Genomic DNA, 57,458 nt, shown 5'->3' with positions numbered 1-57,458 from the left:
CTACAAGCAAAGGTTTGTGAGTTGCTAGATTTCTGTCAAATATCACAGATTCGCCTGAGTGCAAGCCATATCTTTTATGATTTTTCACAGTTTCGACAACTGTATCATCAAGCATTACAAGTAGAACAACTCGTACAAAAATACCAGTTAAATGGTTCTCTTTTTTCTTATCGCTATATGAACAGCCTCATCATGCTGGATTCCCATCGTACACACCAAACTTCTTTTATTCATCCCGATATATTAGAGTTGTTGGAGTACGATAAACAAAAAAATAATCAGTTACTTATCACACTAGCAACCTACATTCTCTTTAATCAAGATACTGAAGAAATTTCAAATTATTTATATGTGCATCCCAATACCCTTCGCTATCGCATCAAAAAAATAAAAACAATACTACAAAATAATTTAACAGATTGGCTTCTTTTGAAAACGTATTATGATTCGCTTGTTCAACTCTTCCAGCTAGGAGAAATTTCCAATCAAGATTTAATCATTCGAAATGATCGTTATTTTTTATAGACGAAAATAAAAGGCTGAAGTAGGTCCTGCACCCTCAAAATGAGACATAAGAAAAACACTCCTGTTGAAATCGAGTAAACTAGAAATAGGAGTGTTTTATTATGGTCAAAAAAGTGTATTCTGTGGAAACTAAGTTAGCCTGTATCCAGATGAAAAAAGCAGGTAAGAGCAATAAGGTCATCAAAGAGACTCTAGGGATTAAAAATAATAGTCAAATCTATACTTGGATGAAGTGGCATGAACAGGATGAAATGCACCGCCTTCATCAACCTGTAGGAAAACAATATACCTACGACAAAGGGATGAAGCAACTATCTGAAGTAGAACAGTTGAGATTACAGTGGAACTGCTAAAAAAGAATCGAAGCTTGATAAGAAACTCGACAAAGTAAGTCTTATCAAGCTAGTGGAAGAATACAAGAAACTGTATCCAGTGTCCCTTATTCTAGACTGTTTCGATGTCAAACGCTCCACCTTCTACCGTTGGAAATCTGAGGGGATAAGGACAGAACAAAGAGAGGAAGTGATAGATAAAATCGAGTATCTCTGTATGGAAAATCAGTTCATCTACGGTTATCGTACCATCACTCGACTGCTCAAGAAGAGTTTTGATCTCGTCGTGAATCGTAAGAAAGTCTATCGTATCATGAAGGAAAAGGGCTGGCTCTGTCGAACACGGCCTAAGAAGACAGCCAATTTAGGAAAGCCATACTATGTGACAGAAAATAAGCTAGACCGCGACTTTCATACAGATAAACCAATGCAGAAGCTTGTCACAGATATCACTTATCTCTACTTTGGAAACTGTAAACTTTACTTATCCTCTATCATGGACCTCTACAATCGTGAAATTGTGGCTTATACTATCTCAGATTGCGAAGATACGGACTTTGTGCTGGACACACTCAATCAGCTAGACTTGCCTCAAGGTGCGCTGCTGCACAGCGACCAGGGCTCGGTCTATACTTCGAAGGCATACTTTCAGGCTTGCACAGAAAAAGGCATCACCCACTCCATGTCCCGTAAAGGAACACTAGCGGATAATGCCTGCATCGAATGGTTCCATTCCGTTCTAAAGTCTGAAACCTTCTATCTCCACAAGTGGAGAAATCTAACTAAGAACAGTATAAAAGATATTGTGCAAAATTACATCATATTTTATAATGAAATGAGGATTCAACAGAGATTAAACGATCAGTCTCCTGTTCAATACAGAAAACTGGCCGCCTAAAGAGTGTTTTTCTACTGTCCCATTAGTGGGGTGCAGTGCCATAATCAGCCTTTTTCTATCCTTTAAACGAATCAATAATTGCCTTTCCAGCCATTCTTCCCGAATTAACAGCAAATCCCATTGAATTCCCTGGAAGAGTAAAGTTGTAACTATCTCCATAAATGGTGTTCGCATCTGAACCTGCACTATAAAGTCCTTGAATCCACTTACCGTCTTTATCCAGAACTTGACAACTAGAATTAATACGCACGCCACCCATCGTTCCATATGCACCAACGTAGTATTTACCTACTAAATAGCCACCTTCTCCAGTTAATGGATGAAGATACTTCACATCTTTATAGAACAATTCATCTACACCTGTCTCGCAGTAATGATTGTATTGTTCAATCGTTTCAGACAACTTTTGGACAGGAATGCTTAGTTTGTCTGCCAACTCATCTAAAGTATCTGCTGTAATAATACCTTCATAGTTATTCTCTTTAGCTTTTTGGATGTCTTGGTCAATAATGTGGAACCCTTGAACCGGATGAACAAAATCTACAATATCCGGTCCATTCTCTTGGTACTCTTTTAGGATGGCCCGATCCATAATACAATATGCATAGTGTCCAGGCTGAAGGTCAATTGCATTACCTGCAAAGGTTGTGTTCCCCATGAAGCCTTCATTCATAAACCGTTCTCCATGTTGATTAATCAGAAGATTTGGTTGCCGAAGAACCCCATCCGCAATCATATATTGAAGATTATGTGGCAAGACAAAAATAGCTTCAGTAGCAAGTCCGAATTTTTGAGCACCTGCTTCCCACATCATTTTCAGACCTTCCCCAGTGATTCCTGGCACATTAAAAGTATAAAAATCCTTATTCAATTCATAACCAAATTCGTCTTGAATCATTTGTGGATTAGAACCAAATCCACCTGTGGCAACCACGACAGCCTTAGCTCTTGCTATTATCACTTGCCCTTCCTTAGTTTGAGCCCGCAGACCAACGACCTCGTTATTTTCGACAAGTAACTCTTCAACAGGTGTATTCAAATAGAAGGTAACTCCTAGTGATTTCGCCCGTTCAGTCATGGCTTTGTTCATAGGAGCTGCAGCCCCTGGTCCAATTTTTCCTTCGTTATCAACAATATGCCAAGTCGCTTCAGACTCTTTGAAATAACGGAAAGCACCTGCGAATTTCACTCCCATTTCTTCAAGCCATTCAATCGTATCTGCAGAGAGATTAAAATAAGTTTGTACTAAACCACTATCTACGCGATAATGAGTGTACTCCATTTGCTTAGTCAATGCATCTTTCACGGATAGATCATTGAACATTGCCTTTTGGATTTTTGTATTAATACCCAGAGGTCCCATACCCATATTGGCAGTTCCACCGGTGATAGATTGTTTCTCAAATACCACCACAGATAGCCCTGCTTCTGCCGCTGTAACTGCTGCAGCAAGTCCTGCAGGACCAGCGGCTACAATTGCCACATCAACTAAAATTTCTCTATCAGATAAATCTTGCTCTTCTTGAAGGCCTGCTTTTTTCATAGCATCTTTTACAGCATCCATAATAGCATGGGAAGACACCGTTGCTCCACTAACAGCATCAACCTCTGTCGACTGAGCAGCTACAATTCTACCTGGAATGAGACTAGCTGCATTATCAGGATAAGCTGGGGAACCATGGTCTCCAAGTACCTTTACAGATAGCAATTTCCCATCCAGAATTTGAACTTCAACATCATAATTTCCGTGTTGACCTTCACCAGTTCCAATAAATGTTCCATTTTTGAGAGTAGTCATTCGTAAGTCTCCTTTTGTAATCGTTACCAAGATAATAGCATATTTTTAGAAAAAGCAATTTGTTTGATAGAACAAATATATAGTGATTTTAATAACAAAAATTGTTATTGATTACAAAAATAATCCTACTTAATAATCACTCAAAATTCTATCAATCTAGTTTCTTAGAAATCCATAACCTTAAACAATTTAAAATCATTATTTCTGATAAGCTGCCTGATGAAATACCCATAGAGGCAACAAACAAAGGTTGAATGGAATGGATTGGATTGGAAATAAATATTTATCTCTGTAATCAGTTTGTTAAACTAGTTCTTGGAAACGTCTTGATTACAAACTTGAGAAAAACGGATATTCGTTCATTCTACATCTTTTTAGCTGAAGAACGCAAAGTTAAAGTCAATACGATAGACAGTATTCATACTGTTTTGCACCAGGTTCTGGAGATAACGGTCGAAGATTGCCCTGCCCTCCCCCACTAATGGGACAGTAGAAAAACACTCTTTAGGCGGCCAGTTTTCTGTATTGAACAGGAGTGAAAAGGCAACACTTTTCTAAATAATTTTTATAAAGTGTTTTTAAAGCGATAATTCGTTTTGTCGTAGGCGTTTGGTAGTTAAGACTACCATGAATGCGATGGTGATTCCACCAGTGGACATAATCTTTCGTTTTGAGGGCTAATTCTTCCAGCGAATGAAAGGTTTCTTGGTTGATAAACTCCAGTTTGAAGGAACGTTAGGTGCTCTCAGCGACGGCATTGTCATAGGGACAACCAGCTTGACTGAGAGAACGGTTGATACTAAAAGCTTGAAGCATCTCATCAATTAGCTGATTGTCAAACTCCTTGCCGCGATCAGAATGGAACAACTTGACCTTGGTTAGTGCATAAGGGATGCTTTGAATGGCTTGTTTGACAAGTTCTGCGCTCTTCTACCAACCGACTGATCAACCAATAATGTCAAGATTATAGAGGTCAATAATCAAGCAAACAAAAGCCCAACGCTGACCAACACGGACATAGGTCAAATCTGTCACAATCGCTTCCAGTGGTCTTTCTTGGTGGAATTGTCTGGCTAAGAGATTTGGAATAGGGGCTTCGTTTTTCCCTTTAGAATGTGGCTTAAAGCTAGCCTGCTGGTAAACAGATACGAGATTTAAGCGCTTCATTATCCGACGAATCCGACGGCGAGAGAGTATGATGTCGTCCTTTTCCAAGCATTTCTTGATTTTACGAGCGCCATATCTAGACTTGCTTTCATGGAAAATCGTTTTAATGGTTTCCTCGAGAACCGCCTCGGACACCGGTTCTACAGTTTGGTAGTAATAACTTGAGCGTGGGATGTTCAGCCAGCGACACATAGCGGAAATGCTATATTTATCCTTGTTAGCAGTGATTATTTGCCTTTTTGTGCCATAATCACTGCCGCTTGCTTTAGGATGTCTAATTGCGTTTCGAGTTGTTTATTGCGTTTTCTGAGTACGATCAGTTCCCGTTGTTCATCTGTCAGATTATCAACAGACTTGAAGGAGCTAGTCGTTTTAGCTTGTCTGACCCACTTATTGAAGGCTGAGGGGGTTAAATCATATTCTTTGATCAGCGCACTTCGTTTCATCCCTGCATTGTGAAGGTCAACGATTTGTTGTTTAAAGTCATCGGTAAAGTGGCGACGTATTTTTCTAGACATATCTGTTCTCCTGTTTTCTTTAAGTGTAGAACACTTTATAAATTCTGTCTAGTTTAGTGTAACCGATTCACCTTATTGCTTTTGCCTGCTTTTTTCATCTGGATACAGGCTAACTTAGTTTCCACAGAATACACTTTTTTGGCCATAATAAAACACTCCTGTTTCTAGTTTACTAGATTTCAACAGGAGTGTTTTTCTTATGTCTCATTTTGTGGGTGCAGGGCCGCTAACTATCTGAACTCGAATCCTTCCGATAATGCCTTAAAATAGCTCTGACAATCAAGACCTCAGGGGAAAAAACGAAAAAAAGCTCTGACGATTCAGGAAAAAAATTATTTGAATCTTATATCGGAAAAAACGGCAAACATTATAGATTAATGCACTTCTATTCCCTACGATGAAGTAATCACGCTTAAAAACCTTGATATTATAAGGTTTTGAGAGATAGAATGGCATAACATAACAAACATTTAACAAAAATTCACAGATTTTAAGTCAATAAAAACCGAACTACCCTAAACTTAGAAATTTAATTCTAAGTGGGGTGTTCGTTTTTAATTGTTATCACACTAAATCGTCCAATCCAGTTCTGGTCCTTTTGGAACGATCCCTGTTGGATTGATGGTTTTGTGGCTACCATAGTAGTGTCGTTTGATGTGGTCAAAGTTGACGGTCTCTGCTATGCCCGGAAGATTGTAAATGCGTTTGGTGTAATTCCAAAGATTTGGATAATCAACTAGCCGTTTGAGGTTGCATTTGAAATGGCCATGATAGACCGCATCAAACCGCACCAAGGTCGTAAAGAGTCGAATGTCTGCTTCAGTCAACTGGTTGCCGACCAGATACTCTTTATCTGCTAGACGGTCTTCCAGCTGGTCCAAGGCGGCAAAAAGGGCGGTGACTTCTTTTTCATAGACGGCTTGGTCTGTCGCAAAGCCAGCCTTGTAGACACCGTTATTGATGGTGTCATAGACAAAGCTATTCACTGCATCGATATCTGCTCGCAAGGCTTCAGGATAATAATCGTCTGTATTTCCCGTCATCTCATTAAAGGCGGTGTTAAAGATCCGTAAGATTTCGGAGGATTCGTTGTTGACAATGGTCTGTGTTTTCTTGTCCCAGAGAACCGGAACCGTCACGCGTCCTGAATAATCGGGCTGTGCAGCGGTGTAGACCTGGTAAAGGAAATCGCTGTGGTTGACAGTGTCCTCAACCACCCCTTCTCCAGTTTCAAAGGTCCACCCATTTTCCAACATCAAGGGATGGACGATGGAGAGACTGATGTGGTCTTCTAAACCTTTGAGTTTTCGCATCATCAGGGCCCGGCAGGCCCAAGGGCAGGCGAGGGAGATATAGAGATGATATCGACCAGACTCGGCTTTAAAACCGGATTCCCCTGTCGGCCCTGCTGTTCCATCTGGTATGATCCAGTTACGAAATTGGGTGGTCGTGCGGACAAAGTTTCCGCCTGTTGATTTGGTGTCGTACCACTTGTCATGCCAGTGTCCATCAATCAGTAATCCCATCTTTTCCTCCTTATCGGTTGTTGGCAAAGTAAGCCCGAACTTTAGGCGCTACTTCTTCTCCGTATAAACGGATGGCTTTTAAGACTTCTTCATGTGGCATCGATCCTAGGGGCAGATGAAGCATGAAGCGATCGAGACCCAGACTTTCGATCAAAGCAATGATTTTCCGAGCAACGTGGTCTGGGTCCCCGACAATCATGGCACCGTCTGGCCCGATGGCTTGCTCGTACTGGGCGTAGGTCATCTCTGACCAATGCGGTCTGGTTTTTGCGATCCCATCGACGGTTTGCTTGGTTGGGTAGAAGTATTTAGCGACGGCTTCTTCTTGACTGTCTGCGATAAAGCCCCAGGAATGAGCACCGACCTTGAGATCTCCTTTCTTGTGCCCTGCTTGTTCACCCACCTGATGGTAGGCGTTAATCAAGCGTTTAAAGTACATGGGATTGCCCCCAATAATAGCATAAACAATGGGCAAGCCGAGTTGGGCAATCTTAATGGTTGACTCAACATTGCCACCAGTTGCCACCCAGATTGGGAGTGTTTCCTGCACAGAACGCGGGTAGACGTCTTTACCGGCTACGGTTTGTGCCAGTTGTCCCTGCCAAGTGAGCTGAGGCGCCCGACGTGTTTCAAGGAGCATAGCCAATTTTTCATCAAAGAGTGCCTCATAATCTTTGAGATCATACCCAAAGAGAGGGAATGACTCGATAAAAGACCCACGGCCAGCCATGATCTCGGCTCTGCTATTTGACAAGGCATCAATCGAAGCAAACTGCTGGTAAACCCTAACAGGATCCGCACTCGACAAAACGGTCACAGCAGAGGTCAAGCGAATGTGCTTGGTGTTAACAGCACCAGCCGCCAAGACAATCTCAGGGGCTGACACCGCAAAATCCTCACGATGATGTTCCCCAATCCCATAAACATCAAGCCCGACCTGGTCAGCCAGTTCAATCTCCGCTACTAGCTGGCGAATCCGCTCAGCATGGCTGAACACCTCACCACTGCCTTCTAAGGGTGTTGTCTCCCCAAAAGTTGAAATCCCTAATTCAATCATCTGTTTACCTCTATTTCTTTATAAACTTATGTTATCACTAATTATTGATTAACGCAACTGATTGAACTAAAAAGCGATAGGAATGCTCCTACCGCCTTTCTGCTCTATAGCAATGTCATCATATCTTTTACATGTCTGAAACAGCAAAGTAATAGCGTTCTCCTGTCTCACTAATATAGCTATACCAATACTCACCATCTTGTTCAAAATACTGATCACAAAGGACATAGCTACCAGCTGGATAGTCAAAAACTGGTTCAGTCGATCTATCAGGAAAAGCATAGACAGGGACATCTCGGATAATGGCGATACTGCCTTCAGGAATCGTTGTTGTTGCGTCACTTGGATTTGAAAAGGGTTGCGCAGCAGTACTGGTTGAAACCTTATAAAATGGATGATTTTCAGATCCAGCACTCTGACCAGCAGTCATAGCATCCTGTCCAAAATTTAGGCCAGATGGGCTATTTTTGCCTTTAGGAATCATATAAAGCCCTGCACCACCTACAGCTGAATGAATCGGTTGTAGGCCAAAGCTAGCTAATCCTTGATCTGAAAGACCAAGAAAACCAATCATATTCTCATCTGAAACAAGTCCGTTGTTATTAAAGACTAAGGTTTGGCCAAGGTCATTTTGCCAAGTTCCTGCTATACTTGAAAAATCTCCCTTTGCAATAGCCTCTACATTCATCCCAGTAACTGGGGTTGCCTCAGAACTACTGGATGTTTGCTTTTTAGAGTTCTCTGTCGTTGAAGCTGCGGTTGAAGAAGAGGACTTCGTTTCTGCTGTTTTTTTAGGAGACGTGGAAGACTTGGTTGTTGTTTCTTTTTTGTCTTGATGATTACTTGTTGATTTTTTTTCTGACGAGGAAGCACTCTTACTTGTTTTTGTTTTAGACGTGTCCTTTGTTTGAGTGGTTACCGCACTCGAACTGGATTGGCTCTCTTTCTTGTCATCCTTGTTGCTACACGCGCTAAAAAGAATGATCCCACTCATAAGGGTCACAATTGCTGCTAACGTCTTTCCTTTCATGTCAATCCTCCATATTAAAGTACTTTTCTGATTACTAACTATTATACCAAATGGTCAGATTTTTTCAAGTTTCTCTGTAATCTATTTGTAACTTATTTGACATATTTTTAATTTATTTTAAATAATACAGAAAATAGCGAATATAGTAATCAATCAAAAGCCAAGCGTCATCGTTTCAGACCACTTGGCTTTGATTCTTAGTTACTTTCCCAATTAGCTGGATGTCGCATCCATTCAGCTGTTCCTTTGTCCATCTCCAACCTCATATCACCAATAATTGGCAATTTTTCAAGAAGGAGATAATCATAATTGCTGTAATTATAAAGATGGATCCCATGACCGGTCTCCCCGGTGAATTCAAAACGATAGAGAACATGTGCATCGTCGGGAACATCACTAAAAATTTCTGTCCCTTCTACCGTTCCTCCAGCTTGACCAATGTATTCTCCAAAAACATCGAGTACTTCTTGGTTCGTTGACTCAAAAATATTGTTATTTTCCGTATCATAGACCGTGATTTTCTCTTGGCTAACCGTTTTAGCGCCAAATAGGGAGCAACCAGTTAACAAAAAGACTGTTAAAGAGATACTGACATAGATTAGAACCTTCTTCATCTGAGACTCCTTTTCTCCTACTCGTAACGGAGGGCTTCGATAGGGTTAAGCTTGCTAGCCTTGTTGGCCGGTAAAAGCCCAAAGACAATACCAATAAGGGCTGAAAAGGCAATGGCACCAAGGGCCACATCAAGAGAAACAGATAACGGAATGGCCATAGCAGGGTTGCTTGCCATGAGGCCTTCAATGATTTTGGTAACAATAAAAGCAAAAACTAGACCAATCGCACCACCAATCATCGTCAAAACCATAGCTTCAATTAAGAACTGAGTCAAGATTTTAAAACGAGTCGCTCCAAGAGCTTTACGAAGACCGATTTCTCGGGTCCGCTCGGTCACGGATACCAGCATGATATTCATAACACCGATTCCTCCGACCAGGAGGGAGATCCCTGCAATGGCACCGATAATGGTTGTCATAAGACCAAAGGAAGCGTTGATTTCTTCCACGATACCGCTGATATCAAAGGTCGTAAAACGACCGCCTTTTTCAGCAACTCCGGATACCTCAGTCAATTTTGCAGCAGCCATATCCCCAATCTCCGTTGCACGTTTGGGATCAGAGATGTGAATGTAGGCAGATCCCACTTCAGAGCTCCCAAATTCAGCTGCAAGCTGGACGTTAGTCATTAGGGCGCTTCCTTCTGAAGCCATGCCGTAAATCGCTGTCCCAGCATTTGGATCTTCATAAACCCCGATGATGAGGAAACTTTTGCTGCCGACGGTAACTATCTTATTAATAGCAGAAGCCATATCACTAAAAAGTTTTTCAGCCAGGGTTTGATCGACCATAATGATACTAGCATAGGTTGCGTAATCCTGAGGCCGGAAGCTCCGTCCAGCTAGGACCTTGTAGTCCTTGACTTCAAAGTAGGTTTTGTTCCCACCTGTTAGGGTCACAGACTCAGCTGTTTTGTTTTCATAACTGACAGCATCCATAGCGCTGTTGGTTACATAATAGTTCTCAACACCGTCGATTTCCCTGAGGGGAAGCAACCACTCCTCCTTAATTTCAGGGACATCTTCACTATAAGGGATGCCTATAAACCCACTGTCCGCAGACTCTTCTGTGGATTCATAATAGAGTTGCAGGTCTTGCTGGTCTTGAGAGAAACTACTGATGACCTGATCCGTCATCCCACGCCCCAAAGCCATGATGACCACGACTGCGGCAACCCCAATGATAATCCCTAACATGGTCAGGAAAGAGCGCATCTTATGGCTCCATATTGAGGAGAGGGCAAATTTCCAGTTTTCCATTAGATTTCCCCTCCTTTTCTGGTGTCTTCAGTGATGACGCCATCACGAAGCACGATTTGCCTTGTGGCATAGGCCGCGATTTCAGGTTCATGAGTAACCATGATAATGGTCTTGCCTTCGCGGTTTAGATCTGTCAAAAGGTCCATGATTTGTGCGCCCGTCTTGGTATCAAGGGCCCCTGTCGGTTCATCAGCTAGGATAATTGCAGGGCTGTTCACCAGGGCACGCGCGATAGCGACCCGCTGTTTCTGACCACCAGATAATTCTGATGGCAAATGATGCATGCGCTCCACGAGTTCTACTTTTTCTAAGTATTGTTTAGACAGCTCACGGCGCTTGCTCGGTGAAACACCGGCATAAATCAAGGGCAATTCAACGTTTTGAAGGGCATTGAGCTTGGCTAAGAGAAAAAATTGCTGGAAGACAAAGCCAATTTGCTGGTTGCGGACCTTGGCCAATTCCTGATCACCCAGGCTGTCTACTTCTTGGCCTTCTAGGTCATAGTTGCCAGAGGTTGGCTTGTCCAAAAGGCCAATAATGTTCATCAGGGTTGATTTCCCAGAACCTGATGGGCCCATGATGGCGACAAATTCTCCTTCATCGATGGTTAGGCTGATATCCTTAAGAACCCGAAGTTCCTGATCACCGTTTTGATAGGATTTGTTAATGTTGGTGATTTCAATCAGTGGTTTTGTCATTGACTGTCACCTCCTGACCGTCTTTAAGGTCCATGGTTGGATCAGCAAGAACGATGTCTCCTGCATTGAGACCGCTGGTCACTTGCTGGTTCTCGCCATCAGCGTTTCCAACTTCCACATCGACACGCTTGATTGTTTTGCTAGCTTTGTCATAAGTATAAACGTAGAAATTGGTGTCATCATCAGTCAAGACTGCTGCTACAGGCACCACGATCCCTTTTTGGTCTGTATTAACTTGGACGCTAACGGTGAAACCTTGTTTGAGCTCACCAAGTTCACTGGTCAAAGCCACTTTGAACGGGTATTTAGAGGCAGAGCCACCCGAGCCAGTCCCTGCTGAGGCAACACTGGCTTCACCAGCATTAGCTGGGTAATCAGAGATATAGCTGACTTTACCATTCCAGGTTTTATCGGGATAGACCTTTGAAGTGATCGTCACTTCTTGGTCTTTTTTGATATTAGCCAGGTTGTACTCAGACATTTCCCCAGCAACCACTAAACTACCACTGTTGACAATATGAACAACGGTCTGTGCTGAGCTCGTCGTGCTCTTGGTCACATCACGGTTCACTTCGACCACTGTCCCTGAAACAGTACTCTTCACATTGGCATCATCAAGGGCCACTTTAGCCTTGTCCACAGCCGCTGCGGCATCCGCCCTCGCATCTTGGAGATCCTGCATTTGACCATCGACGGTGCGTTGCGCTGTTGAGAAGGCTTCTTGATCCGTCTCAGCATCTCCTGTTTCAGCAACAGTAACACCATAAGTATTCAATTCGTAAATTTGACGATCCACTTTATTGAGGGCACGAACAGCCGCATCATAAGCAGACTGTGCGTCTGCTGACTCATAAGTCACCAAGGTTTGCCCGGCCTGAACCTGATCGCCAACGTTAACGGCAATTGAGGCAATTTCGCCCTTAGTCGCATCATAATAGACGTACTGTTCTTCGTTGGCCTTAACTGTTCCTGTCAATAGCGTCGAAGAGGTCAACTGGCCTTCTTTAGCTTGAGCTGTTGTGTAAGTCATCTCGGCATCTGTTGCTTGCTGCTTGGTAGCAGATCCTGTGAGTCCAAGGGCCAAAATCCCCACAACAGCTGCGACAACAAGGGCTCCAAGGCCAATAACGGCAACCTTAAACCCTTTACTCTTTCCTTTAAACATAGGTTTCTCCTTTTTGTATCTTTGTTCTGTTTATATAATACAATTTCTAGAACTGTTTGGCAAGTATTTTCCTAAAAAATTGGAAGCAAGTTAGGCGTAGCAGATTTTTGACCTGAATTTTAAAAAAGACTACAATAAGACTAACAAGAACAAGACACTATATGGAGGATCTTATGGTAAAAGAATTTGATGCTATCGCAATTGGTGGAGGGTCTGGTGGATCTGGCTTTGTCAATCGCGCAGCCATGCACGGTGCTAACGTTGCTGTGATCGAGGGCGGCTTGGTTGGCGGGACCTGTGTCAATCTCGGGTGTGTCCCTAAAAAGATCATGTGGTATGGCGCTCAAGTCGCTGAAACCTTCCACTACTATGGACCAGATTATGGCTTCACTGCTGATAAAACCCAGTTTGACTTTGCTAAACTCCGTGAAAACCGTGAAGGTTATGTCGGCCGCTCCCGCAATGGCTACGCCAATAACTGGAACCGTAATGGCGTGACTCACATTGAGGGCTTCGCCCACTTTGTGGACAGCAAAACGATTGAGGTCAATGGCGAGCACTACACGGCTAAGCACATCTTAATCGCAACCGGTGCCCAACCTGCCCTTCCAGACCTACCTGGTGTTGAGCTGGGTGAAACTTCTGACGATTTTTTTGCCTGGGAAAGCCTGCCAGAGTCTGTTGCTGTGGTCGGTGCTGGCTACATTGCTGTTGAACTTGCAGGAGTTTTACACGGCCTTGGGGTCAAAACGGACCTCTTTGTCCGCAAGGAAAGCCCTCTACGCAACTTCGATCCTTATATCGTTGAAGCCTTGGTCGAGGAAATGGAGCGGACCAAGCTACCGCTTCACACCCATAAGGTGCCTAGCAAGCTTGAACCATTAGAAAACGGTCATCTGCAATTGACCTTTGAAGATGGCACGACACACACAGCCGAACGGGTTATCTGGGCCATTGGTCGCCGTCCAAATATCAGCTCTCTTAATTTGGAAGCAGCGGGAGTTACCTTGACTGACCGAGGGTTTATCGCCGTCGATGAATTCCAAAACACAGTTGTCCCAACTATCTATGCCCTTGGTGATGTGACCGGCGAAAAAGAATTAACCCCTGTGGCCATCAAGGCAGGACGTCTCTTGGCGGAGCGCCTCTTTAACGGGCAAACTCAAGCCAAAATGGACTACAAGGACATCCCAACAGTGGTCTTCTCCCACCCAGCGATCGGTACTGTCGGCATGACTGAACCGGAAGCCATCAAGGCTTTCGGTGATGACCAAGTCAAGGTTTATACCTCAAGCTTTGCGTCCATGTACTCAGCTGTCACCCAGCATCGCCAAATGACCAAGCTCAAACTGGTCGTGACTGGTGAGGATGAAAAAGTTGTCGGTCTTCACGGTATCGGCTATGGGGTTGACGAGATGATTCAAGGCTTCTCCGTTGCCATAAAGATGGGAGCAACCAAGGCAGACTTCGATGCTGTTGTGGCTATCCACCCAACCGGTTCTGAAGAATTTGTCACCATGCGTTAAAAACACCATATAAAAACCAATCCAAGTTCAATACTGGATTGGTTTTTATATGACAAAAGCTACTGTTCCCTGTAACAAGACGATGCAACTTAGGCTAATCCCAGTTCTTCATAGGGCTTACGGTAGCCGATTTGAAGGACCTTATCGCCATCTGCCAGGATAGGACGTTTGATTAACATGCCGTCTGCAGCCAAGAGGTCGAGCGCTTCGTCCTCAGAGAGGGTCGGCAACTTGTCCTTGAGACCAAGAGCCTTGTAGGAGTTACCACTGGTGTTAAAGAAGGATTTGAGCGGGTAATCACCTGAATCTAGCCAAGCTTTCAGCTGTACCTTACTCGGTGGGGTTTCCTTGATATTGATGGTGTCCACTTCAAGACCAAGTGTTTTTAATTCTGCTTTGGCCTTCTTGCAGGTCGAGCAAACTGGGTATTCGTAAATGGTTAACATAAGGTCCTCATTTCTGTTGTAAAATCGCAAAGCGGGGAATCGCACCACGCCTGCTCATGGTTTAGGAGCCAGATTTTCTTATCAAGGCCGCCGGCATAGCCTGTCAGCTGGCCAGATGCTCCCAGTACCCGGTGACAGGGGATAAAAAGGCTCAGGGGATTGCGACCTACCGCTCCTCCTATGGCTTGCGCAGATTGGCAGTTTAAGCTTCTAGCCAGTTGACCGTAAGTCACGGTCTCTCCCTTGGGAATCTCTGAAAGCAACGCCCAAACCCTGGTTTGAAAAGGTGTGCCTAGCGGAGCTAAGGCTGGCAGCTCTGCCATTTCCCCTTTAAAATACGCGTCTAACCAGGAAAGTGCTTGGGATAGAGGAGGATTGATGGTCGAGATGACAGGTGTCTCCTTAAAGCCTTTTTCAAAATGCTTTTGGCCGACAAAGTAGGCGCCAAGTAGGGCATCATCATCAGCTAGCAGGCTCATGGGGCCTAGCGGAGAGGTGAAAACGGTTCGATAGATTGGCCTAATCGGCTTCATAGAAATCGCCGACATTTTGCACCAGGGCTCTTTCGTTTTTGCCCTTGATCTTTTGATAGGCTAGGCGTTCGCCATCAATGGGAACCTTGCCACAGTACACATAGCCCAGCTTGGTCAAGATGTGCTGCATGATGGTATTTTTCTCATGGGTATCGCAACGAAAATCCCTGGCATTGTGGCCTTCAATCAAGCCCTGTAAGAAGGTTTGGGCCACCTGTTGTCCAGAATAATCTGATGCTACTGCAATCCGGTGGAAAACCGTATAGCGCGGGTTATTGTGGGCCCATTTGCCATCGTAAATCTTCTCATAGGCTGGATCACCGCTGTCAATAACAGCTGCATAAGCGACAATCTTACCCTCAATCAGGCCAACATAGCCATGGCCCGCTAGGATATCCTCGATGGCATTATCCGCATTGGGATACCCATCTTCGCCCTGCCACTGGTCACTGCCAGATGCTGCCAAAAAAGCTCTCGCCTGATCAAAAATCTCCACAATCCGATTGACTTCATTAGGGTGTGCTAATCTGATTTCCATCTTTTTGTCTCCCTCTGATTTGCTATTCTTCTATGATACTATTTTTAAGGCTGAGACGCAAGAAAACCCAGACTAAGCTGGGTTTTCTGAGGACGTAGACAAACCCTAGTTTTCTGTCAGAAGGACAATACGAAGTTCTTGCAAGGATTTAAAGAGTTGATTTTTTGCGAGCTAAGCGAGCAATTAGCAATTATCGAAACTTTCCGCTGTGATAAAAGTGCCTGAAACTATTGCGTTTCAGGCACTCGGAAGTTTTGAGACCTTAGGCTCAAAACTTAGGTTTGGAATCCCGAAGGGAGTCGCTACCGTCCGTTATCACCTAAGGAAAGTTTAAAAAGAGACTTTGTCTTCAATCTGGGAAAAGCCAGACGAAGCTGGGCTTTCTATGACATTGTGTGACTGAGTCTTTCTACTTGCTTTGTTGGAAAAGCCATTCCATCATGGCAATTGAGCGATAGGCATAGTCAAAGCTAGCCATGTGGTAGGCGGAGCTTCCTTGGAAGTTAGAATCACTGATATCAATTGTGCCAGATGCCCATGAAATAAAGTAAGCATTGGTGTCATTGGCAATCAACTCTTCTGTTGCTGCGCTCAATTGGTCTGGGGTCCAAGTCCCGTCCCACTGGGCATAAGTATAAGCTTCCCCGTCTTCATCATACATGGCCATCACTTCTTGCAAACCAGCCCAAGCATTTTCGTCATCTTCAGCAGCGAAGTAAACGATGTTTTGGCCTTCAAGTCCTGAAAGGGTGCTGATATCCCATTGCCCATCAACAATCATTACGCCTGCATAAAGGTCCGGATATTGACTGGCCAAGATAAGGGTTGTCATCGCACCCATCGATTGACCTGTCCCGTAAATACGGTTAGTGTCAACTGCGTACTCTTGGCTAGCATAGTCGATAAAGCGTTTAGTCAATTCCACATATTCCGTCGTTGTGTAACTGCCATGGTCATCCAATATGGTTTCAGGGTAGGTTGGTACCAAAACAATGGATTCATTGACGGATTGCCACTCTTCGCAAGCCCAGACATTTGCACCCAGCCCTTGCGTCAGGGAAACTGTCGCATCATCCCCAGTGGTACTGCTATCGCCAATAAAGACCACTGTTGGGTATGCTTTAGACTCATCATAATTTTCCGGTAAGTAAACATTATAAGTAATGGTCAGACCCGTTTCTTCGTCTGTGTAGTCAACTTGCGTAAATTGTGATGCGGTCGCACTGATCAACGCGTCCTCATCTTCTGCTAGGACATTGTTAACCACCCCAACGAGCGTGTCTGTCGTCGATGTATTTTCTGCACTGGTGGATGTGGTGGTTTCTGATGAAGGCGTGCTTGTTTCAGATGTGGTTGAGCAGGCAGCCAGTGTTAAAACCATAGCTGACGCCGTTAGGGTTAAAAGAATTTTTTTCATAAAATAGACCTCAATTTCTTGTTGATAAGACTAGTTTAGGGTAAACTAAAAGAAAAAAATATAGTCCAGACTAATTTTCAGAGGTGTTTATGAAAACTTTAAGCCAGTATTTTCATTTAGGAAGCCACCTAAGCTTTCAAGCAGGTCAAAACATCACCACATCTGATGACAAGGGGCATTCTGAGGATATCTATATCCTGAGTAAGGGCACCTGTGCTTTATTAACCCAATCTCCGAAAGGGGCCGAAAAGGTCTATGCCTATTATAGTGGTCTCCGCATCATCGGTTTTGCCCCGTTTTTATTTCAAGAATCCCATAGCAGTACAGTCATTTGGTCTTCCTTTACCATCCAGGCACGTACCCCTGTGGAGGTTTACCGATTGAGCCAAACGGCCTTTAAAACCTTATTGACGGATACTCTATTCTTAAGCCTAGTTGCAGAGACGCTTGTTGAAAATAATATTCAGCTGATTCAACACTTTAAGAGTTTAGTGGAAGAGCCTGTTACCTTGCGGTTTAGCCGCTTTGTCCTAGAACAAACGCAGCTTGACAACGGCCGGCTAGCTTTGCCACCCTTCTTTAAATATCAGGAAATCGCTGATTATTTGTCCATTCATCCAGTCACTGTTGCAAAATTGGTTAAAGTCCTTTGTAGCCAAGGCATTCTTAAAAAATCTGGGCAACGAATTTTTCTAATCAACAAGCAAAAGCTCCTCACCATTCTTGAGGAGCAAAACGATTTTCCGTATTAAATCAGTTGATTGTCACATAAAAACCTAGTAAGGTGAGGCTCCGTCCTTAGTCCTGCTTGGATTTTTATTTCGGTAAGATCAAGAACTGCTGTTTATGAGCAATCGGCTTTTACGACTCATCTTCCATTTTCTACTTTAAAAGTTGCTGATTAAAATATTTCCCCGCTTCGTTACTTAAGTGATAATATTGCGCTATCAAGGTCTCTAGAGAGTCAATATTGTCACTATTAACCACATCTTCGATAAAACTGACTAAGCCCGCAACCAAATAAAGCCGACTCCGCCTAATCGTATCTGTTTGCGCTATTTTCTTATAATAATTCGGCACTAAAATTGCTGTCGGTTCGTCAATATAATGATAGGCTAATAATCGACTCATCTCCGTCTTATTGCAATTAAACATTGTTTTGATGATCGTCTTATTTTGGACGACATCCATGATAAAGCGTTCAACGGAACTCAAAAAATCTCCACCACGCGCTCGATTTAACACCTCTGCATTGATACTGTCTTTAAACTTCTCCTCAAGCTTTTGAAACAATTTTTCCTGCAATTGAAATTTGTCGTCATAGTGAGCATAAAAGGTAAAACGGCTTATTTGAGCTTTTTGACAAAGACTAGTCACGGTTACTTTATCAAAACCAACAGCATTTACTGAATCCAGAAAAACCTGCTGAATCAGTTGTTCTGTTTTAAGATAGCGAAGGTCTTCAGTGTTCATAAACATCTCCTTTAAAATGGATAAATTGATAAATACCTTACACTAATTATACACCATGTTAGATAACTAACACTAAATGATGTATTGCTATTGGCATTAAGGCGCTTTTATTTTAAAATGACATAAAATAAAACTTACTTTACGGAGGTACAATGATGTCGTTATTAATGAAGGATAAAGCAGGTTTAGTCACTGGTGGTGGCCTTGGCATCGGTCGGTCAACAGCTATCGAATTTGCTAAAGAAGGGGCCAAAGTCATGGTCTCAGATATTAGCGTCAAAGATGGTGAAGAAACAGTCCGACTCATTCGTGAATTCGGTGGAGAGGCAGCCTTCTTTCCATGTGATGTGACCAATGAAGAGCAGGTTAAGGGGCTAGTTGATGCGACCTTAGAGCAATTTGGTCAGTTAGACTTTGCCTTTAATAATGCGGGTGCTAATGGTAAGTTCGCTCCGATTACAGAACAAGACAGTAAGACCTGGGATTTGGTCATGCAAGTCAATGTTTACGGTGTCTTTTACTGTTTAAAACATGAGATCGCTACTATGGAAAAAACAGGTGGTGGCGCCATTGTCAATACTTCTTCTGGTGCTGGCCTCATCGCAGTTGCTCAAAATAGTCCTTATAACACCGCTAAATTTGCAGTGGTTGGGTTAACCAAGAGCACCGCCTATGATTACGGACACCGCAACATCCGTGTCAATGCCCTTTGTCCAGGTAGCACCCGAACTGCTATGATGGACAACGCTATTGAGCAAAACGGCGGTGAAGCCTTTGAAAGGGAATTGGTCAAAACGATTCCAATGGGCGCTTTAGCTGATCCTGAAGACCAAGCGGCTGCTGTTGTTTGGCTATGTTCTGACAAAGCTAAAACCATTACAGGTGTTAGCATTCCAGTTGATGGTGGCTACGTCCTAGGAAAATGATCTACTTCCCAATTAGGTCCCCAATCAACATCGTGTAGTTGATTAGAGACCTTTTTGAAATACAGAAAAAGGATTCAGAACAACTCTTTTCGTAGAGTTATTCTGAATCCTTATTTATTGACTTTACTACTTTTGATAACGATTGGTTTCAAAGTGGCAGCATCTATTTTTTTAGCTCAATCAACCGCACACGGATGATATCTTGGTTATCTTCAAAAGCTTGTACCAAGGAATCGACTTTGTCCTTGTTGCTTTCATCTAAATCAAGAAGCGTATAGGCATAATCCCCGCGTGAGCGGTTGAGGATGTTGTCGATATTGATATCCAAGTCAGAAACAGCTGTTGAAATCTTAGCCACGATATTAGGCACGTTTTTATTGATCAAGGTGATGCGGTAAGGCGCATCCTGCACCTGGTGCATGTTAGGGAAGTTAACTGAGTTGGTAATTTCACCAGTTTCTAAGAATTGGCGAACGGTTTGGCTGGCCATGATGGCACAGTTTAACTCAGCTTCTTCGGTCGAGCCTCCGACGTGCGGAAAGACAGTGATCTTGTCTTGATGAAGGAGATCTTCGGTACCAAAGTCCGTGATGTAGCGTTTGACCACATCGGCCTCCAAGGCTGCAAAGAGCGCCTTGTGGTTAACCAGTTCGTCCCGAGCAAAGTTGACCAGAGTCACGCCTTTTTTCATTTGGGCAAAGGCTTCTTCGTTAAAGGTTTCTTTGGTATCATCATTCAAAGGAACATGGACCGTGATGTAGTCAGCCTGATTAAAGATTTCCTTGAGGTCATTGACCCGCTTGACATGGCTTGAAATGCTCCAAGCGGTCTCGATTGACACGTAAGGGTCATAACCCAAAACATTCATGCCTAAACGACGGGCGTCGTTAGCAATTCGAGCACCAATGGCACCAAGACCGATAACTCCGAGGGTTTTGCCAGAGATTTCAGTTCCTGCAAACTGGCTTTTTCCAGCTTCGATTTGCTTCGGCACATCAGCCCCTTTTAGGGTGTTGGTCCAGTTGGTCGCTGAAAAATAATCACGCGCTGAAAGCAAGAGCGAAGTGATAACGGCTTCTTTAACGGCATTGGCATTAGCCCCAGGCGTGTTGAAGACAACGATACCTGCTGCTGTAGCCTCATCGATGGGGATATTGTTGGTTCCTGCACCTGCCCGAGCAATGGCTTTCAGGTTTTCAGGGAAGGCTTTGCCATGAAGGCTTTCACTACGAAGGATATAGGCATCAGGATTATCAGACTTGTCCCCATCAATTTGGATGCCATTGCCTAATTCAGCTAAGCCAATCTTGTTAATGTTATTAAAGGTTTTTACGCTAAATACCATGGTTTTCTCCTATTTATGTTTAGCTTCAAAATCTGCCATAAAGGCAATCAAGGCTTCAACACCTTCTAGCGGGAAGGCATTATAAAGACTCGCTCGCATCCCACCAACAGAACGGTGACCTTTGATGTTTTTAAAGCCTGCTGCATCAGCTTCCTTGTTAAAGAGAGCGTCCAATTCATCGCTTGGAGAGACAAATGGGATGTTGCAGAGCGAGCGATCTTTCACGTCTTTAACAGGACTGCTGTAGAAATCCGACTGTTCGATAAAGTCATAGAGCAAGCCTGATTTTTCACGGTTTTTAGCTTCCATACCAGCAACACCACCGAGGGATTTGACCCACTCAAAGACGAGTTTTGCCATGTAAATTCCGTAGGTTGGCGGGGTATTGTAGAGAGAGCCATTGTCAGCCTGAATCCGGTAATCTAACATCGAAGACAAAACAGGACTGTCGTTTAAGAGGTCCTCACGGACCACGACCAAGGTCACACCGGCAGGGCCAATATTCTTCTGAGCTCCAGCATAGATTAAGCCAAAATCAGACACCTGATAGTCAAAGGCCAAAATATTAGAACTCATATCGGCTACTAGGGGCACGCCATTGGTATCTGGCAGGTCATAAACAGCTGTGCCTTCAATGGTATTATTGGTCGTGATGTGCACATAGGCTGCATCAGAATCAATGGCTGACGCCTCAAAACTTGGAATATGATCAAAGTTGCTGTCTTCAGATGATGCCAATAAAATCGGCTCAAAAGCGATCGTTTTAGACAACTTAATCGCTTCCGTATAGGCTTTTTTACCCCACGAACCTGCCACGACATAATAAGCTTTCTTGCCTGGCGCTAAGTTAAGGGGCAACATGCTAAACTGAGTGGACGCGCCACCTTGTAAAAAGAGGACCTTGTAGTTATCTGGAATATGCATGAGCTCTCTGAGGAGGCTTTCTGCTTGCTGAATGATCTCTTCAAAAGGTTTGGATCGATGCGACAGCTCCATAACACTCATGCCAGTGCCGGCATAATCTAAGAATTCAGATTGCGCTTTTGTCAACACTTCCTTGGGCAAGACCGCAGGGCCTGCAGAAAAGTTATAAATAGCCATTCGCTACCTCCAAAAAGTAAATTTTGACCATTGTATCACAATGTTCTGAAAATTTCTACGATATTTGCTATTTTTTTAGAAAATATTAAGAAAATGCTCATTTCTGACCTCATATCAACTAAAAGCATAGGAAACTCAACTAATTTCCTATTGTTGATTGATGCCCAAAGGGCTATAATAAAGTCAGCAAGTGCACTTGACCATCATGACAAGGAGGTCTTCTATGAAAACCATTGGAGATACGATTAAAGAACTACGTTTAAAGGCTGGGCTCAGTCAATCGCAATTAGCTGAGAGATTAGGCATTTCCAATCAAGCCGTTTCCAAGTGGGAAACCCAGTTTAGCCAGCCAGACATCAGCCTTTTGCCAGACCTGGCGACGCTATTTGGTGTCAGCATCGACTCCCTCTTTGGCTACACCAAGGAAAAAATGTATGCCCGCATTGACAGTCGGATTGCAAGCGAAACCTGCCTGACCAATAGTGAATTTGCTGAGTTTGAAAAATTTTTGTTAGATGAGATTCGAGACGATTCCAGCCATTATGACGCCACATCGACTCTGGGCTATTTGTATTTCAAGCAGTCTGAAGGATTGGCGCAAAAAGCCAGTATCTATGCTAAGAAAGCTCTGGAACTCTCCCCGAATTCTAAAGCTGACCTGACCATCATTAACAATGCGTCACGCGGTGCTCTCTACGATTGGGACACTAAAAATCACCATGAGTTGATCGATTACTACCAGAAAACCTTACGGATTGCCCCTGAAAACAAACGCGTCTATGCCTTTTTGCTAGACAACTTGATTGAAGATGGTCGTTTAAATGAAGCCAAAGATTACTTAGAGGAATCGTATCAGAAAAATCCTGACCGTCTCAATGACTATTACAGCATTCTCATCACGGAAAAAGAAACCAGTTTTTCCTCAGTCAAAACGCAGTATTTAGATTTAGCTGCGCGGTATCCTGATGATTGGCGTGTCCTTTTCTCTGTCGCCAATAGCCTTTCCCAGCATGAATGTTACGAAGAAGCCATTCCGATTTGGCGAGCAGCCTTTGAGACACAAGAAAAACCACGCTACACGGACTATCATTATGCTATGGCCCAGTGTTACCTGAGACTTGGCGACAAGGCCAATGCCATCAAAGCTTATCAGGACATGCTGACGGTTCTAAAAGAAGACTGGGACTACCAATTTGGAGCCGAAGTCGACCGTATTCAGCAAAAAATTGAAGCCTTGGCATAACATTTTCCCTAACAGAGACTCCCAAACGGGTAATAGAAAAATAACACCTATCAAACCAAAATTTGATAGGTGTTATGAGTTACTTATCTTTAAAGAAGAAATAGCCTAAGCTGCATAGGACAATCCCATTACCTACAAAGGCAGCTAACCCAATCCAAACATCCGTCCAGGTCTTAATCCAACCACCAACAAGGTAAGCCAAGACCACAACAAGGAACATGACCAAGGTATGGAGACCTATCCTTTTTTTCAGCGGCCAGCTATTGATGTCATAGATATGCCAAGCTCCTGCAATCCCAGCAGCGATAATGGCCGCTCCCAGTATCGATCTGGACTGTTGGGCATCTTTGATGAAGAAACTGATAATCAGGGCAAGACCTAAAATAAGGATTACCCGTAGGATACTAGACTTGATATAGGAACGAAATTCAGTCATGGGCCATCCTCTCTTTCGTGATGGGTTCATTATAGCAGACAGGGTAACTAGTCAGTAGTCCTATTTGTCATTTGTGGATATGACAAATGTCACTCGTTAGCAAATACTCTCTACACGCTAAATCAGGGTGATAAAGGTATGACAATTGGCCTCATTCATTTTTATTATACCAAAAATATAATCGGTTTAGGAAATCCGAAAATTCTTGATAAGCCTTATCTCAGCGGTCGGTCAAAGATCAGCCGTTGTTTTGAACTATCTACTAGTATCACGTGCCAATTAGGGGAGTAGTTTATCCTTTAGATAGTGGTTAAATAGGGCTGTGCTTTCCAGTAACATTTCGACTTGTTGCTCAGAAAGTTGGGCCATGGCCTCTTTTTCCATAGTGTCCAAGGGGGCGATAATGGAATCTGCATAATTCATTCCCTCTGGGGTTAGGACTACCTTTTTGCTACGTTTGTCTTCTTGGGATGCTTTGAGCTCGACAAAGCTTTTTTCCAGATAACCTTGAATAATCGCATAGACGACCTGCTTGGTAGTATAGGTTTTGTCGCATAAGGTCTTCTGAGAAATCCCTTGGGGACTATTGTAAAGCCACAGTAGAATCAACAGTCCCTTGTAGTTCATCCCATGCTGCCTAGCATAGTGCTCGTACAAGGCAAACTGGTCATCCCGTAACCTCGCAAATCGTTTTTCAACAGATGAGGTACTTCTCTCTTCCTTCAAAATGTTTGATTCCTTAGTCATTAACCGTCACCTTCAAATCCTTGAAAAAGCCTCGAGTGCCAATGTCTACAAATAGGCCTAAACTGCCCCGGGCACCTGCACCAAGTTTTAAATCAGACACCCGCAAGGTTTCCTGACCATTGACATAAAAGACTGCTTCTTGGCCAGCAATCTCCGCTCGAATCCTGATCCATTCGTCAAGGGCAATGTCTGCTGGCGCTTCATAGGCCGTGATGCCCTGCTCCCTAAAGTAATCAAACTTGTAGTCCGGATAGGCAAAATATTGACTGGCACGATTGGCGCGAACAGGGTCCTCATGGTTGCCATTGGTCGGGCGGACATAGAAGGATTCAAACTGGTCATCGTCCTCACTAATGCGAAAGGCGATACCGATGAAACCTCTAGCAAAATCAGGTGCTTCAGGTAAGAATTGGCTGCGCACGCTGACTTCAATCACCCCATCCTTAAAGCTCAGGTCCTTGAGTTTGGCATAGGTGTTTTCGTCGAAGACCATGATCTTCTCAGCCTTATGCACCTCCAGGACAGCTTCGCCGTCCAAGTTTGTTTCCAAAACCGTGGTGTTAACCGCTTCAAAGCGGTCTTTTGCCATTGCAATCAGCTTTTCCATAGGATTCTCCTTGTCCATTTAGTAAGATAGTTTTACTTTCATGGGACCTAGTCTATCATTCTCATTCTATTTAGTCAAATATTTTTACTATTTTCTAAAAAATAGAACTTGAGACGATGCTCAAGTTCTTCACTGCTACAAAACTAAACATAACGTAGGCTTCAACTTTACTGAGCCACCAAGCCAAGCTGTGCTTGAAAGAAAGCCTTAATCTCCTGGTCTTGCAGGTAATAATTCATAAACTTTCCTTCCTTTACTCGCCCTAGAATCCCTTCCTTGTGCATGAGGCGCAGATGATGAGAGGTTGATGCCATGCTCATATTGAGGATATTGGCGATATCACAGACACATAAGGTTTCCTCGCTGATCAGGGCCAGGATAATGGCAGAGCGTCTGCTGTCGGAGACTTTGTGAAGGAGGCTCAGGAAGGCTTGACTTTGCCCATTGTGGATAAAAGCGGTCGCTCGCTCGACCTTTTCTTCAGAAAAAACAGTAACATCACAAGAATCAATTTTTGCCATACCAACAAATCCTCCTAACGGAACCAACTCAAAACGAGGCTCAAGGCCTCTGTCTCCACTAGAATCCCTATCCCCAAAAGAATGTAAACCAGTGCGATGATCCAACGGCTGTGCTTCTCAATCCGCTCCCCAATACCAGGCAAGGACACCAAGCTCTGCGCCAGCTTGACCAAAACAAAAATAGCAACCGCAAAAACGATTAGGGTTAGGACCAATTCAGCAGTCGTCAAAGTCAAAAAGTAAGGAACAAAAAGTCCAATATTATCTGCCCCACAGCTGACAATGGTGATAAAGGCGATGGTCGGAATCAATTTAGACAGCCCTTGTTTTTCCAGACTTTCCTCTGCCATCTCCTCGCCATTTCCCTCTCCTAAAAAGAGGATTTTTAGCCCCAGAAAAATTGGAATCACACCGAGAAAGCCTAGAAAACGCTCCTCAGGCACATACTGAAGGACAAAGGCAAAAAACAAACTGGCCAAAATCAGAATCCCTGAGCCCAAGTATTGCCCTAGGTAGATATGGGAAATCTCCCGCTTAGACTTAGCCTTGGCAAAGAAAATCATAAGGATAATCAGTAAATCAACCGCTGTCGCAGCATAAAGAAAAAAAGACGTGACTAATGTTTGAAACATGGTGAATCCTTTCATTCAAAACTAAATTTGACTATAGCATACCACATTCAAAACTATTTTTGAATAATAAGTTTCAAAAAAATGACCCTTCCGAGTCAGTTTCAATAGCTTTTAAAGAACTCATAACCGCCATTCTTTATTGGGAAGGTCTGGGGCAAAGGATTGGAATTGGACCAGGACATCGGTCAGGTAGTAAGGGATGATGAGCTCGGGTTGGTGGGCGAACTGCGATGCCAAGACGGGACTGGCTTCAAGGCAACGCTTGATCAATCGCTCATCCTTATCAAAGACCACGCGCCCGCTAACTTTGAGATAGGACATGGTTTCCTGGTCTCCGATACATATCTGAATGGCGGGATTGGCCTGCAATTCTTTATAGGACTGGTAAAAGGCGATGGTGTCAAAATAGAGGCGGCCTTGTTCCTCAAACTTGAACTCCAAAGGACGGATTTGGGGCAGGCCATCCAAGCCCAGGGTCGTTCCGTATTGGAGGGGGAAGCGTTCAAGGATGCTGGTAGCCACTTCCAAGCCGTTGTCATAATTTAAAGATTTGAAAAAGTCTACTGTGGTCATATCGTCTCCTCATCTCGCCAGAGGCGGATTTCATTTGCGATTAGGGTCGCGTAGTAGGTTTTGTTGATGGTGTCTTTGGTGAGCTTGTCAATAGCATCCAGGCGCACAGTGACCTGTTTGACCAGTTTGACAGGACCTTCTATGGGCAGTTGGTATTGCTTGACCAAATCCTTGGCCTCTCGGTCTGACACTCCAGACTTGGGCTGATAGAGTTGACTGTACCACCAACCTGCTTGATGGTTAGTCGCAAAGCAGGCCTTAGCCCTTGTGATGATCTGACTATCTTCTTTAGCATAGAGCAGTCCCCAACGGTTCTTGATCGGGTAGAGGGGCACCATGAAAAACTCTTTTAGCTGATCGGGCGCAGCTTTTTCCATAAAAGCCTGGAGATAATCTAGAATCTGGCTTTCGACAAAGTCGCCCCTGTCTCGGATCATCTGCTGCAGGACCCAGTCGACAATCGGTGGCGTGTCCATGTTGGTCGTCACATCTGCCCCTTCGTGGTGGTTAAAGGAACCCCCGCGAAAGACCTGCTCCTGGCTCCTAGGATCCCAGTAGGTGTAATTATTGGTATCCTTAATGAGGAGGTTGTCTATGGGACGATACTCATAGTAGACACCTAGCTTGTCGAGATAGGCCGTCAGCACTTCAACCTTCAGGTCCTGGTCTTCCACAAAAAGGACTTCATTGTTGAGGCTAAGCGGGCGAATGCCAGCCCTGGTCAAGGCATCTAAAAGGCCCGCTAAGAGCAAATTGTGGGTCATCCGCATGCTGTAGGCATAACGCGGAGTGTGTAGATCATGGTCAAAAGGCGTGTCCATGGCCCCTTGGATAGGATAGAGCAGGCGGTTGAGGCCTGAGCGTCGTTCCGGTTGGTCCTTCCAGAGCTTTTGCACCAAGGCTAAGCGGGTTTTAAAGTGCCGGTCTTTGACCGTATGGGCCATGATATTGGCCTGAATGTGGGTCAAGTCAATCCGAATGGCCGTCTTAACACGCTTAACCCTGACCTGACTGGTCCAAGACTGCTGTGGGTTGTAGTCCCTTATCTCAAAGCCCATCGGTGCTCCCGCCCCGGAAGACAGGACAAAGTCACCAAATCGAGTGATGGCCCCGTCCTTGCCAAAGCGTCTGCGGATGGCTTCCTTGGGCTGACGCTCCTGATAGGTCTGGTAAAGCCGTTCAAGATTACCTGTCAGGAAATAGGTAAAGGGTAGAAACGGACGAGGAATAAAGACCGACCGAGCATCCTTGAGATGACCTTTGGTATAGAAGGACTCGGTCAACTGGGCATCGGTCGTTGTCGCATTGACCGGCAGGTGAAAGTCTCCCTCAAAGGTCTCTAACAAGTAACGCTTCTCCTCAAAGACCGTCTGAAAAGCTTCGGTCTGAAAGATGAGCTCCAAATGGCATAGGTAGGTCTCGGTGGTCTCTGCTGGGGGCAAGCCCAGCTGAATCTCCAACCGGTCAAAGGCGTTGTGGTAAATCCGCCCATCAAAGGTCTCAATATCCAACAAGTTGGGCTGATTGAGCCAGGCCAGGTAGTGCTCATAGACTTCTGGATCTTCCTCACCGACCAAATCCAAGAGGCGCTTGGTGGGGGACCCTTCAGCTTCTAGAAAACGGAGCAAGACTTCTTGGACTTTCTCCGTCGGCCAAGCTTTGCTAAGTAAGCTTTCCAATAAGACAAAAAGAGGTTTCTCCACATGGCCACCTCTGTAACTGATATAGGTCCGATCTTCTTGTCCGAGCATAGCCTCTACCTGTGACCAAAAGGTCGCATCGTCATAGGAAATAGCTTGGTAAACGCCATCTGTCAAGACATGCAGGGCTAAGTCTGGCGAGACAGTCAGCGTGTAATAAGTAAAGTCCTCCGTCAGCACAGCTCCTCCTTCCCCACAGAGATTTAGACGAGGCAAGTAAAAGCCAACAACCTAATCCTCTCCTCTGAACTATTCTCTAGAAAACTGATTTCTTATTGTTCTAAGGTCTGGTACCATCTGCCCCAATCCGACATGCTCATGACGATGGGTTGCAGGCTCCAGCCCAGTTCTGTCAGCGAATATTCAACCTTGGGTGGCACTTGGGGATAAACTTCCCGGTGAACAATGCCTTTTTCTTCCATATGGCGAAGCTGCTGGGTCAAGACTTTTTGACTAATGGGCTCCAAGGATTTTTTCAACTCACCAAAGCGTTTGGTTCCAGTGAACAGGTCCCGCAAGATCAGAACGACCCATTTGTTTCCCACTAGGGAGAGGGTGGTTTCAACAGGACAGGCTGGTAATGTACTTGCTGGCATCATGTTCTCCAATCTTTTTTAAAATTTTTTTCAGCCTAAAATAGGCTATCTCAGCCATTTGGTACCTTTTGGTAACTATAGCACTTTAAAGTGCGTACTTCCCAAATGGATGCTACAGTGTTATTATATACCCATAGCTTGAGAAAAGCAAGCTAACAAAAATATTTTTTACTAAAAAGGAGACAACTTATGGCAACTATTTCTATTTTCGGTAAAGGCAACATGGCGCAAGCATTGAAAGCACGTTACGAAGAAGCAGGCAACACGGTTAACTTGATTGGTCGTGAAGCAGACGCTACTCTTGGTGATATCGTGATTTTGGCAGTGCCATACCCAGCTGTTGATGGTATCGTAGCAACTTACAAGGATGCTTTGGCCGGTAAAATCGTCGTCGACATCACGAACCCCCTTAACTTTGAAACTTTTGATGAGTTGGTTGTTCCTGCTGATGGTTCAGCAGCTGCTGAAATCGCAAAAGCTCTTCCAAACACAAATGTATTGAAGGCCTTCAACACTAACTTTGCAGCAAGCCTTGCCAGCAAAAAAGTAGCTGACGCTGCTGACACAACTGTCTTGGTTGCTGGTGATGACGCTGGCGCTAAAGAAGCGTTCACAGCAGCTTTGGACGGTTCTGGCTTGGCAGTGGTTGACGCTGGTAGCTTGAAACGCGCACGCGAATTAGAAGCAACTGGTTTCTTACAACTTGTCTTGGCAGTTGGTGAGAAAATCTCTTGGACAGGTGGATTTGGCCTTTACAAATAAGGTAAGTCCATGAATATGGCAAATTGGGCTGGACAGGTGGTCTGGCCTTTTTTGCCAGTGGTTATGACACTAGAAAGGCACTCTGGTATTGTATGTTATTTCAAAAAAACGCCCTCACGCAAGCAAAAAAAGCCATTGACCAGGCGGACCTGATCTTAATCGGGGCGGGTGCTGGTCTATCAGAGGCAGCAGGGCTCCACTATGCTGGTGAGCGCTTTGAAACCTTGTTTGCTGATTATATTGCAGCCTACGGCTTGACGGATATGTTTACAGCGACGTTTTACCCTTATCCCACTCCCGAAACAAAGTGGGCCTTTTGGGCACGCCATATCTACTACAATGCCATTGCCCCAGAAGCGACAGCCCTCTACAAAAACCTCTTCCAGCTGGTCAAGGACAAACCACACTTTGTGATTACGACTAACGTTGACAGCCAGTTTACCAAGGCAGGTTTTGCTTCTGATAGCCTTTTTGAGGTGCAGGGCAACTATGAACTTTGGCAATGCTCCATTCCCTGCCAGCAAAAGACCTATGCCAATACTGAGCAGGTCCTCGAGCTCTTTCAAGCCACCCAAAACCTTGAGATTCCAAGCCAGCTCATCCCCCACTGCCCTGACTGTGGGGCGGAGATGATGCCCCATTTGAGAAGCGATAACCGCTTTGTGCAGGACGAATCCTGGCATCAAGCCCTTAAGCGTTACGGTGCTTTTATCGAGCAATTTGACGGGAAACGCATTGTCCTTCTGGAGCTTGGTGTCGGCTTTAACACACCAGACATCATTCGTTTTCCCTTTGAGCGCCTGACTCAGGCATCTGATCACGCCACACTGATACGGCTCAACCGGGATTTCGCCCAAGGCTATCCTGAAAATGCTAAAAAGACCTTGTCCTTCAAAGAAGACATGACAACTATCCTTGCCAGCTGGTTAGAAAGGTAGATTCCCATGACCCAAGAGACATTGATCAAAGCCTTGCTTGAAGAACGCCAGCTTGACCTCGACCTGCCCCAGACCTTTAACGAGCGTCACTTGCTCTACCGCGCCCTGGTCAATACACGGCCACCTGGTAACCTGAGTGCAGAATTGCTCTCGCTTGAAGCCGACTACCTCAAAGAGGTTAACCGAGATCAACAAGTGGTTGCCCTGACTGACTTAGAGCCTTACAAGATCACAGACAACCTCTACCTCTGGCAGGGGGATATCACGACTTTGGCAGTGGATGCCATCGTGAACGCAGCTAACAGTCAGATGCTGGGGTGTTTTGTGCCCAATCACGCATGTATCGACAATGCCATCCACACCCAGGCTGGCATGGCGCTGAGACAGCATTGCCAGCAGTTGATGGCGGAACAAGGCCATCTCGAACCGACAGGAACAGCCAAGGTCACCCCAGGCTTTCACCTCCCTGCCAAGGCCATCATCCACACCGTCGGCCCAATTATCCAAGAGGAGGTTCACCCTCACCAGATCCAGCAACTCAGCTCCTGCTACCACTCCTGCCTCAAAGCTGCGCTCGACCATGGATTAGACAGCATCGCATTTTGCTGCATCAGCACAGGGGAATTTCGCTTTCCCAAGGAGCTTGCAGCGCAAATCGCTATCAAAACAGTCCGTCTCTTCCAGGCCAAACACCCCCAGCTCACGGTCATCTTTGATGTCTTTACCGATGAGGATTTAGCCATCTACCAAAAAGCTTTGAACCTGGTCTAAGACGACGCTCAGATAAGACGAAACCCACCTTCAGAATCGCTTCTAGAGGTGGGTTTTCTCTTATCGTTAAAGCAAGCTTTCCTTGTAGTCAAAGATTTTTTGGTCGCAATAGGCTAAAAGCGCCTTGGCCTTCTCATCGTTATAGCCCTTATAGGACACGCGCTTTATGGTCTTGGTGTCAAAGTAAGCGCCGCTTATCGCAGCGACCTGATTCGACAGGGCTAAAAAGTAGCCCGTCTCAATCCCCTCATCAAGACTTTGATAGACTGACTTGACCACACGGCTCACGAGCGATTTAGTCTCTTTCTTCTTCCCATTGGTATTGCCCAAATTTGTCGCGATCAGCCCAGGATGATAGGCATTGATGGTGATGTTAGAGCCTTCCTGTTTGAATTGCTGGGCTTGGTAGCAGGTTAGCCAAATCAGGTAGAGCTTGGCATTGTTGTAGGCCTGTTTAGCACTGTAATCTTTTTCCATGCCAAAGTCTAGGTCCTTGACAGAGGCAAAATGGTGCATGTAAGACGATGTGTTGATAACACGACCTTCAGGAGCAGTTTCCAACAAGGGCCGTAGTTCTGTCGTTAAGATATAGGGCACCTGAACGGACAGCATAAAGGTATGTTCAATATTTTCAGCAGTGGCTAGACGCTCACTACCTGCAAAGAGGCCAGCATTATTGATCAAAACATCGATCCTGTCAAAATCCTGCTGAATCGATGATGCAAAGGCGTAGACATCAGCCATCTTGGAAAAATCCGCTAGATAGGCAGAAAGAGTGGCGTTTGGGGACACATCCATGATCTCTGTTACCGTTGTTTCTAACTTTTGCGGGTTGCGCCCATGGATGATGAGATGATGGCCTTCTGCTGCTAGTTTTTTAGCTAAATGTTTTCCGATGCCGTCTGTCGCACCAGTAATGATAATGGTCTTCATGATTTTATTCTCCTAAAAAGAGCTTGACCTCTCGTGAAAATTCTTCTGCGTACTGAAAGATGGAGCCGTGACCAGCATTTGGATAGATGATCAGCTTGCTGTTGGCAATCTTGTCATGCACGTCATAGGAGTTAGCCGTTGGGACCTGCCTATCCTCATCCCCATTAACGATCAAGGTGGGCTGTGAGATATAGGACAAATCATCTCTATCAGCCTTGCCCCACCGTTTAATCGCTCGCAGTTGGGTCAAGAAGGCTAGGACAGTGATCTTTTTATCGGCAAAAGCTTTCTGACGCTGAGCCATACGATCTAAGACAAATTGCGCCTGTCTTCCCCCTCCGTCATCGTGGTTATAAAAGATATAGCGCTTAGGGTCAACCTTCTCTAAACCTGCTTTTAACATGAATTGGAAGGTCTTTCCCGTCACCTTGTCGACGCCGATACCGCCACGAGGACCAGTACCAGCCAAGATGAGGCGACGGACAAGAGACGGCTTTAGACGGACCACTTCCTGAGCCACCATGCCCCCCATAGAGAGACCTAGGAGGTCGATTTCTGAATAGCCCAATGCCTCCACCATGGCAATGGCCTGCGCAGCCATTTGGGGGATACTCGCTGGCACCCGACCTTGACTAGCACCTACACCTGGTAAGTCAAGCAGGATAAGATGGCGCTCTTCTGCCAATCGGTCAACTAGCAGAGGATCCCACTCATCTAAGGTTGCTGCCAAATGTGTCAGTAAGACCAAGGGACGATCGGCATGCCCCTGTCCTAACTCTCTGTAGGCCAGCAGCTGACCCGAGACCGAAACCAATTGATTGGCCGTTTTTAAATAGCTCATCTTATTCCCCCTTCATGGTCAAAACTGTTTTCCCGCTGGAACGGCCATTAGCAACCTTGTCCAGAGCAGCATTGACCTCCTCAAATGGGTACACACTATCAATCGACGGTTTGAGTTTCAGACTCTCTAAGATATCAGCGACTTCTTGGAGTTGGGCCCCATTGCTCTCCACAAAGATGAAATCATAGCGGACACCGTATTTTTTTGCCATCTGATCAAAGCTTCGACCCGCCAGTCCAAAAAGAATTTGTTTCCATTTTGGTAGCTTCATTCGTTTGGCAAAAGCACCATTCGGCATGGCACGGAGCGAGACCAGATGTCCTCCTTTTTTTAGGATAGTCATCTGTTTCTCTGTTTCCTCGCCACCTAGGGTATCAAGGACAAGGTCCACTTCGCTCAGCACTTGGCTATAATCCTCTGTCTGATAGTCGATAAACTGATCTGCACCGAGGGCTAGGACACGCTCCTCATGACTTCCATTGCCATTGGTGATGACGCGCAAGCCTTTGGCCTTAGCAAGGGGAATGGCCATGCCACCGACACCTCCGGTCCCTCCAGAAATAAAGAGGGTTTGGCCAGCCTTGGCCTCCATCAGATCAAGGGCCTGCATGATGGTGAGTCCCGTCAAGGGAACCGCTGCTGCTTCCACATCTGTCAGGTAAGCAGGGACATGGGCAAGGGCTGCGCTATCGACAGCGACATACTCCGCAAAGGCGCCGATCGCATCTAAGGGCAAGCGGGCAAATACACGGTCTCCCCTTACAAACCCCTGAACGGCTGAGCCGACTTCTTCGACCTGACCAACCAGCTCATTACCTGCAGTTTGGGGCATCTCATAAGGGACGATCATCTTGACATCGCCACGGGAAATCATATTGTCCAGAGGGTTGACACCCGCTGCGCTGACCTTAACCAAGACCTGGTTAGGTGAAATCTCAGGAATGTCACTATCTGTAAGGGTAAGAGCGATGGCTTTTTTGTTGTAGGCGGTATGTTGTGCTGCTTTCATGGATTTTTTCCTTTTCTAATGGTAATTCTTATACTTGTATCTAATACAGGTATAGGCCGAGTGGTTTAAAACACTCTTTTGCTTAAGAGTGTTTGCTTAGACCAGCCTGGTCATAGAGATTGTGGATAACGTCTGATAGGCTATGGTCTTTTAACTGCTTGGTCAAGGCATCTTCGATGTCTGAAAAGACTGGCGTCAGGGCCTGGTCAATATGCTTTCCTACCGGGCAATCTTCGTTAGGGGACTGGTGGACCTGAAAGAGCTTGATCTGGCTTAGCTCCTGGGTAGCAAAGTAAACCTCCAAGAGGCTAATCTCTGAAACGGCCTTGGTCAGCTGGTAGCCGACCTTGCCCTGATGGGAGACAATCAGTCCTGCTCCTTTTAAGAGCCCGATGACCTTGCGGATATAGCTGGCATTGGTCCCGACACTTTCCGCTAGAGCCTGAGAGGATAAGGTTTCCTGACTCTCTGAAATCATAGCCAAGATGTGCAGGGCCACAGAGAATTTGGTATCCATTTTACGAATCCTCCTTTCTAACTTGTTCTTGTTTGTGATACAAGTATAACCAATAGCGAGAAATTTGTCCAGAGATTTACTCTATTTCTTTGAAATGATTGCAAAATCAAAAGCAACCCCTCCTTTAGAATCGCGTCTAAAGGAGGGGTTGCCATAAGGATGCTTTCAAATCCTCTCTACCCCTTAAATTGCTCCAAGAGGGCTTGAAGGTCTTGGCTGGCTTCTGGTGTAGTGCCTTTGAGCTGGCCAAGCATGCCAATCAGGCTGGCCGTTTTCTCCTCAATCACTTGATTGGTCGTGTTGATATTGGCTACGATCTCAGCCAGCGGTGCTACTTCTTCCTCTTCAAAGGTATCGACGTAGCGCGGGATATTGAGATTAAAGTCATTCTCCTGAATCTCCTCAAAGCTAGCCAGATGGGCAAACTTATCGCTATCCTGACGAGACGTGTAGGCCTCAAGGATTTTCTCGATGTGCTTGTCTTCCATGAGGTTTTGATTTTTACCCTTGGTAAATTCCTTCGAAGCATCAATGAAGAAGACATCACGGTTGGTCCGGTCTTTTTTGAGAATAATGACTGTGGTCGGAATGCTGGTGTTAAAGAAGATATTGGCAGGCAGACCGATGACGGTGTCAATGGCCCCTTCTTCTAACAGGTGCTGACGTATCTTGCCTTCTGCGTTGCCACGGAAAAGCACCCCGTGTGGCAGGACAATGGCCATAACCCCGCCATCTTGCTTGAGGTGGTAATAGCCGTGCAGGAGAAAGGCAAAGTCAGCCTTAGACTTGGGAGCGAGGGCACCAAATGCCGAGAAGCGAGCGTCTTGTAAGAAACCACTATCTGCAGACCACTTGGCAGAATACGGTGGGTTCATGAGCACCCCGTCAAAGTTGGTCGGCTCCTGGGTTGGCCAGTCTTCGTCCAAGGTATCGGCATTGTGCAGATACTGGTTTTCAATCGGAACCCCGTGCAGAATCATGTTCATGCGAGCCAGATTATAGGTCGAGGTGTTGAGCTCCTGACCAAAGTAGGAAATGGTATTGGGCTCTTTGCTATAACGCTTGGCGTTTAAGAGGAGGGAGCCAGACCCCATGGTCGGATCGTAAAGGGTAAAGCCTTTCTTGTCCTCACAACCAAGGAGAGCAATCTGGGTCATGAGCTTGGCCACGGGTTGTGGCGTGTAGAACTCTCCAGCTTTCTTGCCCGAGTCGGTCGCAAACTGACCGATCAGATACTCATAGGCATCTCCCAACATGTCACCAGCGTGCCCAGCGACATCAAGCGCCGCCAACTCTTTCATGACCCCAGAGATGGTTTGGTTTTGCTTTTGAGGAGTCCTCCCAAGCTTTTTAGAGTAGAGATCAATGTCCTCAAAGAGGTTTTCAAAGAGTCCATCGTCTTGCTCAATATTGCGAAAGCCCTGTGCCAAATCCTCTAACTGGAAGGTCCCTTCATTGACCCGATTGACCAAGGCTGTAAAGGTCAAGTCAGGTGCAATGGCATAGCTCATCTCATCCTTGATCACAGCGACCAGGTCTGCATGGGTCTCCTCGTCCTCGTAGTAGCCCCGGTAAAGGTCCAAGGCCTGCTGCAAGTCCTCGGTCGGCTCCTCCATGGTCTCCGCCACGAAATAGAGCATCTTGTCAGACAAGTACTTGTAAAAGACCATTCCCAGGAGATAGGACTTGTAGTCATTGGCGTCCATCTTCGAGCGGAGCACATCCGCTGAGTTCCACAGCGCCTGATAAAGCGCTTGGGAAGTTTGTGTTTGTTCCATATGTGTACTTTCTATATCTGTAAATTTGGTTTAGCAAAAGCTAAGTCTTAAATATATATACCGCTACTCACAAAATGAGCGGATTTTGAGCTAATCTGTACCGCCGGTCACGTGTTGTTTTTGCGCTGACCAACTAACCCTGTTTTACTTTGGATAGATTGTATGAAATAATCACATACAAAATTATCTACAGTTTGCTCTGTATTCATTTTTATTTTAAAGGCATCATTCACTGCAATCAAAAAACGATTCAAATAATCTATATCTGTTCTGTCATCGACAACATTTGTATTGAAATAAGGCGCGATATAGTGAAATAATTTCTCACCTTCTAAATAGGCTTTTTGATCAAATCGTGGAGTAAAATCAGAAAAAATATGTCTAATATCTAATGAAGGAAACTCTTCAGCAGAGGTAGAAGGATCTTGATAGCATTCCCAAAAAGTATTTATTGCCTTAGTAATTCTTTCCTCAACAATTTTTCTGATGAAATGATTTTCTGGAAAATGTGACTGAGTATACATCAACATCCTCTTTAATCCAAATCCATCCCAGTGATGTACCCCATCCTCAATGATATAACCAACATTTCTTGTACCTTTTGCTAATAATTCACCAATTTTATCAAAATCAATAGATTTTGCTTTAGAATCTATTAATCTATCTTTGATTTCTGGTAATTTTTTAAACGCTAATTTTACGTCTGTACTATTGATTAAATCTAATACTTCTTCTATGTGGGATAAGACAATATTTCTAATAGATTCGGCTTTCAGGTATATCGTCAAATCTACTTGATTTCCTTTTTTAGCATTGTAATCTACCTCTGTCCAAAATTTTCTAGCCTTTTGTTTATCTTTCCTATCGTTCCAAATTTCTATACGGTAATCCATATCATCATATTCTTTTGGAAATTGAAAAGTCTGATACCCTTTCTTTATAATTCTCCCAAGCTGACTATCTTTGAAATTCTGCGATGATAGTGATATCAAATTACTGACTTGTTCACCAGAGTGAACAATCCAAGTCCTTAAATCAGATAATAACGATAAATCTTGGTTTAGTTCTATGCGTTCTTCAATTTTCCAAAGTTCCAAAAGATATTCTAAGGCATTCAATAGGCGATAGATATTATTGGCAAATTGGTCAGCTTTGGCGTCTGGAATACCTAAATCATTCCCTTCTCCAAGAAAATCTGAGTCTAACCGATCAAAGTAATCAATACAGCCACGAATAATCCACAATACAGAAGCCTCTGTGTTATAGAAAGTTTTCTCATTTTGAAATCTTTCTCTACTGCTTTCCAATATTTCGTGAAGTATTTTAGCATCACTCGTAAATTGTTTTGTGTTATTAAGTGTTATTGGTTTCATAGTTAAAAAAACATATCCTGCAAGAGTTTTTTCTTCAAGGTTTCAAGTTCTGTAATTTTGGCTTGCTGAGAAGCGATTAAATCGTCAAGGTTAGCGAAGAAAGCACCAATGGCGCGTTGTTCATCTATATTTGGGACATAAACTTTTAGTTTAGATAAATCTTTTGAATTAATAGCAGGATAACTTGTTCCGGTACAGTTTAAGAGAACCGTATTCACAAACTCATCTCTTTGCATAGAGTTGAATAAAAATCTATTGTCAATTTTTGGCCTTAGTTGAGCATATCCAGTAGAAAATACCCAATCTGTCTCATTTGTAGAAAACAAGTAGTTATTCTTTTGATATGGGCGTACAGTTTGAAAGAATATATCACCCTTTTGTGCTAGTCTTTGCGCTCTCGAAGGAGCTACTTCAATCTTCTCAATTCTATATGAGATTAAATTTGTACCTACAACTGATTCCAAATCAACATATTTAAACACTTTAGGAAGTTGGGCTTTAGGATTGAAGATTGCGATTTCAGAAAGTTTCTTCTCCTCCCACATCTCATCAGACCCATCTAAGCGGACTTCAGGCGTGGCCTGTCCTGCCTTTGGAAACATCTTAGACAACATGGTCGCCTTAAAGGCTTGATAGTTGGCCAGATTATCCTTATAGGCAGATAAGAGCTCGTCAAGTGTTTGGAAGAGAGATCCGATGGCGGATTGTTCGGGGAGGGCGGGAGATGATATTTTAAAGGCCTCGGTAAAGTTTTTAATGACATGAGGGATATTTGGAGTGCGATATTGCTCATATATTTTTTGTTGATGCTTTAGAAGATGGTAGAAAATGAAACTAGAATTATTTTCATCTTTTATTTTATAACCCTTTAAAGTTGAACCTAAGGCACCTTCAAAACCAGTGAATACTTTTCCAGCATTTGAACCATCCCACATAATTAACACATCATTAGCTTCCGTATCATGCTCGGCATTAGACATAAACGGAATATCACCGTTTAAAGCATTTGCATCAAGATACATCACAGTTCCGGCATTGAGTTGATCTAGCTTTGCTTTACCCTTAAATTGTTTTTTAATAGTTTCACCTAATTGTAAATTTATCTCCCATTCATCTTCAAATTCCTTAAATCGAAGTTGAGGTATATTTTTATTTGTCATAGTTTTCTACTTTCATAAATTGACTCTCCTTCATTATACCAATTATTTCTGTTAATTTATGGATAAAAAGTACATAATCAATCAATGAAATAGTAACAACTTGTTAATAATACTCACATGGTAATGCACCTTTCTAAAATCAATAAGATAAATTTTAAAATGTCATAAAATCAGCTAGAGGAGTTGAAGTGTGCCCTACTATTGTATTGAAAAAGTAATAAAAAAATGTATAATACTAGTATAAGATATAAAATGAGGTGACATCCATGCTAGATTATATTCCCCCTCTTGACGGTGAGCCAATCATGTCGCCACAAGAAATGATAGAATACTGGATACAATTAGCTGAGGAATCTTCTGAAGAGTGAATTCTCTTTCTCCTTTATCACGACTAGCGGAAGCTGGTCTTTTTTTGTTTTTAAACAATGATTTAAGCGTAAAATAAAAGTTCATACGATTTTATGGTAAAGGGTTATTTCCTCAGTACTTCATCATTCTCACAAATTGGGTAAATAAAAAAAGTGACACCCGAGGGCACCACTCTTTTCAAGCGCTCTAGTCGCTTTGTTATTAATATTATTCTAACAGTTTTATGAAACAAACTCAACACAAAAGTTATTAAGAGAATTATTTGCTAGATTCAGGATACACTTTGTATCTTCTGAATTGAACATGGCTTAAAACCCTGAAATCAAGATATCCTAACTGAACTCGCCTACGATGCTGTGCAAAAAGATAACCATTTCCTAGACGCCAATCGTCTTCGTCATGGTTCCTATTTTGCTTGGCATCGCTTAACGGCTCTGTATCTTGGTTTTACCTCCTAACTCTCAAGGGTTCGATCACATCCTCGATGAGTTGGGTGTAGGCTTTTTTGAGTTCGATTTTGTATTTGAGGGGGTTAAGGGCTTCGGCGACTTCGGTTTTGTAGTCTTGGTAGCGTTGGCTTTGGCTGAGTTCGCTTTCGCCGAGTTGCTTGCTTTCGCCTTTGCGGTAGTTTTTGACCATGTACATGAGTTCGTCATAGCCGATATACCATTTTTTGGCCAGTTGTTTGACTTCTTTTTGGATGACGGCTTCGATCATCTGATCGAGGATATTGGCCATGGATTGGCCGCGGTAGCTTTCGGGGTCCATCTGGATTTGGAGCCAGAGGTCGGCGATGACTTGGGCGAGGCCTGGGTTGGTCTTGGCCAGATCAGCGATATAGGCGTCCACGGCTACGATGTCTTTTGCGGTCAATTCTTTTTGGGCATCATCGTCCTGCGGGATAAAAGCTTGGATGAGGGAGATGATGTACTCGTAGTTGATCTCATCCATATGGACGGACTCGAGCTCATAGTAGATATCCAACGGGTCCTCATCTGTGTTATCTCCATCATCTCGTCTGCGTTTGATTTCTTCTAGGACATTTTGGTAGGTGCCCATATAGGTCTCAAGCAGCTCTTCTGTCAGGCCTGTTTCCGCAAAGACTTGCTCCTGGTTGTACTCAGAGTAGACCTTGATAGAGGCGAAATAGCGGTCAAATTCTTGGTAGGATTTGGCAAATTTTTTCAGTAATTCGTCACTGGCACTGTCAATATCCAGTCCCATGTCACCATCCATGGCTACTTGGCTTTGGAGGTTGGCCAGTTTCTCATCGAAATTGGCCTTTTCTTCTGCCCATTCTGGGGCTAGAACACTGTTTTCCCCGCCATTAGAGTATAGACGCAGGGCCTTGTCCACAGCTTCTTTGAAGGCATTTGGCGCTTGGAAGGTCACAATTTGACCAAATTTTTTAGCCTGATCAAAGATACGGTTGGTCCGGCTAAAGGCCTGGATCAAATCATGGGGTCGCATAGGCTTGCGGTCGATGAAGAGGGTCGAGAGGCAAGGGGCATCAAACCCTGTCAGCAGGCGGTTGACCACGATGACCAGGTCTAGCTGTTCCTCCCGGAAGAGGTACTTGTCTTTTTTACGGGCTAGGCGGTTGTTGACATCGGTGTTAAAGCCACGCAGGTCAGCTAACGTGTAGTGCGTGCCAAATTCCTGGTTATAGTCGATCAAAGCCTCTTTCATCTTGTCCTGATTAAGCGTAGAGTCTTCCTCGTTTTCCGTCACGGAGTAGGTAATGGTGAATTTTGGAAAGTCCGGTAAGGTTTGCTTGGTCCGCTCAGAAATCTTGATACGGGTCTCGCCTCGTTTGACCCGCTTTAAGAGGTCATAGTATTTTTGAGCCATGGCGATAGACTTGACGGTCAGGATGGCATTGTAGGTTTTTCCAACCCCATTTTGAAAACCCAGTTTGCCACGAGACTGGTTGAGGATGACATCTAGCACTTCCAGCATATGCTCCTCGTTTTCATAGGCGCTGTCAGGAATGTCCTCTTCAGGGACCTCTTTTGATAGGAAGAGGGTATTTTTATAGTCAACTTTAAAACCACGGACCGCCTTGTCATGAATGGCTTCCTTGACCGTATACTCATGCAGGCGTTTGCCGTATTGCTCTTCAGTCGTTTGGGCCAGATTACCCAACTTTTTGTACTTATTCTCCGCAAAAATCGGTGTTCCTGTAAAGCCATACCAAAGGGAGTGGACAAAGAAGCTGGAGAGCTTCTGTTGCGCCAAAGGTTTTACAGCACGGTGACATTCGTCAACGACAAAGGCGACCTTGAGCTGCTTGAGTTTCGCCGCTTCTTTGGCGTAGAGCCCATCTTCAATTTTGCGCATCATGGTAGCCAGTTTATGAATAGTCGTCACCACCACGCGCTTGTCATCAGCCACTAGACGTTTGACCAAGTGATGGGTGTTGTCCGTCTCATCAATGTCGATGACATCATTGGCCGCATAGGAGGTAAAGCTGGAGGTCGTCTGTTGGTCAAGGTCAATCCGGTCCACGACAAAGATGGTCTTGGTAATCGACGGGATTTGCAGGAGGTTGCGCGCCACCTTATAGGAGGTCAGAGTCTTACCAGAACCTGTCGTGTGCCAGACATAACCAGACTGCTGGGCCTTGCTGGCTTCTTGGACAGCTTCGATGGCATGGACCTGATAAGGCCGTAATAAAATCAAGGCCTTCTTGTCATCATCAATGACCGAGTACTGCATGACCATCTGGTGGGCCCGAGGAATGGAGAGGACCTCCTTGGCAAAGGCATAGAGGCCTGGCACCGGCTGATTGCTGGTATTGACCCACTTGGTGAGGAAGGTCTCATTGAGCTTGTTTTCCTTGGCGGCAGCGATATAGCGGGTATCTGTCAAGTTAGAGACCACAAACATTTGCAGGCTCGAATAAATCCCACGGAACTTGCCTTCCCTATCGTATTTTTGAATCTGGCGAAAGGCATCCATGAAAGGATTATTGGCACTTTTTAGCTCAATCTGAATCATGGGCAGGCCATTGATCAAGAGCGTCACATCCAGCCGTCTGTCCTGGTCTGTCGGATTAGCCTTGGGACGCTTGACCTGATGAACCACTTCATAGCTGGATTTACCACCAGCGACATTGTCCCGCCAAATGACGGACAGGCGGATGTTGCCTAGGGTCGCGTCCTCTCGTTGGACTTGGACTTTGGCAATGCCATTTTCCCCAGCCAGCCATTTGGCCGCTTCGTAGTAATTGACAAAGTTGAGCTGGTTTTTGACCTGAGCCTTTTCTTGCTCGGTTAAAAGTGTGCCATTTAAGATGGCCACGTTATTTTGCTCTAGCTTGGCAAAGAAATTGTCCCAAAGGCTTTCTTCGGTCTTCAAATCCTTGCGGTAGGTCCACTGGCTGGTCCCTGTTGTCAGCTGGTCAATGAGCTGTTGCTCGATGGCTAATTCACCGGTATACTGCATATGCGATGCTTCCTTATTTCATATCTTTAGAAAATCTATCTTTTCAACTGTTTTTAAACAGCAGAGAAGCTGATTTTCTGGTTTTTTCTAATTTTTCGTTACCTTTTATTATACCATATTTAGACACTTTTTTTAGGCAGAGTTCCGTAGTAAACCCGCAAAACACGCCCACATATGTGAGCGTGTTTAATGGTTAATCTAGGATTTAGCCACCTCGTTTCCCCTGTATACAACTCCGCAATTTCCTTACATCGTTTCATCAGGGTGTGACCATTATTTGTGAAAACGGATGTTGAGTTCTTCTTTGGGGGTAGCCATGAAATTAATCAGTTCTTGGTACATTTTTTCGGCACCCTCTGAATAGCGACGTGGGAAAAGGGCTAGGTATTGCTCAGCTTCCTTGTCCAACCCTAGCAGATGGGCGTGCTTGACCAGCTCTGCATAATAGAAAGCCTGGTATTGTCCAGTCACTGGTAGGTGTGTGACAGCCTTTAATTGACGGTAGTAACTCTCAGAATCTAGGGTGTCCATTGATTGTCCAATAGCCTGCAGTTCAGCGACAAAGTCCTTGTCCTTCTGTTTAGCTATGAATTGTTCGCCATACTTTAGGGCCATGGCATAGAGAAAGCCAAAAGCCAGAGTACCGATGATGGTTATGAGTTTACTATCAGTCGTAAAGATGAACAAGATGGCCACAACAAACATCAAAACCAACCCTAAGCCCGTCAAGAGCTTTAGGGATAACCCATTATTTCGGTCCTTCATGTCTGCTTTGTCATTGTATTCTGTCGAAAACCGCTGTTGGTATTGGGCGATATTGGCTTTGCCGATAGGACAATGCTTGCCCCCACCGAGAGGGTGAAAAAGAATTTTAAGCGATTCGCCATTTTGCAGCCTGAGTTTAAGGACATAATTGACAAGGCCTTTCTTAAATTTGAGGCCCTGGATTTCGCTTTTTTCAATAAATTTGATATTGGTTATCTTGGATACATCTAGCGGAGCCAAGAAAATCAAGGCAAACCACTCTTTGTTTTCCAAGAAAATCAGTGATTCCACGAGACTTCCTTCCTGCACATTGCCAATCATATAGGTTTGCCAATCAAACTGATAGGCTGGGTAAGCTTCGTTTACCTGTGTGACAAGGTCTTGGATCGTTTCTTCTGTTAATTTAAAAGCCATGAGAATATCCTCCTACCACCATTATACCACAATAAATGGGTAGCAGTAGCATTGGTTTGCGCCTCTGATTCAAATAATTTCAAGGTCCTTGCCCCTATCTCATCGACTTCAAAAAAGAGATCATCTTATCAGCAAGACTAGCTAAAACCTCGCCCACATAGGTGAACGAGGTATTGATAGATATTGGGGTTAGTCTGCAAATTCTTCGGCCACTAATTCTGCAAGAAGCTGATAGGAATTGGCTTGTTTTTCCTGGTCAAAGATGTAAGAGTTAGCCATGAGTTCATCAAAGTGCACTTGTTTTTGCATGGCTTGCAACTGAGTGGCGACTGAAGCCTTGTCCCCGACAAAAGAGCCTGCTGTCATTTGGCTGACAGCTTGTTTGACCCGATTCAGTGAAATCTGAGCATTGAACGACACCGGTCCAAAGTGTGGCACTTCTCCTGACGGCAAAATGTCTTCCCAAACAGCGTCATCTGACTCTTTCGGTGGCTGTAATTTTTGCCCTCTATTGGTCACAATGCCTGCAAAACTCATGGTCTGCGTGGTTGCTAAGCGCTGGGCTTCCTCGTCCGTATCGGCCATAATCACATTGGCACAGAGGATGACATAGGGCTCAGCCAAGGTCGCTGAGGGTTTGAATTCTCGACGGTAAATGGCTACCGCTTGGATCAGCATCCGTGGGGCAAAATGGGCCGCAAAGACATAGGGCAAGCCAAGTTTGGCAGCCAGGTGAGCACTGTCCGTGCTAGACCCCAAGATATAAAGAGGCACATCTAGTCCTGCTGCTGGGTAGGCATGGACAGGCAAGGTATCCGCAAAATAGCCTTGCAGTTCTAGAATGTCCTCCTCAAAATGCGGGTTGAGGTTGTCGGTCCGTCTGATGGCACGCGCCGTCTGTTGGTCTGTGCCCGGTGCCCGACCCAGCCCTAAGTCGACACGATTAGGATAGAGGGTTTCTAGCGTCCCATACTGCTCGGCCACGATATAGGGCGTGTGGTTGGGGAGCATGACTCCACCAGACCCTACTCGTATGCTCGCCGTATTGGCTAGCGTCTGCTGAATGAGGAGTTGGGTGGCACTGCTGGCGATGGTTTTAGAATTATGGTGCTCAGCGATCCAATACCGCTCATAGCCCATGTCTTCGACCTTTTGGGCTAAATCAACCAAATCATCCATGGCTTCCTTGAAATCTTGCCCTTCCCGTAATGGGGCTAAGTTTAAGACTGACAGTTTCATCTTGTTTCCTCGCTTTCTTTTGGAACATTTTACCTAGCCTATGTACACTTACGCTATGCTTTTTCAAAATCGTCTTCTAACTTCTATTACCTTTACTATATCACTTTTCAAGATTCTTTTCTCACCTTTGCTACGGTTTGGAAAGATTGTCCATACAAAAAACCGTCAGCCCCATAGGCTAACGGTTTTCATTGTCACTAAAGTTACTGTTCCAGGTTACCTGTCCAAGCGATGGTGCCCCCTTCGACATTGGTCACGTCATAGTTTTGACCAGCTAAAAATTGGCAAGCTCTGGCGGAGCGTCCCCCTGAATGGCAAATTATGTGATAAGGCGTGTTCTTGTCTAACTCAGTATAGCGTTCTGCCAGTTCACTCAGCGGGAGATTTTTAGCGCCAGGCACATGACCAGCTTGGTATTCATCTACTTCACGAACATCAATCAAAGATAGAGATTGGCTGTCAATGGCAGCGACTAAGTCTGCTAGGTGTTGGCTTTTAATCATAAATCAGGTCCTCCGGTTTGACCATTTGGTAGAGGGCGTAGGCCCCGTCTAAGTTGGCGACCTCAAATCCTGCTTGCTTGAGGATGCGCTCTGCTACATAGGAGCGTAGGCCACTATGGCAGCTGACGATATAGGATTGGCTCTTATCGAGCTCTCCGAGACGATTGCGCAAGTCATCCAAGGGAATGGCGATGGCATTCGGGAAGCGCCCTGCGGTGAGTTCACCAGGATTGCGGACATCAAGGAGCACCTTGCCTTTAGCGAGTTCATCAGAGAGGTCGTACCACTGAACGTTGTGACTCAAGCCTTGAGCAAGGTTCATAGCAGCATAGCCGATCATATTGACAGGGTCTTTGGCAGAACCAAATGGCGGTGCATAGGTGAATTCCAACTCTGGCAAATCCTCAATCGTCAGACCAGCCTTGATGGCCGTTGCCAAGATGTCAATCCGCTTATCAACCCCTTTTTGGCCGACGGCTTGGGCCCCATAGATTGCTCCTGTTTCAGGGTTAAAAATCAGCTTGAGGGTAATGGTCGTTGCACCTGGATAGTAGCCAGCGTGATCATTACCACTGGTATGAACTACTGCAACCTTATCAAAGGTCTGACGAGCCACCCGTTCACTGAGACCTGTGGAGGCTGCCACCATGTCAAAGACACGGACAATCGCCGTCCCAATACTGCCCTTATTTTGGGCAGGAAGCCCAGCAATCACATCCGCTACTTGACGGCCCTGGCGATTGGCAGGACTGGCTAGGGCGATGAGGGCGTCCTCCCCAGTGATTTGCTGTTTGACCACAACCGCATCGCCAACAGCATAGATATCCTCTTGGCTAGTCTGATACTGCTCATCAACTAAGATCCCACCGCGGAGGCCAAGCTCAAGACCTGCTGACTGAGCTAGTCCGTTTTCCGGTTGCACCCCGACCGACAAGATGGTCACATCTGAAGACAGGCGGCGACCGTCCTCTAAGACAAGTGTTTTGCCCTTGTCTTCAAAGGCTTGCGCTGACTGGCCTGTGATGACCGTAATGCCTTGTTTGACTAACTCAGCTTCCACAAAGGCTGCCATTTCTTGGTCCAGAGGCGGTAGAACATGGGGAGCTTTTTCAATAAGGGTGACCTCAAGGCCTTTTTTAGCTAAGTTTTCAGCCATTTCAAGGCCAATAAAACCTGCACCAATCACTGTTGCCACACCTGCTGTTTTTCCTTCTAACTGAGCCATGATCTGGTCCAAGTCAGGAATACTGCGCAGGGTAAAGACATTCTCAGCCTGATCAAGCCCCGTCATCGGTGGGACAAAGGGCTTAGCACCCGGTGACAGGATCAACTTGTCATAGCTTTCGGTATAGGTTTCTGTCTTGGTTTGGACCTCGATCGATTTGTTTTCAGGGTCAATCGAGAGGACCTCTGACTCTGGACGAACATCCAGATTAAACCGCGCCTTGAGGCGCTCTGGTGTCTGTACCAGCAAGCTAGACCGCTCTGCTATTTCCCCAGAAACATGGTAGGGCAAGCCACAGTTGGCAAAGGAAACATAGGGTCCCTTGTCAAAGACAATGATTTCAGCGTCTTCCATGAGGCGACGCAAACGCGTTGCAGCAGACATACCACCTGCAACACCACCAACAATCAGAATCTTCATCTTACTTTCCTCCTGTTACTTTTCCAGTATAGGCAGACATGCCACCCTTGATATTAACCACTTGATAGCCCTTCTTTTGAAGGACACGCGCACCGCGCTTGCTTCTCACCCCTGACTGACACAGGAGATAATGGACCTGGTCTTTGGCGCCTTGAAACTGTGATAGTTGATCCAAAGGGACATTGCGAACCCCCTTGATATGCCCCCTCTGGTATTCCTCTTTCGTCCGAACATCTAAAACGACTGACTTAGGTTCTTGTAAAACCCTATCTAAGTCCTTGATATCAATACTTTTCAGCCTATTTTGACAAAGACGTTGAAACAAACAGATCATCATTACTTTCCTTTCTCTGTTTACATTGTGGATAATTTTTCAGATACCCCTATGGGTATATTAAGAGGATACCAAATAGTCACCTCTTCGTCAAGAAAAGACTTTTCGGATTGACAAAAATACCCCTAGGACGTATAATGATTCTAAAGTGAGGTTCCTATGCAAACAGATCAAAAAAATATTCTCAACCGTCTCAAGCGGGCTGAAGGCCAGCTGAGAGGCATCCAAAAAATGATTGAAGACGAGCAAGAATGTATCGACATCGTGACCCAGCTGACAGCTGTCCGCTCCAGTATCAACCGCACCCTTGGCCTAGTCATCAGCACCAAGATGCACCAAATCTTTGAAGACCCTGACCAAAAACCAGAGGACTTTGAAGCCAACCTGGAACAGGTCATCGACATGATTATTAAGAAATAAGACAAGCCAAACCCCTCGCCCACAAATGTGCGCGAGGGGTTTGTTTTCGTTTAATCGCCATTCTAACGGTCAATCTATTGGAAAATTGAAAAATCCTAGTCGTGACTCATTTATGAATCTTCACTTCTATTTCTTCTTTGGGAGTCGCTAAAAATTGCAACAGCTCCTGATACACTTTCGCCGTCATTCCGGAATGATCACGTGGGAAACTTGCCAAGTATTCTTGGGCTTCTTCATCTTGCCCAACCAAATGAGCATGTTTGACCAACTCTCCATAATAATAAGACTGAAAATAAGGGGTAACCGGTTTATGGCTTATCTGTTTCAATCCTTGGAGATAAGCGACGGAATCGTCGTCCTTTAAACCTTTGTGCAATGCCATGTACTCTTCATAAAAGCGCCAGTCTCTTAGTTTTGCAAAGAAAACCTCTCCAAAAATTCCAAAAAATAGGAAGACCGACATTGTAAGAACTGTTCCTAAAATAGCCAACCATTTCTTCTCTACGATAAGTATCAGAAACAATCCCCCAAAAATTATAGCATAGAAGGTAAACAGCATTATGATATTGAAAACTGGTCTTTCGTTCCACTCAGGCATATCTGTTTTTTGAGTGTATTCCGACTTAAATCGTTTCTCATAATGAACTAGATTGGTCTTCCCAAGATGGCAGTGTTTTCCACCACTTTTTAGAGGAAAATACATTTTTAGAAACTCTGCATTAGCCTGTCTCATTTTTAAAATGTAATTGTTCTTTTCCTTATTAAACTCTAAACCTTCTATCTCATCTTTCGCAATAAAGTTTACGGATTTAATTTTGGAGACATTAAAGGGTGCCAAATAAAGTAAGGCAAACCAGTCTGGATTTTCTAAAAAAATCAGTGGAACTCTCCTACGACCATCTCGAACATTGCCAACAAGATACCGTTGCCATTCAAATTGATGGGCTGGTCTCATCACGTTGATTTCATGAACAAGATTCTGAATCAACTCTTCTGTTAAAAAAATAGCCATCTTGCTTACCTCCCAGTCACATTATAACACAAGATATTGAAGACGTTATCGAGTGTAAGGAGGTCACCCTTTCTTTTATTAAAAAACCAGAAGACTTTGAAGCCAACCTAGAACAAGTCATCCACATGATTATCAAGAAATAGGCCAGAAAAACTACCAGAGCTATACTTAGCCCTCTGTCACACCTGTCGCTTGATAGCGTAAACCCTCGCCCACATCTGTGAGCGAGGGTTGTTTCAACCTATTTACAAATCCCTATAATCAATCAGCTCAACGCGCTGCTCCTTCAACCACTCTTTGGTGGCAGAAGCGATAAGCATAGCAACTTCCTTAGGCCGAGGCAGGGTCAGGCTGGAATGATCCAGCAGGTCCTGATCGAGGTACCCTGGGTGGAAGACGAAGAGTTCGACCACATCCTCAGTCATCTGACTAACCACACGCTGAACCATCTCAAGAGGGTCATAATCTGGCCTCATGCACTCCATGTTCATCCGAACCTGGGACTGGCCGATGGTCAAGGGCTGACTGAAATCCAGCGGTAGGCCTGAGTAGGTCAGGTCATATTTCTCAGCGATAGCTTCTAAGGCTTTGAAAAAGTTGGCCGAAGCGACCGCGTGACCTTCAAAATAATCTGGTTTTCGTCCGAACAACTCAACAAACCTCTGGTACTGGGCCTCGACCTCTAGGAGAACTTCCTCATAGACCACGAAGTCTTCGGACGCAGCACGATAAGTTGACGATGACTTGAACAGCCCATCCGCTGTGACCAAGCTAGGAATGAGTTCAGGATCGGTCAAGGGACGTCCACTGCAGATATTAGCATGGACACTAAAGGCGATGTCATAGCCCTTGACCAAGTCCACCCCATGTTGGGTGGCTGGCATATTGACCATAACCCCTTGACTCCTGATTAGGCCATCTCGGATGGCCTTTTCAATCCCATAGTTGACCCCCTCAGAGTAGCCCAGATCATCTGCTCGAAACACTATTTTTTTAGGCATAATATTCCCTTCTATCTTTTATTTTGTAATATAGCCATAGGTATCGCCCACCTTGACAAAGTGGACAGGGACTTGGTGCCCAAGCACAGCAGGAAGGTAGTCAGCCATATAGGCCATGCCAGGTTCTTCCAGGTTGAAATGGCCTGCGCTGATAGCAACCTTGTTCTGCCCCAGGAGACTAGCATCCTTGATGTATTCAGCTATGGTAAAGTCCACCATCTCCATGGGCAAAATGGCGTCAAAGTCTTCCTGATCGATTTGAATGATGTCCGCATTGGCATCGCCAAAAACATGAAAAGGAATCTTGACACGTCTCACTCGAGTCTCAGGATCTCCAATCACGCGCACCCCGTCAAGGCCAAGCTTGTGAATGAGGTGGCTCGCCAGCTCGCGACCAGAAACCTCAGGGATTTCAAAGAGGGTGGGCATGGGGTGATTGCTGATGTCATAGCCCTCCCAGCCCAGCTGTTTGGCCAAGCCATAAAAGATCCCGTCCTTGTACTCCCCCGTCTCAATCGGCATGCCCGAGTGCACATAGTCATGGCACCGCCAAACGGTCAAGCCATACTGGTCCAGCAGGGCTTTCTTGCCCTCATAAGCCTGAATCCCATTCTCCTGCAACCAGTCCTGATGGTCCCCGTGGTTCCAAAAGAGGGCCTCGTGGCAGATGATCAGATTCGCTCCAAGCGCGTGAGCCTCCTCAAGGACCTGGACGCTGGGCCAGATACAGGTCACAACACCTGTGCAGTCCCCATCTGTCTCCCCATAGAGAACCTGGTCCCGCGTTGTCTCTTCTGTGATAGCAGGATCCCCCTGATAAAAGGCCTTAATCGTCTCGATTACTTCTGTAATGGTCATGACAACCTCCTTGACGTTGATACCATTAGCATAGCATAAATTAGAGTAAATTGTAATACCTCAATTCAACCAAGCCCGCCTATTCCTTACCTTTTCATCAATCTCAACCAAAAACCAAGCCAGATTCTGACTTGGTTTTCTGTGTTATTCGTTTTGCGCTTCGATGGCTTGATGCACAGCATCTTTTTCGGTTTCAATTAAGGCGACGCGAGCTGCGATTTCCTTGATGCCCATGGAGATGTTGCGGCTGATAGCCATGTCACTGAGTTGTGGCTCAAAGAAGGCCTTGAACTCGGCCAAGCGCTCAGCTGTCTTGAAGCTGTTGGCTGGGTAGATGACAAACTTGTCAAAGCTCATGTCCCCACCGAGGGCTGATTTGACCCAATCCCAGTTCTCACGCGCCCAAGCCCAAACGCGTTCTTGGGTAAATGGACGACGCAGGAAGAAGGCATACCACATGGACAAGTCCTGTGGCTTGATGATGTCCTTGTCCTTGAAGCTTTCAAGGATGCGGTTGACGGTCTTCTCGCTGTTGGCGCGGGCCAAGGCAGAGGCCAAGTCACGGCGGAAGTTGTTGTCATTGGTTGCCACATAGGCGTCCAAGTATTGGTCCACCAAGGCGTCTGTCTCTGCATTTTTCATCTGGTTGACAAGGACCAGAGAGCGAAGACTGGCAGGAAGGCTAGCAAGATTATCCTTGTGAGCTTCATAAAGGGCTGACGCTTTGGCAACAGCATCTTCTTGGTCGGCATATAGCAATTCACCAAGGACGATTTGACGGATCATTTCATCTTCATCAGGCTCACCTGCAACTTTTTCAAAACCAAGACGGGCATAGTCAGCCGCAAAGATATTGATCAAGAAGTTTTTATAAGCCTTCTCAACGGCACTGCCTTCGTCCACAAAACGGTCTAAACTAGCACTGATGTAGCTAATTCCTGCAGCCACCATGTAGGATTTTTCAGACGTCAAGCCTGCAATCAAGCTAACCAAGTCAGCTGTGGAAATATGGCCCGCTTCTGCCAACAAACGGCGCTCTTGCAAGACTTGGTGAACGGTTGTTGGGTCCAATGCTGGCAATTCTGCCAAGAGAGCCTCGAGCAACTCCCCGCGGTAGTCCGTGATGTAGTGGGCGGTGTTTTCCGTGTTGAGGCGGAAGGCTCCTGTATTGGAATCCGCAAGTGCTTTGAAGTCTTCAACGGCCGTTTCCGCTGTTGACAGGGTATCTGGAAGACCAGACCAGTTGCTGTTGAGAGGCACTTCCCAAAGACGGCCTTTGGCCTCATGCTCACCGATAAAGAACTGCTCTTGGCTAAGGTTTAAGGCGTTGTCAGTGACTTTAGCTCGAACGACTGGGTAACCCGGTTGCTCCAACCACGAATCCATAAAGCTAGCCACGTCCTTGCCAGAGGTTTGGCTAAGGGCATCCCAGAGGTCACGGCCAACGGTATTGCCGTACTGGTGCTTTTCAAAGTAAATCTTGAGACCCGCAGCAAAGGCGTCATCCCCCAACCACCGGCGAAGCATATGCATGAGACGGCTACCTTTGGCGTAAACAATAGCTGGGTCAAAGAGGGTATTGATCTCATCCGGATGGTTGACTTCAACATGGACAGACTGCACGCCATCGGTCGCATCGCGTTTGAGCGCGTGCGGGCAACCTGTGGTCTGGAAGTCTTCCATGATGTTCCAAGTCGGCTCGATGGCATCAATGGCCACATACTCCATCATATTAGCGAAGCTTTCGTTGAGCCAGAGGTCATCCCACCACTGCATGGTGACAAGGTTTCCGAACCACTGGTGAGCCAATTCGTGGGCAATGACAAGGGCTACCTGCTGACGGCTGGAAACGCTAGAGTTTTCATCCACCAAGAGGTAAATTTCACGGTAGGTAATCAAGCCCCAGTTTTCCATAGCCCCTGAAGAAAAGTCAGGAAGAGCCAACTGGTAAGAGAGCGGAATCGGGTACTTGACCTTGAAGTAATCCTCGTAGAAATCAATCACACGTACGGCAATGTCAAGGGCAAAGTCAAGCGATGATGCTGGGTGTGCCTTAGTCGCAAAGATACCCACTTCGGTGCCACCCTTGGTTTTAGCAAGTTTAGACTGCAGGTCACCAAGACCGAAGGCCAAAAGGTAAGAAGACATGCGAGGGGTCGTGTCGAAGGTCCAGACACCTGTCTCCTTGCGCTCGTCGCTCTTGATTTCTGGCATGTTGGAAAGGGCAATTTCGTTTTCACTCTGGTCAAATTTGACAGAGAAATCAAAGGTTGCCTTGGCTTCTGGCTCATCCACACAGGGGAAGGCTTCGCGGGCAAAATGACTCTCAAACTGGGTCGCGATAACTTCTTTTTTGACCCCATCAACGGTGTAATAAGACGGGTAAATCCCAGTCATGTTGTCAGTGATTTTCCCTGCAAAGTCGAGGGTCAAGACCACATCACCTGTCACACCAAGAGCGACATGCACTGCTTCATGCTCGTCATCCATGGTGAAGTCAAGTGATTTATCGCCAGCCTTGACAGAAAGGATCTCCAGCTCGTGTTGGTGGAGAGACACCTGCTCTTTAACAGCTTCCCCTGTGATGGTCACTTGACCCTTGAAGGTCTTAGACGGACGGTCAATGTCCAAGAAAAGCTTGTAGTTTTCTGGAACAAAGGTTTCAATTAAACGTTGTACTTTTGACATAAGGTCTCCTTTTCATCAGTAATTGGGCAATAATTTTTTAATGCAAAAAAAGAGGGCATATCCTATCCTTTGCGTTAGAAAAAATCTACCACTACTGTCTTCTATTGTATCACAAAAAAAGCGCTTTTAGGTCAAAAAAATCAGGGCTTGCCTGCTGAAGAAAAGATGGTCTCTTAATACAGCTTTGCAAACACTGATGAGTGTTAGGATAATGGTTCCCGCTCAAGTGGCATAGACATACAGCGAGGACCCCCTCGACCTCTGACTAATTCACTGCCTCCTATCTTGATGAGGCGCAAGCCACGGGATTCTAATATGGCATTGGTGATGGTATTACGGTTATAGACGACAACAACACCAGGAGAGATGGTCAAGGTATTGGAGCCATCGTTCCATTGTTCCCGACCTGCAGCGACCCTGTTATCACCTCCACAGCGGATAAGGTCTACTTGCGGAAGGTTGAGATGTCGGGCTAAAAGTGTGGCCAAGTCGCAGTCTTCTTCAATGATGGAGAGTTCGCCAGCTTCTATAGCTAATGTATAGAGCCTGAGATCTTGTTCAATTTCAGGATGAATGGTGAACTTATCTCTATCAACCATGGTAAAGACCGTGTCTAGGTGCATGAATTTGCGATTATTGGCTATCTCAAATGCGATGACTGTCTTAAACCCAAGACCTTCTTGGTGACAATTTTGCAAGAGTTTTTCAATAGAGGCAGCATCTGTCCGCTGGGATATCCCAATAGCCAGAAGCTCCTCTGATAGAACTAAGATATCCCCACCTTCAATCCGTGTCCCTTCCTCTCGAGAATAGACCAAGGGAACCCCTTGCCCATAGATGGGATGGTGAGTGAAAATGTACTTCCCATATAAGGTTTCACGGTTTCGCGTATCGGCATACATCCGATTGAGAGAAACCCCTCTTCCAAGAGTCGCAAAAGGATCGCGCGTAAAGTAAAGGTTAGGCATAGGATCCACAGCGAAGGGATAGTGAGACTCGACAAAGTCCGTTAACCCCTTTTTCTCTAAGGGAATATCAGGCAATTCAACCTTTTGAATACCGGCCATGGTCTTATCGACCAACTGACGATTATCTGGTATCGCTAGTAAGAACTGCCTGATGGCATCCTGAATCGCTTGGCTCCTAATATGAGCCTCCGCTATGTATTCTTCGATAAACTGTTGTCTAATCTCAGGTGTGGTCAAAGATTCCGCTGCCAAGTCTTCTAGATAGAGAACTTCCACGCCTTCGTCTCTTAGGGCTTGCGCAAACTGGTCGTGTTCTCTTTGAGCTTCTTCTAAAAAAGGAATATCATCAAACAATAACCGCTCCAAATAATCCGGCATGAGATTGTCGATTTCTTTGCCCGGACGGTGAAGCATCACCTTTTTTAATCGGCCAATTTCTGAGCTAACGTGAATCGGAGTGGTATTTCGCATAGACAAGTCCTTTCTAGTTATCCTGGTTAAAGGCCGTGAAATGCTTGATAGACAGCCTGCCGTTCTAAGCCATAACGTTTGGCAACAGCCTTAATAGCTTGGTTTGGTTTTTGCCCGTCATCGATAAGCGCCTGAACAGCCTGAGGAATATCCAAATCGTCCTGACTGTCCATTAGAGGGTCAGCGTCATTTCCAGAAACTATTAACAGGCATTCCCCTTTTAGCGGGGTTTCCGCAAGGTAGAGGAGCAATTCAGAGATAGGCCCTCTCTGATACTCTTCATAAATCTTGGTCAATTCCCTAACGATAACCACCTGACGGTCCCCATAAACAGCCTGCATGTTGGCCAATGTGTCTGCAACACGATAGGGTGACTCGTAAAAAATCTGAGTTTCTGGATAAGGTTTCTTGCTTTCAAAAAACTGTCGTTGTTGACCTGCTTTGCGGGGCAAAAACCCATAAAAAACATGGGGCTGGGGCGCAAGACCAGAGGCGATCAGAGCTGTAATGCCTGCTGAAGCACCAGGTAAGGCCACCACCGGAATTTCTTCCGCAATGGCAGCCTTGACCAGATCATGCCCAGGATCTGAAATGGACGGAAGGCCAGCATCCGAAACCTGAGCAATAGCTTTCCCCTCTTTGAGCATGGCCAGAAGATCAGGTATCTTAGCCATGGCATTATGCTCATGAAAGGCTATTTGTTTAGTCTCAATCCCATAGTGCTTTAATAAAATACCTGTATTTCGCGTGTCCTCTGCTGCAATGATATCCACTGCTTTTAAGGTTTCAACACCGCGAAAGGTCATATCCGCCAGATTACCGATCGGTGTCGCAACGAGGTATAGGGTACCATAAGGCGTTTCGCCTTTAAAAGAGCGTTGTATTTGCATAGTTACACATCTTCCCGATAAATGACTTCCAAACACATCAAACAGGGCTCATCATTATCTCGTCTTTGTCCGAAAAAATCTTTGCAGATATGAAAGCCTTCGTCATAATTCTTTTCAATCACACTGGTATTGCGTTGTCGTTTTTTAGAGACTTCCACTGAACTCTCTTCTTGAAACAAACGTTCTCTTAGTTTATCATTTTCAAGTCGTAACGCCGTATTTTCTTGAGCCAATTCTTGTAAATGTATCTTGATGGATTCTACTTCTGCTAAGGTCTGCATGAGGTCCTGTGAAAAAGTGTCTAAAGCATTAAATAAATCGCGTTTGTCCATATACCCCCCTTACGTTCTAGCTTCTAAAACCATATACTCTAAAGCATTTTGCAAACTAACGTTTGCCTGCCACATGTCTTTTGCCCTTAAGAGTTGGCTAAGCCCATCTTGTGCCGCTGTTGACGGTAACGCTCGAGCCAACAAAAGGGTCAATAAATCCAAAACCAAGGCCTGACCTTCTTTATCATCGATAAGCTGGCATAACTTAGCCGTCAAGAGGTAATCTTGACCATCTTGAGCAAGATAGCTCTTGACCCACTGTTCAGCGACACTCATAAGCGTTGGAAATTGTTGCCCTTTGTTCAGATTTAAAGCCTGCTCCGTCGATGAAGATAGCGCCGCCAAGAGTTGTGCTTGGGTCTTCAAAACTCCGGCTTGTTCTAGTTCTTCCCTCATTAGTCCTTCATTTTTTGGAAAATGAACGATCTGGCAGCGGCTTTTTATGGTGGGAAGAATTCGCTCTTCTTGGTTACTGATTAGAAAAATATTGACCTTACTTTGTGGTTCTTCAATAAATTTCAATAAGCTGTTAGCAGCATTGACATGAAGCTTATCAGCCCCTTCAATGATTAACACATGGTGGTCCGTTTCAAAGCCTGACTGTGAGAAATCTTGCATGACCTCTCGAACCAAGTCTGTTTTAATGACCTGATTGGTCGGAGCTAGGCGTTTAACATCCGAAAACGTCCCCGCTTCAATCAACCGGCAATTACGACACTCTTGGCAAGGCAAACCTTCTTTAAGGTCTTGACAATAAAGGGCCTGTGCCAAAAAGAGAGCCATCTCTAAGCTCGCAAAGTTCCCTAAAAAGAGATAGGCATGCGCCAACCGACCTGTCTGTACTATCTGTTGAAATTCTGAAAATACCTTTGGTTGCTGTTTTTTTAGATCTTCTATTTTCATAAGGAGTCCTTAAAGAATCGGTCTTCAATAATGGTCCAAGCATCGGAAACGACCAGATCTAACGGCTGGCTAGCATCAACAAGGACAAAGCGTTCGGGATTCTTTTCTAAAATAGACAGATAACCTTGTCGCACACGCTCATGAAGGTCAATCCCCTCAAGATCCAAACG

Annotated in this window: 55 protein-coding genes and 2 pseudogenes (2 of these 57 cut by a window edge); 11 read left to right on the top strand and 46 right to left on the bottom strand. The window is 45.1% G+C overall.

Annotation, left to right across the window (positions count from 1 at the left end; translation table 11 throughout):
• Positions 1–525 carry the end of a PucR family transcriptional regulator gene (locus J2S23_RS04425; protein WP_307121544.1) on the top strand. 1,059 nt of this gene lie to the left of the window's left edge, so 525 of the gene's 1,584 nt are visible here — the last part of the coding sequence; its start codon lies off the left edge, out of view; it ends in the stop codon at positions 523–525.
• A 98-nt stretch (positions 526–623) separates the two neighbouring features.
• Positions 624–1,755: pseudogene (locus J2S23_RS04420) on the top strand (IS3 family transposase).
• 55 nt (positions 1,756–1,810) lie between these two features.
• Here J2S23_RS04420 and J2S23_RS04415 read toward each other — a convergent pair.
• Positions 1,811–3,553 (bottom strand): FAD-dependent oxidoreductase, encoded by a 1,743-nt coding sequence (locus J2S23_RS04415; protein WP_307121543.1) that lies wholly within the window; start codon positions 3,551–3,553, stop codon positions 1,811–1,813.
• Positions 3,554–3,807: 254 nt separating this feature from the next.
• On the opposite strand from J2S23_RS04415, the gene J2S23_RS04410 reads away from it, so the two are divergent.
• Positions 3,808–4,035, top strand: coding sequence for a hypothetical protein (locus J2S23_RS04410; protein WP_307121542.1), 228 nt, complete (start codon positions 3,808–3,810; stop codon positions 4,033–4,035).
• A gap of 100 nt (positions 4,036–4,135) precedes the next feature.
• Here J2S23_RS04410 and J2S23_RS04405 read toward each other — a convergent pair.
• The 8 genes and pseudogenes from J2S23_RS04405 to J2S23_RS04370 all read right to left on the bottom strand — a co-directional run.
• A pseudogene (locus tag J2S23_RS04405) lies at positions 4,136–5,238 on the bottom strand (IS3 family transposase); the annotation flags it as partial.
• 569 nt (positions 5,239–5,807) lie between these two features.
• Positions 5,808–6,764, bottom strand: coding sequence for a glutathione S-transferase family protein (locus J2S23_RS04400; protein WP_307121541.1), 957 nt, complete (start codon positions 6,762–6,764; stop codon positions 5,808–5,810).
• Between the two features lie 10 nt (positions 6,765–6,774).
• On the bottom strand, positions 6,775–7,821 hold the full coding sequence (locus J2S23_RS04395) for an LLM class flavin-dependent oxidoreductase (protein WP_307121540.1): 1,047 nt from the start codon (positions 7,819–7,821) through the stop codon (positions 6,775–6,777).
• A gap of 127 nt (positions 7,822–7,948) precedes the next feature.
• The gene (locus J2S23_RS04390) at positions 7,949–8,851 is read right to left on the bottom strand and encodes a DUF6287 domain-containing protein (RefSeq protein ID WP_307121539.1); all 903 of its coding nucleotides are present in this window, start codon (positions 8,849–8,851) and stop codon (positions 7,949–7,951) included.
• Positions 8,852–9,048: 197 nt separating this feature from the next.
• Positions 9,049–9,465, bottom strand: a complete 417-nt coding sequence (locus tag J2S23_RS04385) for a hypothetical protein (RefSeq protein ID WP_307121538.1) — start codon at positions 9,463–9,465, stop codon at positions 9,049–9,051.
• Between the two features lie 17 nt (positions 9,466–9,482).
• Positions 9,483–10,724 (bottom strand): ABC transporter permease, encoded by a 1,242-nt coding sequence (locus tag J2S23_RS04380; RefSeq protein WP_307121537.1) that lies wholly within the window; start codon positions 10,722–10,724, stop codon positions 9,483–9,485.
• Positions 10,724–11,422 carry an ABC transporter ATP-binding protein gene (locus tag J2S23_RS04375; protein ID WP_307121536.1) on the bottom strand — a complete coding sequence of 233 codons (699 nt, stop codon included), beginning with the start codon at positions 11,420–11,422 and terminating at the stop codon, positions 10,724–10,726. Before J2S23_RS04375 ends, J2S23_RS04380 begins: the two co-directional genes overlap by 1 nt.
• Entirely contained in the window at positions 11,403–12,587 is a 1,185-nt protein-coding gene (locus J2S23_RS04370) for an efflux RND transporter periplasmic adaptor subunit (protein ID WP_307121535.1), read from the bottom strand. Before J2S23_RS04370 ends, J2S23_RS04375 begins: the two co-directional genes overlap by 20 nt.
• Before the next feature lie 173 nt (positions 12,588–12,760).
• Between J2S23_RS04370 and gorA the strand changes: the two genes are divergently transcribed.
• Positions 12,761–14,113: a glutathione-disulfide reductase gene (gene gorA, locus J2S23_RS04365; RefSeq protein WP_307121534.1), complete on the top strand. Its 1,353-nt coding sequence runs from the start codon at positions 12,761–12,763 to the stop codon at positions 14,111–14,113.
• An 89-nt stretch (positions 14,114–14,202) separates the two neighbouring features.
• Here gorA and J2S23_RS04360 read toward each other — a convergent pair whose 3' ends face one another.
• The 4 genes from J2S23_RS04360 to J2S23_RS04345 form a co-directional block, all read right to left on the bottom strand.
• Complete coding sequence (locus J2S23_RS04360) at positions 14,203–14,559, bottom strand: arsenate reductase family protein (RefSeq protein ID WP_307121533.1); 357 nt, start codon at positions 14,557–14,559, stop codon at positions 14,203–14,205.
• Positions 14,553–15,107, bottom strand: a complete 555-nt coding sequence (locus J2S23_RS04355) for a methylated-DNA--[protein]-cysteine S-methyltransferase (protein ID WP_307121532.1) — start codon at positions 15,105–15,107, stop codon at positions 14,553–14,555. Before J2S23_RS04355 ends, J2S23_RS04360 begins: the two co-directional genes overlap by 7 nt.
• Complete coding sequence (locus J2S23_RS04350) at positions 15,079–15,630, bottom strand: GNAT family N-acetyltransferase (RefSeq protein ID WP_307121531.1); 552 nt, start codon at positions 15,628–15,630, stop codon at positions 15,079–15,081. The genes J2S23_RS04355 and J2S23_RS04350 overlap by 29 nt, the downstream gene beginning before the upstream one ends.
• Positions 15,631–16,039: 409 nt before the next feature.
• Positions 16,040–17,047 (bottom strand): carboxylesterase family protein, encoded by a 1,008-nt coding sequence (locus tag J2S23_RS04345; protein WP_307121530.1) that lies wholly within the window; start codon positions 17,045–17,047, stop codon positions 16,040–16,042.
• 89 nt (positions 17,048–17,136) lie between these two features.
• On the opposite strand from J2S23_RS04345, the gene J2S23_RS04340 reads away from it, so the two are divergent.
• The gene (locus J2S23_RS04340) at positions 17,137–17,799 is read left to right on the top strand and encodes a Crp/Fnr family transcriptional regulator (RefSeq protein WP_307121529.1); all 663 of its coding nucleotides are present in this window, start codon (positions 17,137–17,139) and stop codon (positions 17,797–17,799) included.
• A gap of 130 nt (positions 17,800–17,929) precedes the next feature.
• On the opposite strand, the gene J2S23_RS04335 is transcribed toward J2S23_RS04340, so the two are convergent.
• Entirely contained in the window at positions 17,930–18,520 is a 591-nt protein-coding gene (locus tag J2S23_RS04335) for a TetR/AcrR family transcriptional regulator (protein ID WP_307121528.1), read from the bottom strand.
• A gap of 152 nt (positions 18,521–18,672) precedes the next feature.
• On the opposite strand from J2S23_RS04335, the gene J2S23_RS04330 reads away from it, so the two are divergent.
• Positions 18,673–19,446 (top strand): glucose 1-dehydrogenase, encoded by a 774-nt coding sequence (locus J2S23_RS04330; protein ID WP_307121527.1) that lies wholly within the window; start codon positions 18,673–18,675, stop codon positions 19,444–19,446.
• Between the two features lie 163 nt (positions 19,447–19,609).
• Here the strand turns inward: J2S23_RS04330 and J2S23_RS04325 are convergent, their stop codons facing one another.
• Both J2S23_RS04325 and serC read right to left on the bottom strand, forming a co-directional pair.
• Positions 19,610–20,791 carry a 3-phosphoglycerate dehydrogenase family protein gene (locus J2S23_RS04325; protein WP_307121526.1) on the bottom strand — a complete coding sequence of 394 codons (1,182 nt, stop codon included), beginning with the start codon at positions 20,789–20,791 and terminating at the stop codon, positions 19,610–19,612.
• A gap of 9 nt (positions 20,792–20,800) precedes the next feature.
• Positions 20,801–21,892, bottom strand: a complete 1,092-nt coding sequence (gene serC, locus J2S23_RS04320; RefSeq protein ID WP_307121525.1) for a 3-phosphoserine/phosphohydroxythreonine transaminase — start codon at positions 21,890–21,892, stop codon at positions 20,801–20,803.
• Positions 21,893–22,115: 223 nt separating this feature from the next.
• On the opposite strand from serC, the gene J2S23_RS04315 reads away from it, so the two are divergent.
• Complete coding sequence (locus J2S23_RS04315) at positions 22,116–23,135, top strand: helix-turn-helix domain-containing protein (RefSeq protein WP_307121524.1); 1,020 nt, start codon at positions 22,116–22,118, stop codon at positions 23,133–23,135.
• A gap of 79 nt (positions 23,136–23,214) precedes the next feature.
• On the opposite strand, the gene J2S23_RS04310 is transcribed toward J2S23_RS04315, so the two are convergent.
• From J2S23_RS04310 to J2S23_RS04275, 8 genes are all read right to left on the bottom strand, one after another.
• Positions 23,215–23,571, bottom strand: coding sequence for a DUF3021 family protein (locus J2S23_RS04310; RefSeq protein WP_307121523.1), 357 nt, complete (start codon positions 23,569–23,571; stop codon positions 23,215–23,217).
• 279 nt (positions 23,572–23,850) lie between these two features.
• Positions 23,851–24,318, bottom strand: a complete 468-nt coding sequence (locus J2S23_RS04305) for a MarR family winged helix-turn-helix transcriptional regulator (protein ID WP_307121522.1) — start codon at positions 24,316–24,318, stop codon at positions 23,851–23,853.
• Complete coding sequence (locus J2S23_RS04300; protein WP_307121521.1) at positions 24,311–24,925, bottom strand: hypothetical protein; 615 nt, start codon at positions 24,923–24,925, stop codon at positions 24,311–24,313. The genes J2S23_RS04305 and J2S23_RS04300 overlap by 8 nt, the downstream gene beginning before the upstream one ends.
• A gap of 167 nt (positions 24,926–25,092) precedes the next feature.
• Positions 25,093–25,446, bottom strand: a complete 354-nt coding sequence (locus tag J2S23_RS04295; RefSeq protein WP_307121520.1) for an ArsR/SmtB family transcription factor — start codon at positions 25,444–25,446, stop codon at positions 25,093–25,095.
• Between the two features lie 14 nt (positions 25,447–25,460).
• Positions 25,461–26,078 carry a CadD family cadmium resistance transporter gene (locus J2S23_RS04290; RefSeq protein ID WP_307121519.1) on the bottom strand — a complete coding sequence of 206 codons (618 nt, stop codon included), beginning with the start codon at positions 26,076–26,078 and terminating at the stop codon, positions 25,461–25,463.
• Positions 26,079–26,198: 120 nt separating this feature from the next.
• Positions 26,199–26,651 (bottom strand): pyridoxamine 5'-phosphate oxidase family protein, encoded by a 453-nt coding sequence (locus J2S23_RS04285; RefSeq protein ID WP_307121518.1) that lies wholly within the window; start codon positions 26,649–26,651, stop codon positions 26,199–26,201.
• Entirely contained in the window at positions 26,648–28,531 is a 1,884-nt protein-coding gene (locus J2S23_RS04280; protein WP_307121517.1) for a hypothetical protein, read from the bottom strand. The genes J2S23_RS04285 and J2S23_RS04280 overlap by 4 nt, the downstream gene beginning before the upstream one ends.
• Before the next feature lie 92 nt (positions 28,532–28,623).
• Positions 28,624–28,947: a winged helix-turn-helix transcriptional regulator gene (locus J2S23_RS04275; protein WP_370868691.1), complete on the bottom strand. Its 324-nt coding sequence runs from the start codon at positions 28,945–28,947 to the stop codon at positions 28,624–28,626.
• Positions 28,948–29,136: 189 nt separating this feature from the next.
• Between J2S23_RS04275 and J2S23_RS04270 the strand changes: the two genes are divergently transcribed.
• The 3 genes from J2S23_RS04270 (at position 29,137) to J2S23_RS04260 (ending at position 31,418) form a co-directional block, all read left to right on the top strand.
• Positions 29,137–29,709, top strand: coding sequence for an NADPH-dependent F420 reductase (locus J2S23_RS04270; RefSeq protein WP_307121515.1), 573 nt, complete (start codon positions 29,137–29,139; stop codon positions 29,707–29,709).
• Positions 29,710–29,801: 92 nt separating this feature from the next.
• Entirely contained in the window at positions 29,802–30,647 is an 846-nt protein-coding gene (locus J2S23_RS04265; protein WP_307121514.1) for an SIR2 family NAD-dependent protein deacylase, read from the top strand.
• Positions 30,648–30,653: 6 nt separating this feature from the next.
• Positions 30,654–31,418: a protein-ADP-ribose hydrolase gene (locus J2S23_RS04260; protein ID WP_307121513.1), complete on the top strand. Its 765-nt coding sequence runs from the start codon at positions 30,654–30,656 to the stop codon at positions 31,416–31,418.
• Between the two features lie 66 nt (positions 31,419–31,484).
• On the opposite strand, the gene J2S23_RS04255 is transcribed toward J2S23_RS04260, so the two are convergent.
• From J2S23_RS04255 to J2S23_RS04195, 13 genes are all read right to left on the bottom strand, one after another.
• On the bottom strand, positions 31,485–32,354 hold the full coding sequence (locus J2S23_RS04255; RefSeq protein WP_307121553.1) for an SDR family NAD(P)-dependent oxidoreductase: 870 nt from the start codon (positions 32,352–32,354) through the stop codon (positions 31,485–31,487).
• A gap of 1 nt (position 32,355) precedes the next feature.
• On the bottom strand, positions 32,356–33,192 hold the full coding sequence (locus J2S23_RS04250; RefSeq protein ID WP_307121512.1) for an alpha/beta fold hydrolase: 837 nt from the start codon (positions 33,190–33,192) through the stop codon (positions 32,356–32,358).
• Position 33,193: 1 nt separating this feature from the next.
• Positions 33,194–34,201 (bottom strand): NADP-dependent oxidoreductase, encoded by a 1,008-nt coding sequence (locus J2S23_RS04245; RefSeq protein WP_307121511.1) that lies wholly within the window; start codon positions 34,199–34,201, stop codon positions 33,194–33,196.
• Between the two features lie 82 nt (positions 34,202–34,283).
• Positions 34,284–34,718 (bottom strand): Rrf2 family transcriptional regulator, encoded by a 435-nt coding sequence (locus J2S23_RS04240; RefSeq protein WP_307121510.1) that lies wholly within the window; start codon positions 34,716–34,718, stop codon positions 34,284–34,286.
• A 176-nt stretch (positions 34,719–34,894) separates the two neighbouring features.
• Complete coding sequence (locus tag J2S23_RS04235) at positions 34,895–36,496, bottom strand: type I restriction-modification system subunit M (RefSeq protein WP_307121509.1); 1,602 nt, start codon at positions 36,494–36,496, stop codon at positions 34,895–34,897.
• A gap of 107 nt (positions 36,497–36,603) precedes the next feature.
• The gene (locus tag J2S23_RS04230; RefSeq protein WP_307121508.1) at positions 36,604–37,869 is read right to left on the bottom strand and encodes a hypothetical protein; all 1,266 of its coding nucleotides are present in this window, start codon (positions 37,867–37,869) and stop codon (positions 36,604–36,606) included.
• A 2-nt stretch (positions 37,870–37,871) separates the two neighbouring features.
• Entirely contained in the window at positions 37,872–39,029 is a 1,158-nt protein-coding gene (locus tag J2S23_RS04225) for a restriction endonuclease subunit S (RefSeq protein WP_307121507.1), read from the bottom strand.
• Between the two features lie 816 nt (positions 39,030–39,845).
• On the bottom strand, positions 39,846–42,845 hold the full coding sequence (locus J2S23_RS04220; RefSeq protein WP_307121506.1) for a type I restriction endonuclease subunit R: 3,000 nt from the start codon (positions 42,843–42,845) through the stop codon (positions 39,846–39,848).
• 273 nt (positions 42,846–43,118) lie between these two features.
• The gene (locus J2S23_RS04215) at positions 43,119–44,024 is read right to left on the bottom strand and encodes a hypothetical protein (RefSeq protein ID WP_307121505.1); all 906 of its coding nucleotides are present in this window, start codon (positions 44,022–44,024) and stop codon (positions 43,119–43,121) included.
• Positions 44,025–44,213: 189 nt separating this feature from the next.
• Positions 44,214–45,263 (bottom strand): LLM class flavin-dependent oxidoreductase, encoded by a 1,050-nt coding sequence (locus tag J2S23_RS04210; RefSeq protein ID WP_307121504.1) that lies wholly within the window; start codon positions 45,261–45,263, stop codon positions 44,214–44,216.
• A 203-nt stretch (positions 45,264–45,466) separates the two neighbouring features.
• Positions 45,467–45,766 (bottom strand): rhodanese-like domain-containing protein, encoded by a 300-nt coding sequence (locus J2S23_RS04205; protein WP_307121503.1) that lies wholly within the window; start codon positions 45,764–45,766, stop codon positions 45,467–45,469.
• A complete protein-coding gene (locus J2S23_RS04200) occupies positions 45,759–47,411 on the bottom strand; it encodes an FAD-dependent oxidoreductase (protein WP_307121502.1) in 1,653 nt (550 codons plus the stop codon). Before J2S23_RS04200 ends, J2S23_RS04205 begins: the two co-directional genes overlap by 8 nt.
• Position 47,412: 1 nt before the next feature.
• Positions 47,413–47,748 carry a rhodanese-like domain-containing protein gene (locus tag J2S23_RS04195; protein WP_307121501.1) on the bottom strand — a complete coding sequence of 112 codons (336 nt, stop codon included), beginning with the start codon at positions 47,746–47,748 and terminating at the stop codon, positions 47,413–47,415.
• A 156-nt stretch (positions 47,749–47,904) separates the two neighbouring features.
• On the opposite strand from J2S23_RS04195, the gene J2S23_RS04190 reads away from it, so the two are divergent.
• Positions 47,905–48,165, top strand: a complete 261-nt coding sequence (locus J2S23_RS04190) for a metal-sensitive transcriptional regulator (protein WP_104967803.1) — start codon at positions 47,905–47,907, stop codon at positions 48,163–48,165.
• A 106-nt stretch (positions 48,166–48,271) separates the two neighbouring features.
• On the opposite strand, the gene J2S23_RS04185 is transcribed toward J2S23_RS04190, so the two are convergent.
• The 9 genes from J2S23_RS04185 to tmk form a co-directional block, all read right to left on the bottom strand.
• On the bottom strand, positions 48,272–49,177 hold the full coding sequence (locus J2S23_RS04185) for a hypothetical protein (RefSeq protein WP_307121500.1): 906 nt from the start codon (positions 49,175–49,177) through the stop codon (positions 48,272–48,274).
• Positions 49,178–49,422: 245 nt separating this feature from the next.
• On the bottom strand, positions 49,423–50,178 hold the full coding sequence (locus J2S23_RS04180) for a ChbG/HpnK family deacetylase (RefSeq protein WP_307121499.1): 756 nt from the start codon (positions 50,176–50,178) through the stop codon (positions 49,423–49,425).
• 18 nt (positions 50,179–50,196) lie between these two features.
• A complete protein-coding gene (locus J2S23_RS04175) occupies positions 50,197–51,036 on the bottom strand; it encodes a Nif3-like dinuclear metal center hexameric protein (RefSeq protein ID WP_307121498.1) in 840 nt (279 codons plus the stop codon).
• A 144-nt stretch (positions 51,037–51,180) separates the two neighbouring features.
• Positions 51,181–53,724 (bottom strand): M1 family metallopeptidase, encoded by a 2,544-nt coding sequence (locus J2S23_RS04170; RefSeq protein WP_307121497.1) that lies wholly within the window; start codon positions 53,722–53,724, stop codon positions 51,181–51,183.
• 203 nt (positions 53,725–53,927) lie between these two features.
• On the bottom strand, positions 53,928–55,163 hold the full coding sequence (gene arcA / locus J2S23_RS04165) for an arginine deiminase (protein ID WP_307121496.1): 1,236 nt from the start codon (positions 55,161–55,163) through the stop codon (positions 53,928–53,930).
• Between the two features lie 26 nt (positions 55,164–55,189).
• Positions 55,190–56,053 carry a 16S rRNA (cytidine(1402)-2'-O)-methyltransferase gene (rsmI, locus tag J2S23_RS04160; RefSeq protein WP_307121495.1) on the bottom strand — a complete coding sequence of 288 codons (864 nt, stop codon included), beginning with the start codon at positions 56,051–56,053 and terminating at the stop codon, positions 55,190–55,192.
• A 2-nt stretch (positions 56,054–56,055) separates the two neighbouring features.
• Positions 56,056–56,385, bottom strand: a complete 330-nt coding sequence (gene yabA, locus J2S23_RS04155) for a DNA replication initiation control protein YabA (RefSeq protein ID WP_307121494.1) — start codon at positions 56,383–56,385, stop codon at positions 56,056–56,058.
• Positions 56,386–56,394: 9 nt separating this feature from the next.
• The gene (locus J2S23_RS04150; protein WP_307121493.1) at positions 56,395–57,288 is read right to left on the bottom strand and encodes a DNA polymerase III subunit delta'; all 894 of its coding nucleotides are present in this window, start codon (positions 57,286–57,288) and stop codon (positions 56,395–56,397) included.
• Positions 57,285–57,458, bottom strand: the 3' end of a protein-coding gene (gene tmk, locus J2S23_RS04145; protein ID WP_307121492.1) for a dTMP kinase. Its footprint extends 465 nt past the window's final position; the window shows 174 of its 639 coding nt (coding positions 466–639); its start codon lies beyond the right edge, outside the window — the gene reads right to left on this strand; the stop codon is at positions 57,285–57,287. Before tmk ends, J2S23_RS04150 begins: the two co-directional genes overlap by 4 nt.

Origin of the sequence: Streptococcus moroccensis, assembly GCF_030812835.1 — a bacterium.
Lineage (GTDB): Bacteria > Bacillota > Bacilli > Lactobacillales > Streptococcaceae > Streptococcus > Streptococcus moroccensis.
Note: the sequence above shows the minus strand (reverse complement) of the source record. Positions and strands in the feature narration are given on the sequence as shown.

What these genes read in the sequence shown, in the direction of transcription:
- J2S23_RS04185 (WP_307121500.1), bottom strand. Translation starts at nt 49,177, where the DNA reads ATGGCTATTTTTTTAACAGAAGAGTTGATTCAGAATCTTGTTCATGAA.
- J2S23_RS04265 (WP_307121514.1), top strand. Translation starts at nt 29,802, where the DNA reads ATGTTATTTCAAAAAAACGCCCTCACGCAAGCAAAAAAAGCCATTGAC.
- arcA (WP_307121496.1), bottom strand. Translation starts at nt 55,163, where the DNA reads ATGCGAAATACCACTCCGATTCACGTTAGCTCAGAAATTGGCCGATTA.
- yabA (WP_307121494.1), bottom strand. Translation starts at nt 56,385, where the DNA reads ATGGACAAACGCGATTTATTTAATGCTTTAGACACTTTTTCACAGGAC.
- serC (WP_307121525.1), bottom strand. Translation starts at nt 21,892, where the DNA reads ATGGCTATTTATAACTTTTCTGCAGGCCCTGCGGTCTTGCCCAAGGAA.
- J2S23_RS04230 (WP_307121508.1), bottom strand. Translation starts at nt 37,869, where the DNA reads ATGAAACCAATAACACTTAATAACACAAAACAATTTACGAGTGATGCT.
- J2S23_RS04270 (WP_307121515.1), top strand. Translation starts at nt 29,137, where the DNA reads ATGGCAACTATTTCTATTTTCGGTAAAGGCAACATGGCGCAAGCATTG.
- J2S23_RS04170 (WP_307121497.1), bottom strand. Translation starts at nt 53,724, where the DNA reads ATGTCAAAAGTACAACGTTTAATTGAAACCTTTGTTCCAGAAAACTAC.
- J2S23_RS04410 (WP_307121542.1), top strand. Translation starts at nt 3,808, where the DNA reads ATGGAATGGATTGGATTGGAAATAAATATTTATCTCTGTAATCAGTTT.
- J2S23_RS04325 (WP_307121526.1), bottom strand. Translation starts at nt 20,791, where the DNA reads ATGGTATTTAGCGTAAAAACCTTTAATAACATTAACAAGATTGGCTTA.
- J2S23_RS04190 (WP_104967803.1), top strand. Translation starts at nt 47,905, where the DNA reads ATGCAAACAGATCAAAAAAATATTCTCAACCGTCTCAAGCGGGCTGAA.
- J2S23_RS04395 (WP_307121540.1), bottom strand. Translation starts at nt 7,821, where the DNA reads ATGATTGAATTAGGGATTTCAACTTTTGGGGAGACAACACCCTTAGAA.
- J2S23_RS04385 (WP_307121538.1), bottom strand. Translation starts at nt 9,465, where the DNA reads ATGAAGAAGGTTCTAATCTATGTCAGTATCTCTTTAACAGTCTTTTTG.
- J2S23_RS04340 (WP_307121529.1), top strand. Translation starts at nt 17,137, where the DNA reads ATGAAAACTTTAAGCCAGTATTTTCATTTAGGAAGCCACCTAAGCTTT.
- J2S23_RS04180 (WP_307121499.1), bottom strand. Translation starts at nt 50,178, where the DNA reads ATGCCTAAAAAAATAGTGTTTCGAGCAGATGATCTGGGCTACTCTGAG.
- J2S23_RS04295 (WP_307121520.1), bottom strand. Translation starts at nt 25,446, where the DNA reads ATGGCAAAAATTGATTCTTGTGATGTTACTGTTTTTTCTGAAGAAAAG.
- J2S23_RS04415 (WP_307121543.1), bottom strand. Translation starts at nt 3,553, where the DNA reads ATGACTACTCTCAAAAATGGAACATTTATTGGAACTGGTGAAGGTCAA.
- J2S23_RS04210 (WP_307121504.1), bottom strand. Translation starts at nt 45,263, where the DNA reads ATGAAACTGTCAGTCTTAAACTTAGCCCCATTACGGGAAGGGCAAGAT.
- J2S23_RS04205 (WP_307121503.1), bottom strand. Translation starts at nt 45,766, where the DNA reads ATGATTAAAAGCCAACACCTAGCAGACTTAGTCGCTGCCATTGACAGC.
- J2S23_RS04220 (WP_307121506.1), bottom strand. Translation starts at nt 42,845, where the DNA reads ATGCAGTATACCGGTGAATTAGCCATCGAGCAACAGCTCATTGACCAG.
- J2S23_RS04345 (WP_307121530.1), bottom strand. Translation starts at nt 17,047, where the DNA reads ATGAAAAAAATTCTTTTAACCCTAACGGCGTCAGCTATGGTTTTAACA.
- J2S23_RS04195 (WP_307121501.1), bottom strand. Translation starts at nt 47,748, where the DNA reads ATGATGATCTGTTTGTTTCAACGTCTTTGTCAAAATAGGCTGAAAAGT.
- rsmI (WP_307121495.1), bottom strand. Translation starts at nt 56,053, where the DNA reads ATGCAAATACAACGCTCTTTTAAAGGCGAAACGCCTTATGGTACCCTA.
- J2S23_RS04370 (WP_307121535.1), bottom strand. Translation starts at nt 12,587, where the DNA reads ATGTTTAAAGGAAAGAGTAAAGGGTTTAAGGTTGCCGTTATTGGCCTT.
- gorA (WP_307121534.1), top strand. Translation starts at nt 12,761, where the DNA reads ATGGTAAAAGAATTTGATGCTATCGCAATTGGTGGAGGGTCTGGTGGA.
- J2S23_RS04250 (WP_307121512.1), bottom strand. Translation starts at nt 33,192, where the DNA reads ATGAGCTATTTAAAAACGGCCAATCAATTGGTTTCGGTCTCGGGTCAG.
- J2S23_RS04375 (WP_307121536.1), bottom strand. Translation starts at nt 11,422, where the DNA reads ATGACAAAACCACTGATTGAAATCACCAACATTAACAAATCCTATCAA.
- J2S23_RS04150 (WP_307121493.1), bottom strand. Translation starts at nt 57,288, where the DNA reads ATGAAAATAGAAGATCTAAAAAAACAGCAACCAAAGGTATTTTCAGAA.
- J2S23_RS04235 (WP_307121509.1), bottom strand. Translation starts at nt 36,496, where the DNA reads ATGGAACAAACACAAACTTCCCAAGCGCTTTATCAGGCGCTGTGGAAC.
- J2S23_RS04390 (WP_307121539.1), bottom strand. Translation starts at nt 8,851, where the DNA reads ATGAAAGGAAAGACGTTAGCAGCAATTGTGACCCTTATGAGTGGGATC.
- J2S23_RS04240 (WP_307121510.1), bottom strand. Translation starts at nt 34,718, where the DNA reads ATGGATACCAAATTCTCTGTGGCCCTGCACATCTTGGCTATGATTTCA.
- J2S23_RS04360 (WP_307121533.1), bottom strand. Translation starts at nt 14,559, where the DNA reads ATGTTAACCATTTACGAATACCCAGTTTGCTCGACCTGCAAGAAGGCC.
- J2S23_RS04300 (WP_307121521.1), bottom strand. Translation starts at nt 24,925, where the DNA reads ATGGAAAAGCTGATTGCAATGGCAAAAGACCGCTTTGAAGCGGTTAAC.
- J2S23_RS04275 (WP_370868691.1), bottom strand. Translation starts at nt 28,947, where the DNA reads ATGCCAGCAAGTACATTACCAGCCTGTCCTGTTGAAACCACCCTCTCC.
- J2S23_RS04215 (WP_307121505.1), bottom strand. Translation starts at nt 44,024, where the DNA reads ATGGCTTTTAAATTAACAGAAGAAACGATCCAAGACCTTGTCACACAG.
- J2S23_RS04175 (WP_307121498.1), bottom strand. Translation starts at nt 51,036, where the DNA reads ATGACCATTACAGAAGTAATCGAGACGATTAAGGCCTTTTATCAGGGG.
- J2S23_RS04285 (WP_307121518.1), bottom strand. Translation starts at nt 26,651, where the DNA reads ATGACCACAGTAGACTTTTTCAAATCTTTAAATTATGACAACGGCTTG.
- J2S23_RS04350 (WP_307121531.1), bottom strand. Translation starts at nt 15,630, where the DNA reads ATGGAAATCAGATTAGCACACCCTAATGAAGTCAATCGGATTGTGGAG.
- J2S23_RS04225 (WP_307121507.1), bottom strand. Translation starts at nt 39,029, where the DNA reads ATGACAAATAAAAATATACCTCAACTTCGATTTAAGGAATTTGAAGAT.
- J2S23_RS04305 (WP_307121522.1), bottom strand. Translation starts at nt 24,318, where the DNA reads ATGACTAAGGAATCAAACATTTTGAAGGAAGAGAGAAGTACCTCATCT.
- J2S23_RS04400 (WP_307121541.1), bottom strand. Translation starts at nt 6,764, where the DNA reads ATGGGATTACTGATTGATGGACACTGGCATGACAAGTGGTACGACACC.
- J2S23_RS04355 (WP_307121532.1), bottom strand. Translation starts at nt 15,107, where the DNA reads ATGTCGGCGATTTCTATGAAGCCGATTAGGCCAATCTATCGAACCGTT.
- J2S23_RS04310 (WP_307121523.1), bottom strand. Translation starts at nt 23,571, where the DNA reads ATGACTGAATTTCGTTCCTATATCAAGTCTAGTATCCTACGGGTAATC.
- J2S23_RS04290 (WP_307121519.1), bottom strand. Translation starts at nt 26,078, where the DNA reads ATGTTTCAAACATTAGTCACGTCTTTTTTTCTTTATGCTGCGACAGCG.
- J2S23_RS04260 (WP_307121513.1), top strand. Translation starts at nt 30,654, where the DNA reads ATGACCCAAGAGACATTGATCAAAGCCTTGCTTGAAGAACGCCAGCTT.
- J2S23_RS04335 (WP_307121528.1), bottom strand. Translation starts at nt 18,520, where the DNA reads ATGAACACTGAAGACCTTCGCTATCTTAAAACAGAACAACTGATTCAG.
- J2S23_RS04245 (WP_307121511.1), bottom strand. Translation starts at nt 34,201, where the DNA reads ATGAAAGCAGCACAACATACCGCCTACAACAAAAAAGCCATCGCTCTT.
- J2S23_RS04330 (WP_307121527.1), top strand. Translation starts at nt 18,673, where the DNA reads ATGATGTCGTTATTAATGAAGGATAAAGCAGGTTTAGTCACTGGTGGT.
- J2S23_RS04200 (WP_307121502.1), bottom strand. Translation starts at nt 47,411, where the DNA reads ATGAAGATTCTGATTGTTGGTGGTGTTGCAGGTGGTATGTCTGCTGCA.
- J2S23_RS04380 (WP_307121537.1), bottom strand. Translation starts at nt 10,724, where the DNA reads ATGGAAAACTGGAAATTTGCCCTCTCCTCAATATGGAGCCATAAGATG.
- J2S23_RS04315 (WP_307121524.1), top strand. Translation starts at nt 22,116, where the DNA reads ATGAAAACCATTGGAGATACGATTAAAGAACTACGTTTAAAGGCTGGG.